Origin of the sequence: Agrobacterium genomosp. 2 str. CFBP 5494 (genome assembly GCF_900013495.1) — a bacterium.
Taxonomy (GTDB): domain Bacteria; phylum Pseudomonadota; class Alphaproteobacteria; order Rhizobiales; family Rhizobiaceae; genus Agrobacterium; species Agrobacterium pusense.
In genome coordinates this window covers 2,294,808-2,350,062 of sequence record NZ_LT009718.1, presented here as the reverse complement: position 1 = coordinate 2,350,062, position 55,255 = coordinate 2,294,808, and the positions used below count along the sequence as shown (strand labels likewise).

At 59.8% G+C, this 55,255-nt stretch carries 52 protein-coding genes and 1 pseudogene (1 of these 53 running past the window's edge); 19 read left to right on the top strand and 34 right to left on the bottom strand.

Features of this window, described 5'->3' with window-relative positions:
* Nucleotides 1-91: 91 nt before the first annotated feature.
* The 5 genes from AGR2A_RS11805 to AGR2A_RS11785 form a co-directional block, all read right to left on the bottom strand.
* The gene (locus tag AGR2A_RS11805) at nt 92-916 is read right to left on the bottom strand and encodes a class I SAM-dependent DNA methyltransferase (RefSeq protein ID WP_072494590.1); all 825 of its coding nucleotides are present in this window, start codon (nt 914-916) and stop codon (nt 92-94) included.
* An 84-nt stretch (nt 917-1,000) separates the two neighbouring features.
* Nucleotides 1,001-1,267, bottom strand: a complete 267-nt coding sequence (locus AGR2A_RS11800) for an usg protein (protein ID WP_004442513.1) — start codon at nt 1,265-1,267, stop codon at nt 1,001-1,003.
* Between the two features lie 169 nt (nt 1,268-1,436).
* Complete coding sequence (locus AGR2A_RS11795; RefSeq protein ID WP_004442510.1) at nt 1,437-2,267, bottom strand: ABC transporter permease; 831 nt, start codon at nt 2,265-2,267, stop codon at nt 1,437-1,439.
* On the bottom strand, nt 2,264-3,067 hold the full coding sequence (locus AGR2A_RS11790; protein ID WP_022556506.1) for an ABC transporter permease: 804 nt from the start codon (nt 3,065-3,067) through the stop codon (nt 2,264-2,266). The genes AGR2A_RS11795 and AGR2A_RS11790 overlap by 4 nt, the downstream gene beginning before the upstream one ends.
* 112 nt (nt 3,068-3,179) lie before the next feature.
* The gene (locus AGR2A_RS11785) at nt 3,180-3,953 is read right to left on the bottom strand and encodes an ABC transporter substrate-binding protein (RefSeq protein WP_004442506.1); all 774 of its coding nucleotides are present in this window, start codon (nt 3,951-3,953) and stop codon (nt 3,180-3,182) included.
* A 347-nt stretch (nt 3,954-4,300) separates the two neighbouring features.
* Between AGR2A_RS11785 and AGR2A_RS11775 the strand changes: the two genes are divergently transcribed.
* Nucleotides 4,301-6,499 carry an OmpA family protein gene (locus AGR2A_RS11775; RefSeq protein WP_072494589.1) on the top strand — a complete coding sequence of 733 codons (2,199 nt, stop codon included), beginning with the start codon at nt 4,301-4,303 and terminating at the stop codon, nt 6,497-6,499.
* Between the two features lie 286 nt (nt 6,500-6,785).
* Here the strand turns inward: AGR2A_RS11775 and AGR2A_RS11770 are convergent, their stop codons facing one another.
* Nucleotides 6,786-7,709 carry a pseudouridine-5'-phosphate glycosidase gene (locus tag AGR2A_RS11770; protein ID WP_004442502.1) on the bottom strand — a complete coding sequence of 308 codons (924 nt, stop codon included), beginning with the start codon at nt 7,707-7,709 and terminating at the stop codon, nt 6,786-6,788.
* Nucleotides 7,710-7,738: 29 nt separating this feature from the next.
* On the bottom strand, nt 7,739-8,680 hold the full coding sequence (locus tag AGR2A_RS11765; protein WP_072494588.1) for a carbohydrate kinase family protein: 942 nt from the start codon (nt 8,678-8,680) through the stop codon (nt 7,739-7,741).
* Nucleotides 8,681-8,926: 246 nt separating this feature from the next.
* Between AGR2A_RS11765 and recA the strand changes: the two genes are divergently transcribed.
* Nucleotides 8,927-10,015, top strand: a complete 1,089-nt coding sequence (gene recA / locus AGR2A_RS11760; RefSeq protein WP_004442498.1) for a recombinase RecA — start codon at nt 8,927-8,929, stop codon at nt 10,013-10,015.
* A 15-nt stretch (nt 10,016-10,030) separates the two neighbouring features.
* Here the strand turns inward: recA and AGR2A_RS11755 are convergent, their stop codons facing one another.
* The gene (locus tag AGR2A_RS11755) at nt 10,031-10,252 is read right to left on the bottom strand and encodes a hypothetical protein (RefSeq protein ID WP_072494587.1); all 222 of its coding nucleotides are present in this window, start codon (nt 10,250-10,252) and stop codon (nt 10,031-10,033) included.
* On the opposite strand from AGR2A_RS11755, the gene alaS reads away from it, so the two are divergent.
* Nucleotides 10,251-12,914, top strand: coding sequence for an alanine--tRNA ligase (gene alaS, locus AGR2A_RS11750; RefSeq protein ID WP_072494586.1), 2,664 nt, complete (start codon nt 10,251-10,253; stop codon nt 12,912-12,914). The genes AGR2A_RS11755 and alaS overlap by 2 nt on opposite strands.
* A 204-nt stretch (nt 12,915-13,118) precedes the next feature.
* Here alaS and AGR2A_RS11745 read toward each other — a convergent pair whose 3' ends face one another.
* On the bottom strand, nt 13,119-13,745 hold the full coding sequence (locus AGR2A_RS11745) for a glutathione S-transferase family protein (RefSeq protein ID WP_072494585.1): 627 nt from the start codon (nt 13,743-13,745) through the stop codon (nt 13,119-13,121).
* A 440-nt stretch (nt 13,746-14,185) separates the two neighbouring features.
* Nucleotides 14,186-15,400, bottom strand: coding sequence for an NADP-dependent isocitrate dehydrogenase (locus AGR2A_RS11740; protein WP_035210117.1), 1,215 nt, complete (start codon nt 15,398-15,400; stop codon nt 14,186-14,188).
* A 214-nt stretch (nt 15,401-15,614) separates the two neighbouring features.
* Here AGR2A_RS11740 and AGR2A_RS11735 point away from each other — a divergent pair, with 214 nt between their 5' ends.
* The 7 genes and pseudogenes from AGR2A_RS11735 (at nt 15,615) to AGR2A_RS11700 (ending at nt 22,085) form a co-directional block, all read left to right on the top strand.
* On the top strand, nt 15,615-16,145 hold the full coding sequence (locus AGR2A_RS11735; protein WP_004442489.1) for a hypothetical protein: 531 nt from the start codon (nt 15,615-15,617) through the stop codon (nt 16,143-16,145).
* Between the two features lie 281 nt (nt 16,146-16,426).
* Complete coding sequence (locus AGR2A_RS11730) at nt 16,427-17,260, top strand: RNA methyltransferase (protein WP_004442488.1); 834 nt, start codon at nt 16,427-16,429, stop codon at nt 17,258-17,260.
* Entirely contained in the window at nt 17,244-18,065 is an 822-nt protein-coding gene (gene murI / locus AGR2A_RS11725; RefSeq protein WP_004442486.1) for a glutamate racemase, read from the top strand. The genes AGR2A_RS11730 and murI overlap by 17 nt, the downstream gene beginning before the upstream one ends.
* Before the next feature lie 388 nt (nt 18,066-18,453).
* On the top strand, nt 18,454-18,693 hold the full coding sequence (locus tag AGR2A_RS11715; protein WP_006698773.1) for a hypothetical protein: 240 nt from the start codon (nt 18,454-18,456) through the stop codon (nt 18,691-18,693).
* Between the two features lie 187 nt (nt 18,694-18,880).
* A complete protein-coding gene (locus AGR2A_RS11710) occupies nt 18,881-19,519 on the top strand; it encodes a LysE family translocator (RefSeq protein WP_004442479.1) in 639 nt (212 codons plus the stop codon).
* Nucleotides 19,520-19,553: 34 nt separating this feature from the next.
* Nucleotides 19,554-20,441, top strand: a complete 888-nt coding sequence (locus tag AGR2A_RS11705; protein ID WP_004442477.1) for an EamA family transporter — start codon at nt 19,554-19,556, stop codon at nt 20,439-20,441.
* Nucleotides 20,442-20,568: 127 nt separating this feature from the next.
* Nucleotides 20,569-22,085: pseudogene (locus AGR2A_RS11700) on the top strand (helicase HerA domain-containing protein).
* 188 nt (nt 22,086-22,273) lie between these two features.
* Here AGR2A_RS11700 and AGR2A_RS11695 read toward each other — a convergent pair.
* Nucleotides 22,274-23,257, bottom strand: coding sequence for a TerC family protein (locus AGR2A_RS11695; RefSeq protein ID WP_072494583.1), 984 nt, complete (start codon nt 23,255-23,257; stop codon nt 22,274-22,276).
* Between the two features lie 451 nt (nt 23,258-23,708).
* Between AGR2A_RS11695 and rpsD the strand changes: the two genes are divergently transcribed.
* The 5 genes from rpsD (at nt 23,709) to AGR2A_RS11670 (ending at nt 28,012) form a co-directional block, all read left to right on the top strand.
* Nucleotides 23,709-24,326: a 30S ribosomal protein S4 gene (rpsD, locus tag AGR2A_RS11690; RefSeq protein WP_004442465.1), complete on the top strand. Its 618-nt coding sequence runs from the start codon at nt 23,709-23,711 to the stop codon at nt 24,324-24,326.
* Between the two features lie 69 nt (nt 24,327-24,395).
* Nucleotides 24,396-25,325 carry a glutaminase gene (locus AGR2A_RS11685; RefSeq protein ID WP_037092452.1) on the top strand — a complete coding sequence of 310 codons (930 nt, stop codon included), beginning with the start codon at nt 24,396-24,398 and terminating at the stop codon, nt 25,323-25,325.
* A gap of 61 nt (nt 25,326-25,386) precedes the next feature.
* A complete protein-coding gene (ttcA, locus tag AGR2A_RS11680) occupies nt 25,387-26,313 on the top strand; it encodes a tRNA 2-thiocytidine(32) synthetase TtcA (protein WP_035209970.1) in 927 nt (308 codons plus the stop codon).
* 16 nt (nt 26,314-26,329) lie between these two features.
* A complete protein-coding gene (locus AGR2A_RS11675) occupies nt 26,330-27,157 on the top strand; it encodes an inositol monophosphatase family protein (protein WP_072494582.1) in 828 nt (275 codons plus the stop codon).
* A 30-nt stretch (nt 27,158-27,187) separates the two neighbouring features.
* A complete protein-coding gene (locus AGR2A_RS11670; RefSeq protein ID WP_006698779.1) occupies nt 27,188-28,012 on the top strand; it encodes an inositol monophosphatase family protein in 825 nt (274 codons plus the stop codon).
* A 221-nt stretch (nt 28,013-28,233) separates the two neighbouring features.
* On the opposite strand, the gene AGR2A_RS11665 is transcribed toward AGR2A_RS11670, so the two are convergent.
* The 3 genes from AGR2A_RS11665 to AGR2A_RS11655 form a co-directional block, all read right to left on the bottom strand.
* Nucleotides 28,234-29,442: a multidrug effflux MFS transporter gene (locus tag AGR2A_RS11665; protein WP_006698780.1), complete on the bottom strand. Its 1,209-nt coding sequence runs from the start codon at nt 29,440-29,442 to the stop codon at nt 28,234-28,236.
* A 137-nt stretch (nt 29,443-29,579) separates the two neighbouring features.
* A complete protein-coding gene (gene grxD / locus AGR2A_RS11660) occupies nt 29,580-29,915 on the bottom strand; it encodes a Grx4 family monothiol glutaredoxin (RefSeq protein ID WP_004442454.1) in 336 nt (111 codons plus the stop codon).
* Between the two features lie 146 nt (nt 29,916-30,061).
* On the bottom strand, nt 30,062-30,310 hold the full coding sequence (locus tag AGR2A_RS11655) for a hypothetical protein (RefSeq protein WP_004442452.1): 249 nt from the start codon (nt 30,308-30,310) through the stop codon (nt 30,062-30,064).
* Between the two features lie 110 nt (nt 30,311-30,420).
* Between AGR2A_RS11655 and AGR2A_RS11650 the strand changes: the two genes are divergently transcribed.
* Nucleotides 30,421-31,569: a hypothetical protein gene (locus AGR2A_RS11650; protein ID WP_072494581.1), complete on the top strand. Its 1,149-nt coding sequence runs from the start codon at nt 30,421-30,423 to the stop codon at nt 31,567-31,569.
* Nucleotides 31,570-31,686: 117 nt separating this feature from the next.
* On the opposite strand, the gene AGR2A_RS11645 is transcribed toward AGR2A_RS11650, so the two are convergent.
* From AGR2A_RS11645 to AGR2A_RS11630, 4 genes are all read right to left on the bottom strand, one after another.
* Nucleotides 31,687-31,920, bottom strand: a complete 234-nt coding sequence (locus tag AGR2A_RS11645; protein ID WP_003516012.1) for a BolA family protein — start codon at nt 31,918-31,920, stop codon at nt 31,687-31,689.
* Between the two features lie 16 nt (nt 31,921-31,936).
* The gene (gene purL / locus AGR2A_RS11640) at nt 31,937-34,171 is read right to left on the bottom strand and encodes a phosphoribosylformylglycinamidine synthase subunit PurL (protein WP_072494580.1); all 2,235 of its coding nucleotides are present in this window, start codon (nt 34,169-34,171) and stop codon (nt 31,937-31,939) included.
* Between the two features lie 114 nt (nt 34,172-34,285).
* Nucleotides 34,286-34,876, bottom strand: a complete 591-nt coding sequence (locus AGR2A_RS11635; protein WP_072494579.1) for an acyloxyacyl hydrolase — start codon at nt 34,874-34,876, stop codon at nt 34,286-34,288.
* A 107-nt stretch (nt 34,877-34,983) separates the two neighbouring features.
* Complete coding sequence (locus AGR2A_RS11630) at nt 34,984-36,402, bottom strand: PLP-dependent aminotransferase family protein (protein WP_004442438.1); 1,419 nt, start codon at nt 36,400-36,402, stop codon at nt 34,984-34,986.
* A gap of 93 nt (nt 36,403-36,495) precedes the next feature.
* Here AGR2A_RS11630 and AGR2A_RS11625 point away from each other — a divergent pair, with 93 nt between their 5' ends.
* Nucleotides 36,496-36,801 (top strand): DUF1127 domain-containing protein, encoded by a 306-nt coding sequence (locus tag AGR2A_RS11625; protein ID WP_004442436.1) that lies wholly within the window; start codon nt 36,496-36,498, stop codon nt 36,799-36,801.
* A gap of 266 nt (nt 36,802-37,067) precedes the next feature.
* Here the strand turns inward: AGR2A_RS11625 and AGR2A_RS11620 are convergent, their stop codons facing one another.
* From AGR2A_RS11620 to bcp, 15 genes are all read right to left on the bottom strand, one after another.
* Nucleotides 37,068-37,472, bottom strand: a complete 405-nt coding sequence (locus AGR2A_RS11620) for a hypothetical protein (protein WP_004442434.1) — start codon at nt 37,470-37,472, stop codon at nt 37,068-37,070.
* A gap of 78 nt (nt 37,473-37,550) precedes the next feature.
* A complete protein-coding gene (purQ, locus tag AGR2A_RS11615; RefSeq protein ID WP_004442432.1) occupies nt 37,551-38,222 on the bottom strand; it encodes a phosphoribosylformylglycinamidine synthase subunit PurQ in 672 nt (223 codons plus the stop codon).
* Nucleotides 38,223-38,241: 19 nt separating this feature from the next.
* Nucleotides 38,242-38,484 carry a phosphoribosylformylglycinamidine synthase subunit PurS gene (gene purS / locus AGR2A_RS11610; protein WP_003507918.1) on the bottom strand — a complete coding sequence of 81 codons (243 nt, stop codon included), beginning with the start codon at nt 38,482-38,484 and terminating at the stop codon, nt 38,242-38,244.
* Nucleotides 38,485-38,538: 54 nt separating this feature from the next.
* A complete protein-coding gene (gene purC, locus AGR2A_RS11605; RefSeq protein WP_004442430.1) occupies nt 38,539-39,303 on the bottom strand; it encodes a phosphoribosylaminoimidazolesuccinocarboxamide synthase in 765 nt (254 codons plus the stop codon).
* A 205-nt stretch (nt 39,304-39,508) separates the two neighbouring features.
* Complete coding sequence (locus AGR2A_RS11600; protein WP_072494578.1) at nt 39,509-40,072, bottom strand: alpha/beta hydrolase; 564 nt, start codon at nt 40,070-40,072, stop codon at nt 39,509-39,511.
* Nucleotides 40,073-40,152: 80 nt separating this feature from the next.
* Complete coding sequence (gene purB, locus AGR2A_RS11595) at nt 40,153-41,460, bottom strand: adenylosuccinate lyase (protein WP_004442427.1); 1,308 nt, start codon at nt 41,458-41,460, stop codon at nt 40,153-40,155.
* An 81-nt stretch (nt 41,461-41,541) separates the two neighbouring features.
* Nucleotides 41,542-42,048: a hypothetical protein gene (locus AGR2A_RS11590; RefSeq protein ID WP_072494577.1), complete on the bottom strand. Its 507-nt coding sequence runs from the start codon at nt 42,046-42,048 to the stop codon at nt 41,542-41,544.
* A 60-nt stretch (nt 42,049-42,108) separates the two neighbouring features.
* Nucleotides 42,109-42,786, bottom strand: a complete 678-nt coding sequence (gene rpe, locus AGR2A_RS11585) for a ribulose-phosphate 3-epimerase (RefSeq protein ID WP_004442425.1) — start codon at nt 42,784-42,786, stop codon at nt 42,109-42,111.
* A gap of 132 nt (nt 42,787-42,918) precedes the next feature.
* Entirely contained in the window at nt 42,919-43,998 is a 1,080-nt protein-coding gene (locus tag AGR2A_RS11580) for an ABC transporter substrate-binding protein (RefSeq protein ID WP_022556480.1), read from the bottom strand.
* Between the two features lie 35 nt (nt 43,999-44,033).
* Nucleotides 44,034-44,273, bottom strand: a complete 240-nt coding sequence (locus AGR2A_RS29875; protein WP_080822942.1) for a hypothetical protein — start codon at nt 44,271-44,273, stop codon at nt 44,034-44,036.
* 609 nt (nt 44,274-44,882) lie between these two features.
* Nucleotides 44,883-45,308, bottom strand: a complete 426-nt coding sequence (locus AGR2A_RS11570; RefSeq protein WP_004442420.1) for an NUDIX domain-containing protein — start codon at nt 45,306-45,308, stop codon at nt 44,883-44,885.
* Nucleotides 45,309-45,316: 8 nt separating this feature from the next.
* Entirely contained in the window at nt 45,317-46,813 is a 1,497-nt protein-coding gene (locus AGR2A_RS11565; protein WP_072494576.1) for a DEAD/DEAH box helicase, read from the bottom strand.
* 219 nt (nt 46,814-47,032) lie between these two features.
* Nucleotides 47,033-48,331, bottom strand: a complete 1,299-nt coding sequence (locus tag AGR2A_RS11560; protein ID WP_072494575.1) for a M23 family metallopeptidase — start codon at nt 48,329-48,331, stop codon at nt 47,033-47,035.
* A gap of 92 nt (nt 48,332-48,423) precedes the next feature.
* The gene (locus AGR2A_RS11555; RefSeq protein ID WP_080822941.1) at nt 48,424-49,245 is read right to left on the bottom strand and encodes a ferritin-like domain-containing protein; all 822 of its coding nucleotides are present in this window, start codon (nt 49,243-49,245) and stop codon (nt 48,424-48,426) included.
* 17 nt (nt 49,246-49,262) lie between these two features.
* Nucleotides 49,263-49,730, bottom strand: coding sequence for a thioredoxin-dependent thiol peroxidase (gene bcp, locus AGR2A_RS11550; RefSeq protein WP_004442409.1), 468 nt, complete (start codon nt 49,728-49,730; stop codon nt 49,263-49,265).
* A gap of 235 nt (nt 49,731-49,965) precedes the next feature.
* On the opposite strand from bcp, the gene AGR2A_RS11545 reads away from it, so the two are divergent.
* On the top strand, nt 49,966-53,349 hold the full coding sequence (locus tag AGR2A_RS11545) for a YhdP family protein (RefSeq protein WP_072494573.1): 3,384 nt from the start codon (nt 49,966-49,968) through the stop codon (nt 53,347-53,349).
* Nucleotides 53,350-53,394: 45 nt separating this feature from the next.
* Here AGR2A_RS11545 and tyrS read toward each other — a convergent pair whose 3' ends face one another.
* Entirely contained in the window at nt 53,395-54,648 is a 1,254-nt protein-coding gene (tyrS, locus tag AGR2A_RS11540) for a tyrosine--tRNA ligase (RefSeq protein ID WP_080822940.1), read from the bottom strand.
* A 149-nt stretch (nt 54,649-54,797) separates the two neighbouring features.
* Between tyrS and AGR2A_RS11535 the strand changes: the two genes are divergently transcribed.
* Nucleotides 54,798-55,255, top strand: the 5' portion of a protein-coding gene (locus AGR2A_RS11535; protein WP_072494571.1) for an anhydro-N-acetylmuramic acid kinase. The gene runs 664 nt beyond the window's last position; only the first 458 of its 1,122 coding nucleotides appear in the window; its start codon is at nt 54,798-54,800; the stop codon falls past the right edge of the window.

Genomic DNA, 55,255 nt, shown 5'->3' with positions numbered 1-55,255 from the left:
GGTAGAGATAGACTGAGAGCCAGCCCCTCATCCGACCCTTCGGGCCACCTTCTCCCCGGCGGGGAGAGAAAATTGCCTCAAGGTCACCGCATCAGCCCTTGAACTTCGCAATCACCAGATGACCGGGCGTCGGATTGCCGTCCTGCATGCGCACATTGATGTCGGTCACTTCAATCACCTCGAAACCGGTCGCCGCCAGTCGTTCGCGGACATAGGTTTCGGCATGGGCGAAACGCTGGTGCGGGCCGACCATGTAGGGGCGCCCGGCCATGATTTTTTCGGGCAGGGTCTCCGACGAGAAGATCAGCAGGCCGCCGGCATTGAGGTTTTCGGCGGCGCCGAAAAACAGCGGTTCCAGCGCGCCGAGATAGGGCAGCACATCGGTGGCGGTGATGATGTCAAAGGGCTCGTCGTCATTGTCCTCAAGGAAATCCTCGACTTCGGCGACATAGAGCGTCTCGTAGAGGTCCTTCTCATGAGCGATCTCGACCATGTTTTCGGAAATATCGATGCCGGTGATGTCGTCAGCCATATCGCGCAGCGCTTCACCGGTGAGGCCGGTGCCGCAGCCGAGATCGAGCAGGCGTTTGAAAGGGCCGAGATTGAGCGTCTGCAGCCGCTGGCGCACCATCATGGGGACGGCGTAACCCAGCTGCTCGACAAGAATATCCTCGAAGGCTTCGGCATGCTGGTCGAACAGGGTTTCGACATAGGCGTCGGGCGCTTTGGAAGGCTGTTCGCCCCGGCCCATTGCGGCAATGCGTACGGCTGCGCCACCGTGGTCTTCCGGATCGATGGCGAGGACCTCCTCATAGGCCTTCACCGCCGCGTCCACATCACCGGCCTTTTCAAGCGCGAGTGCGCGGTTATAGGCCTCGGCGAGCGCCTCTTCGTCGATCTTCTGGTTCTTGGTCATCGTGCCTTATCCGTCAGCGTCTTCAATTGACGTTTGCTGTAAGCCGCATCGGGGACGGGCGCAATGTTTATGTGGCGTGAGGACTTAGTGGAGGATGAACTCCCCTTTGAGCGCACGCCATTCCTGCGCCGAGATAACCTGCCGGTGCACGTAGCGGACGGAGTGCAGGGGGCCGTCGAGCTTTTCCTGCCAGAACTTGAGGAAGCCGTGCATTTCAGGAAAATCGGGGGCCAGATCGTAATTCTGCCAGACATAGGTCTGGAGAACCAGCGGATGGTCCGGCAGGCGGTAGAATATCTGGGCGGTGGTGAGGCCATAGCCTCGCAGCATCATTTCCATGTCCTTGTTCATGGTGGCGGTTCCCATATCGATGATGACCGATCACAGCGTTGCCGCTGTATCTTAGATGGGAACACGGCAGGGTTAACCCAAGCTTGCCAAAAGAATGGATGCGTCACAAATTTGTTATATTTTTCAAAGTGTTGGCAGTACTCATTGATGAGTGCTGCCAACGTTGGGCTCAGCGCTTGAGGTGACGGGTCAAGCGGGCCTCCAGCCAGGCCCAGACATGGCGCAGCGTCTCGACGATCGCAAGGTAAAAGATCGCAGCCCAGAGATAGGCCTGATAATCGAAGGTGCGGGAAAAGGCGTAACGGGTCTGGCCCATCAGGTCGAAGACGGTGACGATGGAGACCACCGCCGAACCCTTGATCATCAGGATGATCTCGTTGCCATAGGGGCGCAAAGCGACGATCAGCGCCTGCGGCAGTATGATCTTTCGGAAGGTGATGAACTTGGAAATACCGAGCGACGCCGCCCCTTCGTGCTGGCCGCGCGGCACGCTCTGGATCGCCCCGCGCAGAATCTCCGCCTGATAGGCGGCGGTGTTGAGCGTCAGCGACAGGAGGCCGCAATACCAGGCTTCGCGGAAGAACCACCAGAGATCGACGGCTTCCAGCGCCGGGCGAAAGCTGCCGAGACCGTAATAGATCAGGAAAAGCTGCGCCAGGAGCGGCGTGCTGCGGAAGACATAGACGTAGGCATAAGCGAGCGCGCCAATGACGCGATTTTCAGACATGCGGGCGAAAGCGATCGGCACGGACAGGATGGCGCCGAGAATGATCGAGCTGCCGACCAGCGTGATTGTGGTGATGAGGCCATCGATATAACGGGGCCCATACCGTTCAAATTTGTCCCAATCCCAACCCTCGATCATCGCAAATAACAGCCCGGCGGCGAGAAGCAGCCAGAGCGTAATGACAGCGATGCCGACGACACGGGAGATGTTCAGCGGTTTGTCCGCAACGATGGGCGCTGGGCGTGGCGGAATGAGTTCCTTGATATGGCTCATCGTCTGGCCTCCGACTTGCGCGACCAGCGATCTATGAAACCGATGCCGATGGATGAGAGGAGCGCGAGAATGAGGTAAAGCAGGCAGGCGATGCCGTAGAAAAAGAAGGCTTCCTTGCTGACGCGGGCGGCGATGCCGGTCTGGCGGATGATATCTGCAAGGCCGATGATCGATACGTAGGACGTGTCTTTCAGCAGGATGACCCACAGGTTGGTCATGCCGGGAAGGGCGATCCGCACCAGCTGCGGAATGATGATGAGCACCATGGTGCGGCTGCGGGAAAGTCCGAGTGCGTCACCCGCCTCATATTGCCCTTTCGGTATGGCCTTGAAGGCCGAGAGAAGCACCTCAGACGCATAGGATGAAAACACCACCGAAAGCGCCACCATGCCGGCAACGAAGGCGTTGATTTCGATGGGGCCGGTAATGCCGATGTAACCTGCCACGGATTGCAGCAGCATCTGGATGCCGTAATAGACGATGAAGAGCGTCAGCAGTTCGGGTAGGCCACGAAAGATGGTGGTATAGATTCCGGCGGCCAGCCGAAGCGATTTTTCTTCCGATTGCGCGGCGAGCGCGATCAGGAAGCCGATCAATAGCCCGACTGGCAGGGTGGCAAGCGCCAGCGAGATCGTGACCTTGACGCCGAAAGCGATTTCATCGCCCCAGCCCGCATCGCCGCAGGCGACGAGAGTGCCGTTTCCGAAAAGCGAGAAGAGACCGACCGGCCCGCAGAAGGGATCGAGAAGTGTCGAGACATAGGTCCAGAACGCACCTATGGCGGAAAATGCTCCGCTCATGCCAATTTTCCCCTGCGGTCTTAAGCCGCCGTGATTGTTATGGTGACGTTTTCAAACAAAAATGGCGGAAGGGCAAGCCTTCCGCCACGAGATTTCAACAGATCGAACCGGCTTACTCGCCGTAAACGTCGAAATCGAAGTATTTTTTGTTGATCTCCTGGTACTTGCCGCTGGCGCGGATGCCGGCAATGGCAGCCGTGAACTTGTCGGCCAGCGCCGTGTCGCCCTTGCGAACGGCAATGCCTGCGCCGTTGCCGTTGATGTCGACGTCGACCTTGAGCGGTGTCAGGATCTTGCAGCACTTGCCGGCATCGGTCTTCAGCCATTCCGACAGCACGACGATATCGTCGATGACGGCGTCGATACGGCCATTGGCGATGTCCAGCTTATATTCGTCTGCGGTCGGATACATCTTCACGTCGGAATCCGGGAAGTGTTTTTCAGCGTAGTTGGAGTGGGTGGTGGAGCCCTGTGCGCCGAGCGACTTGCCCTTGAGATCGTCGAGGGACTTGATCGGCGAATCCTTCGGCACGGCGATCGCCGGCGGCGTGTTGTAATATTTCTTGGAGAAGTCGACCTTCTGGAGACGTTCCGGGGTGATCGACATGGACGCGATGATGGCGTCGAACTTCTTGGCCTGAAGGGCGGGGATGATGCCGTCCCAGTCATTGGTGACGAAGGTGCACTCGGCCTTCATTTGTTCGCACAGCGCCTTGGCGATGTCGATATCGAAGCCGGTCAACGTGCCGTCGGCTTCGAGATTGTTGAAGGGCGGGTAGGCGCCTTCGGTGCCGATGACAATCTTGTCCTGCGCGAGAGCCGCGCCGGAAAAGAGCGAGATGGCGGCAATCGATACGGCTGCGAGCAGACGGGTGGAAATAGGCATTTCGATCCTCTCTTTTGGTCGTTCATCCGCGGTCTGTTGTTGTTTTCAGTGCGGACGCCATGGGCGCCAAGGCGCGGCAGGACGGAGGATACCGCCTGTGGCCTTCAGCGCGGATGTGATTATTCATCCGCTTGGTCAAAAAATGCAACTGCAATATTAGCGACCTTCTTTGTGCCGCAGAGCCTCCACGAAAAGGCCTTGATCTGTTCATTTCCGGTACAGAAGGCTTTGGTCATCATGGGAACCGGAGCGTGTGTAAGGCGTTGAACAGCGCCTGCGTGCCAAGCCGGGCCCACGACGTCGCGTCATTCGCGACCCATAAAATGACGGCAGATGAGGAAGCACTGATGCTGAAAAAGAAAAACACATTGCTGACCGGGGTGGTTTTTCCACTCATGTCTCTCGCGATCGCGGTTGAGCCAGCAGCGGCAGGCTTTGCCGGCGCGGCCCGCGCCCAGGCGCCTGTTTCTCAAACCGCGCCCGGCCAGATAATCCTGGCGCAGGCGGAGCCGGCGCAGGAAAACCCCGAAGAAGAACTCAAGAAGAAGCGTCAGCGCGCCGATGAGGCGCAACCTGCCGAACCGAAGCGTGAAGAGCGCGCACCGGAGCCCCAGCGCGAGCCGGAGCCCAAGCGCGAAGCGCCGCCGGAACCGCAGCAGCGTGAGGCCCGCCCGGAGCCTGCGCCGGCCGAGCAGCCGCAGGAGCGTCCCCGCAAGCCTGAACGGGCGCAGGAGCCGCAGGGCGAGGGTGAACAACGCCCGGCTCGTCAGCGTGAGGCCGCGCCTGAAGCTGCGCCTGCCGAACAGCAGCCGAAGGAACGTCCGCGCAACCCGGAACGGGCCGAGCAGCCTGCAGGCGACGGCGAACAGCGTCCCGAGCGTCCCCGTAAGGAGCGTGCGAAAGAGCCTGCGGCCGAACAGGAGCCAGCAGCTCGCCCTGAAAATGCCGAGCAGCCGGCCAAGCCCCGTGAGCCGGCACCCGCCAAAAAACCGGCAGTAGAGGAAAAGGCCCCGGAACAGAAAGCCGAACCGGCCGAAAAAGCCGTTCCCGAGAAAAAGCCTGCCGCTCCCGAGCCCGCCGCGAAGGAAGCACCTGTTCCGACAGAAGCGCCGACGCCCGCGCGCCCACCGGCACCCGAGGCCCAGCCAAACCCTGCACCTGGCCGCCAGCCTTCCGAACAGCCTCCGGTAGAAGGTCAGGGTAGAACGGAACCCGCAGCCCCGCTGCCAGGCGCGCCGACCCCGCCGCCGAGTGGTGCGACGACCGGGCAGGCGCCCGCCGGCGAACCGGTGCCGAACCAGGTTGCCGTTCCGCAGACGGAAGCCCCGCCGATGACGAAGGAGGAGCTGGACAAGGCCAAGGCGATCGCCAAGGACCCGTCCAAGACGGCCGACACCGTCATCCTGCCGGTCGACAAGGGTGCTGCCGTTCTCGACAGCGACAAGGAAGTGGAGCGCTCCGGCAACCGCCAGACCCGCGAGGAACGCCGTCGTGAACGCGAACAGGCCGGCGACTTCAAGGTCCCGACCTCCGACGCCGAGGCGCAGCGCGCCGGTGCTGCTGAAGGCAAGGCTCCGCCGCCACCCGTAAAGCTGGAAGCCATCACTTCCCAGCAGGGCGAGCGCATCGACCGCCGCCCGCAATATGAGCGGCCGGACGGTGTACGCGAATGGCAGCCGCGCGAGGGTCGTCCGCGTGATCGCGATGGCGATGCGCCGATCATCCTGCAGTTCGGTGACCGCGTCGTCGTTCGTGGCGATGACAACCAGCGCTTCATCCGCGATGGCGGCGAGCCCTATTACGAGCGCCTGCAGGGCGGCCGTGTCCGCGAAACCGTGGAGCGCCGGGATGGCACGCAGGTCGTGACGATCCGCAACCGTTATGGCGACGTGATCCAGCGTTCGCGCATTGACGATCGCGGCCGCGAATATGTGCTGTTCTACGCACCGGAGCTGATGGACGATCCGGACCGCGATTACGTTTATCGCGACCCCGGTCTCGATCTTCCGCCCATGCGTCTGCGCATTCCCGTGACGGACTACATAATCGACACGTCGAGCGATCCGGATCGCGATTATTACCGCTTCCTGGAACAGCCGCCTGTCGAGCCGGTGGAACGTGTCTATTCGCTGGATGAAGTGCGCTATTCGGCTCGCATCCGTGACAAGGTGCGCCGTATCGACCTCGATACGATCACCTTCGCGACCGGCAGCGCTGAAATCCCGATGGCGCAGGCTCGCTCCTTGCGCAAGGTGGCCGACGCAATCAACAAGGCGCTGGAAAAGAACCCGGCGGAAACCTTCCTCATCGAAGGCCATACCGATGCCGTCGGTTCGGATGAAAGCAACCTCGTACTGTCTGACGAGCGCGCCGCCTCCGTCGCCAACGTGCTGACCGACGTCTACGGCATCCCGCCGGAAAACCTCGCGACGCAGGGTTATGGCGAGCGTTACCTGAAAGTCCAGACACTCGGGCCGGAACAGCAGAACCGCCGCGTCACCATCCGCCGCGTGACGCCGCTGGTGAAGCCGGTCGCTCAGAACTGACCGGGTTCAAATAGAAAAACAAGGCCCGGAAGCGAAAGCTCTCCGGGCCTTTTTTATTGCTTACGATGTCCCCAGCGCCGAGGCGTTTGGCAGAACTTGATCATCCGCAATCCGTCACCCCGGACCAGATCCGGGGTCCAGCGTGATCAAGTCCTTGATCACGAAAGACTCTTTCACGGCGCAGACGCGCCGTGGCTGGATGCCGGATCTAGTCCGGCATGACGGAGGCGAGGTTTTCGAACCCTGGCGTCACCCGCAAGCTTGAGGATGATCCCAACCCCGACGGTTAGCTCAGCGCCACCGCAATCTCAGCCGCTAACTGCGCGTTGTTGCGAACCAGCGCGATATTGGTTTCGAGGCTGCGGCCGTCCGTCAGGCGGAAAATGTCACCCAGCAGATACGGCGTGACCGCCTTGCCGGTCACTTCATCCCGCTCGGCATGCGAGATGGCGCGATTGATGTAGATTTCCATTTCCTCGCGCGGAATTTCGTCAGCTTCCGGCACGGGATTGGCCACCAGCATGCCGCCATCGATGCCGAGCTGTTCGCGGGTTACCTGGAAGTTGGCGATTGCGGCCGGGCTGTTGAGCGAAAGCGGGCTTGGCAGGCCGGAGGAGCGAGACCAGAAGGCCGGGAATTCTTCCGAACCGAAAGTGACGACGGGTACGCCGTTGGTTTCGAGGACTTCGAGCGTCTTCGGAATATCAAGGATCGCCTTGGCGCCGGCGCAGACGACGATCACTCCGGTCTTTGCAAGCTCCGTCAAATCCGCGGAGATGTCGAAGGTTTCTTCCGCACCCTTGTGCACGCCGCCAATGCCGCCGGTCGCGAAAACGCGGATACCGGCGCGGGCAGCGGCAATCATGGTGGCGGCAACTGTCGTCGCGCCCGTGCGGCGCTCGGCGATCGCAAAGGCGATATCGGCGCGTGAGACCTTCATGGCGTCAGTAGTCTGGGCCAGCGCCTCGAGCTGATCCTTCTCGAGGCCGATATGCAATGTGCCGTGAATGACGGCGATGGTGGCCGGAACCGCGCCCTGATCACGGATGATCTGCTCGACGCTTTCCGCCATCTCGATATTGCCGGGGTAGGGCATGCCATGGGTGATGATGGTCGATTCAAGCGCGACGATCGGCGCACCGCGCTGCTTGGCGGCGGCAACTTCCTGAGAATAGACGATGGGCAGGAGAGGGGAGATGGGGCGGGTCATTTCATCTGTTCCAGTTTTTAAAAGCGGGTTCATGCCAGCATTTCAGCCTGGGGAACAAGCCCCAACATGGCTTCGACACTGTCTTTTGATAGGTCGTGCGCGGTGGCAAAGGGCGATTGCACGGTGATTGCAGCTGCCGCAGCGCCCCGTCTCAGGGCTTCGGCAATCGTCTTTCCTTCGGCAATGGCGGCGAGGTAGCCAGACGCCATGGCGTCGCCCGCACCGGTTACATCCTTCACTTCGCGGATGAGGGGCGGGTGGAGGATTGCTTTTTCATTTCCGTCGAAGGCCACGACTTCGCTTGCGCCGCGGGTGACGACGCCGCCGGAAAGCCTGGCCTTGCGCAGGATATCCGGCCAGTCACGAACGTCAGCGGCCGTCTCGCCGGTGAGCGCGCGCGCTTCCGCCTCGTTCATGAAGAGGATGTCGATGTCGGCCAGCGCCGCTTTCAGCTTCACGGCCTTGGCCGGCGAAATGGCTATGGCCGCCAGCGGTTTTTCGCAGGCGCGGGCAACGAGGCCAAGTGCAGCCAGCGTGTCCTCGGGCAGGTTGGCGTCGCAGAGCAGGATATCGCTTGCGGTGATGGCCTCCCGGACGGCGCGGACCTTGAGCCGGCGCGGCGTGAAGAGCTTGTAGAGATCCATATCGGCGAGCGCGATGACGAGGTTGCCGTCACGCTCCAGAATGGCGGTATAGCTCGGTGTGCGCCGGTCGAGGAAGGTGAACGGCGTGTCCTCCACGCCAGCCTGTCGTGCAGCCTCCGCAACGGCTTCTCCCGTCACGTCGCCGCCCCGCGGGGCGATGATCCTGACTTGAAAGCCGAGCCGGGAGAGATTGCGTGCAGCGTTAAAACCGCCGCCGCCGGCCTCTTCCATCCACGAACCGGGGTTGCTGGCGCCCGGCGCCGTTTCAGTCTCGATCATGCCGCGCCGGTCGATATGCGCGCCGCCCAGAACGAGTATTTTCTTCACGCTTGCGTTTCCCTCTCTGGCGGATGGTAAGGCCGGACGATTCGGCCTAAACTGACGTCTTCATGACCTCGCGTCCGGTTTGCGGCAAGGGGCCGCGCACAGAAAAACGAAAGCAGAACAAACGACTTATCACTATTTGTTTTCAATATGCTGGCTCAGCCTTGTTAAATGAGAACAAATAGAGTACATACCGTTCTCATACTGCTACATTGCCTGTGCGGCTTCAATAACCTAAAGGTGGTTCGGATGGCACAAAATTCTTTGCGTCTCGTAGAGGATAAATCGGTGGATAAAAGCAAGGCACTGGAAGCGGCGCTCTCCCAGATCGAACGGTCGTTCGGCAAGGGATCGATCATGAAGCTCGGTTCCAATGAAAATGTGGTTGAAGTGGAAACCGTTTCGACGGGTTCGCTCAGCCTGGATATCGCGCTCGGCATCGGCGGACTGCCGAAGGGGCGCATCATTGAAATTTACGGTCCGGAAAGCTCGGGTAAAACGACGCTGGCGCTGCAGACCATTGCGGAAGCTCAGAAGAAGGGCGGCATCTGCGCCTTCGTTGACGCCGAACATGCGCTTGATCCGGTCTATGCGCGCAAGCTTGGCGTGGATCTGCAGAGCCTGCTGATCTCGCAGCCGGATACGGGCGAGCAGGCGCTTGAGATCACCGATACGCTGGTGCGCTCCGGAGCGGTCGACGTTCTCGTGGTCGACTCCGTTGCGGCGCTGACGCCGCGGGCGGAAATCGAAGGTGAGATGGGCGACAGCCTGCCGGGTCTTCAGGCGCGTCTGATGAGCCAGGCGCTGCGCAAGCTGACCGCTTCGATCTCCAAGTCGAAGTGCATGGTCATCTTCATCAACCAGATCCGCATGAAGATCGGCGTCATGTTCGGTTCGCCGGAAACGACGACCGGCGGTAATGCGCTGAAGTTCTACGCTTCCGTTCGCCTCGACATCCGCCGTATCGGCGCTGTCAAGGAACGCGAAGAGGTTGTCGGCAACCAGACCCGCGTCAAGGTCGTCAAGAACAAGATGGCGCCGCCTTTCAAGCAGGTGGAATTCGACATCATGTATGGCGAAGGCGTTTCCAAGACCGGTGAGCTTGTCGACCTCGGCGTAAAAGCCGGTATCGTTGAAAAGTCGGGTGCCTGGTTCTCCTATAACAGCCAGCGTCTGGGGCAGGGGCGTGAAAACGCCAAGACCTTCCTGCGCGATAACCCCGATACGGCAAACGAGATCGAGCTGGCGCTGCGCCAGAACGCCGGCCTGATTGCGGATCGTTTCCTGCAGAATGGCGGTCCTGATTCCGGCGATGACGGCGACGGTGACGAAGGCTGATCCTGCCGTCGAGCTTCAGGCATCCATTGCCGGATCGCCTGTCTCGATGTGAATCGAATTGAACGAAACGGGCCGTGCGATTTCTGTCGTATGGCCCTTTTTCTTTGTCGGTACGCCTTCGCCGGTCTCCATGGCTGGACAGGGCAGGATGCGGACGATAAAAGCCATTGATTTTGCAATATAGCCATCATTTCCGATGGCGGTGATGGACTCCAGCTGTGAGCGGTGTGTGGGCATGAGCGGTGTAAATGAAATTCGGTCGACCTTCCTCGACTACTTCAAGAAGAACGGACACGAGATTGTGCCCTCCAGCCCGCTGGTGCCGCGCAACGATCCGACACTGATGTTCACCAATGCCGGCATGGTGCAGTTCAAGAACGTCTTCACCGGTCTGGAAAGCCGTCCTTATTCTACTGCGGCATCCGCGCAGAAATGCGTGCGCGCTGGCGGCAAGCATAATGACCTCGACAATGTCGGTTACACCGCCCGTCACCACACCTTCTTCGAAATGCTCGGCAACTTCTCCTTTGGCGATTATTTCAAGGAAGAGGCGATCACGCACGCCTGGAACCTGATCACCAGGGAATTCGGTATCGACCGCAATCGCCTGCTGGTCACGGTTTATCACACCGACGACGAGGCCTTTAACCTCTGGAAGAAGATCGCCGGTTTCTCCGACGACCGCATCATCCGCATCCCGACCAGCGACAATTTCTGGGCGATGGGCGATACCGGACCCTGCGGCCCCTGTTCCGAAATCTTCTACGACCATGGCGATCATATCTGGGGCGGCCCGCCCGGCTCGCCGGAAGAGGATGGCGATCGCTTCATCGAAATCTGGAATCTCGTCTTCATGCAATATGAGCAGGTGACGAAGGAAGAGCGCATCGACCTGCCGCGCCCGTCGATCGATACCGGCATGGGTCTGGAGCGTATCTCCGCTCTGCTGCAGGGCAAGCATGACAATTACGATACGGACCTGTTCCGCGCACTGATCGCCGCTTCCGTCGAAGCGACGGGTGTTCCGGCTGAAGGCGAAAAGCGCGCCAGCCACCGCGTCATCGCCGACCACCTGCGGTCGTCTGCGTTCCTGATCGCCGATGGCGTGCTGCCGTCCAATGAAGGCCGCGGTTATGTTCTGCGCCGCATCATGCGTCGCGCCATGCGCCATGCCCAACTGCTCGGCGCGCGCGAGCCGCTGATCTACAAGCTGCTGCCGTCGCTGGTGCAGCAGATGGGCCGTGCCTATCCGGAACTCGTGCGTGCCGAAGCGCTGATCTCCGAAACCCTGAAGCTTGAGGAAACCCGTTTCCGCAAGACGCTGGAACGCGGCCTGTCGCTGCTGTCGGATGCCACCTCGACCCTGCACAAGGGCGACATGCTGGATGGCGAGACCGCTTTCAAGCTTTACGACACCTATGGTTTCCCGCTTGACCTGACGCAGGACGCACTGCGCGCCCGCGAAATCGGCGTCGATATTTCCGGCTTCACGGATGCCATGGAGCGCCAAAAGGCGGAAGCCCGCTCGCATTGGGCCGGTTCCGGCGACAAGGCCACCGAAACGATCTGGTTCGAACTCAAGGAAAAGCTCGGTGCCACCGAGTTCCTCGGTTACGACACGGAAACCGCCGAGGGCGTCGTGCAGGCCATCGTCAAGGATGGTAAGGCCGTCGAAAGCGCTGTGGATGGTGAGACCGTGCAGGTCGTGGTCAACCAGACGCCGTTTTATGGCGAGTCCGGCGGCCAGATGGGCGATACCGGCGTCATCTCCGGCGATAATGGCGCTTTTGCCGTTTCCGACACCCAGAAGCGCGGCGAAGGCCTCTTCGTTCATATGGGCACCGTCTCCAAGGGCGGTCTCAAAGTGGGCGATGCCGTTCAGTTGACGGTCGATCATGACCGCCGCTCGCGCCTTCGCGCCAATCACTCCGCCACCCACCTGCTGCATGAGGCCTTGCGCGAAGTGCTGGGCACCCATGTCGCGCAGAAGGGTTCGCTGGTCGCGCCCGAGCGCCTGCGCTTTGACGTTTCACATCCGAAGCCGATGTCGGCCGAGGAGCTGAAGGTCGTCGAAGACATGGCCAACGAAATCGTGTTGCAGAACTCGCCTGTCGTCACCCGCCTGATGAGCGTCGATGACGCCATTGCCGAGGGCGCGATGGCGCTGTTCGGCGAAAAATACGGTGACGAGGTTCGTGTCGTCTCCATGGGCACCGGCCTGCATGGCGCGAAAGCCAACCGTCCTTATTCCGTCGAGCTTTGCGGCGGCACGCATGTGGCTGCGACCGGCCAGATCGGTCTCATCCGCATTCTCGGTGAAAGCGCCGTCGGTGCCGGTGTGCGACGCCTCGAGGCGGTAACTGGCCAGGGCGCGCTTGCCTATCTCGCCGAACAGGACGAGCGGGTAAAGGCGCTCGCCTCGTCGCTGAAGGTTCAGCCGGGCGATGTCCTGTCGCGCGTTGAAGGCCTGCTGGACGAGCGCAAGAAGCTGGAGCGTGAGCTCGCCGATGCCCGCCGGAAGCTCGCCATGGGCGGCGGTTCGGCGGATGCCGGGGCAAGCGACGTCAAGCAGGTCGCGGGCGTCAACTTCCTGGCAAAATCCCTTGCTGGTATCGATGCCAAGGATCTGAAGGGGCTCGCCGACGAGGCCAAGGCCAATCTCGGTTCTGGCGTCGTGCTGCTGATCGCCGTTTCCGAGGATGGCAAGGCAAGCGCTGTCGCCGCCGTGACGGAAGATCTGACGTCCCGTTTCAGCGCCGTCGATATCGTCCGCACTGCTTCCGCCGCACTTGGCGGCAAGGGCGGCGGCGGCCGACCGGACATGGCGCAGGCAGGTGGTCCTGATGGCGCCAAGGCGCAGGAGGCCATCGAAGCGGTGGCAGCGGCTCTGGCGGCCTGATCGACAGAAAAGAGAAGGCGGGATTTTGGCCCGCCTTTTTCTTGTGAATTTCCGTTTGTGGATGGTTCAGGGACTATTCTGCGCTGGGCAGCGCCAAGCCTGCTGGAGCATTTCCAGCCGAAGCGTGTTCGCTTCGGCGTCGGACAATGCGGTAAAAACAAACACTAGAGCATTTCCGGTGATCCCGTGATCACCGGAAATGCTCTAGTCCGTCGCTTTCATATCCTTCACCGCTTCCTCATCGAGCTGCGCGGCCCGCTTAAATGCCGGGCGCTCGGTCAGATGCGCCAAGTAGTCGATGAAGGCCGGGCGTTTTTCAATCGTGCCGAATTGCAGGCCCCAGCCAACATGGGCGCCGACATAGACATCGGCGGCGGTAAAGAGATCGCCGGCGATGAAGCGGTTTTCGCTGACGGCCCGTTCAAGCGTGTTCATCACATCCGCATAGCTGCCGCAGCCGGCCACGCGCAGTTTTTCCTTCGGTACTTCGAAACCCATTGCCTTCATGCTCGCCGCCATTTCCAGCGGGCCTGCGGCAAAGAACATCCAGCGGTAATAGAGCCCGCGTGACTTGGGTGTGGGCGCTAGGTTCGCACCGGGAAAGGCGTCAGCCAGATAGGCGCAGATCGCGGCGGCCTCGGTGACGATGGCATCGCCATGTTTGATGGCGGGCACCTTGGCCATCGGATTGATCAGCCGATAGGCAGGCGATTTCATCGAGGTTTCGAAACGAAGTATCTCGGTTCGATAGGGAACGCCCACTTCCTCGAGCATCCACCGCGCGATACGCCCGCGCGACATGGGGTTGGTGTAAAAGATCAGTTCACTCATGCTCTTTTGCCTCCCCAAGCAAAATCGTCGAAACATCAGGCGAACCCAAAGGGCTTTCGGCCTGCGTTTCATATTTTTAAAGTCCGCAACATCCCGAGCGTCTTTCCAAGATCGCGTGGATGCTACGATGAACGTTTGACTGTGTCGGGCAAGTTGTGTGCAAGTAGATGCTGTTTAATCTTAGTCTTATTGTCCTGCTGGCCCTGGACACGCAGAATCAAATTCTGCGCTTAGTGCAACCGCTAATCAAGATGCCGTGAACAAAAAGAAATCTGCGTTGTGTCAGAGTTTTTTCTCTTGGCTCAACCAGCCGACACGTAACGATATTTGTTCGCTATCTGGTTGTCCATTTCGGTTCTATTGAACGAATGCCTCGTCTATACCGTGCAAATAAAAAACCCGGCACTGAGGCCGGGTTTTGACGTCTTGGGAAAGCAGGCTTAGGCAGCCATAGCCTTCTTGAGGTTTTCGTCGATCTTGTCGAGGAAGGCGGTGGTGGAGAGCCAGGGCTGGTCCGGGCCGATGAGGAGCGCGAGGTCCTTTGTCATGTAGCCGCTTTCGACGGTATCGACGCACACGGTCTCGAGCGTTGCCGCGAACTTTGCCAGTTCCGCATTGTCGTCCAGCTTGGCGCGGTGGGCGAGGCCACGGGTCCAGGCGAAGATGGAAGCGATCGAGTTGGTCGAGGTTTCCTGACCCTTCTGGTGCTGGCGGTAGTGGCGCGTGACCGTGCCGTGTGCCGCTTCGGCTTCGACCGTACGGCCATCGGGGGACAGAAGAACCGAGGTCATCAGGCCGAGCGAGCCGAAGCCCTGAGCAACCGTGTCCGACTGAACGTCGCCGTCATAGTTCTTGCAGGCCCAGATGTAGCCGCCAGACCACTTCAGCGCGGAAGCGACCATGTCGTCGATGAGGCGGTGCTCATAGGTGATGCCGATTTCGTCGAACTGCTTCTTGAATTCGGTCTGGTAGACTTCTTCGAAGATATCCTTGAAGCGGCCGTCATAGGCCTTGAGGATGGTGTTCTTCGTGGAGAGGTAAACCGGCCACTTGCGCATCAGGCCATAGTTCATGGAGGCGCGGGCGAATTCGCGGATGGATTCGTCAAGGTTGTACATGGCAAGAGCCACGCCGGCGCTCGGAGCGTCGAAAACGTCCTTTTCGATAACCTGGCCGTCTTCACCGACGAACTTGATCGTCAGCTTGCCCTTGCCGGGGAATTTGAAATCGGTTGCCTTGTACTGGTCACCGAAAGCGTGGCGGCCGACAACGATCGGCTTCGTCCAGCCCGGAACGAGGCGCGGAACGTTCTTGCAGATGATCGGCTCGCGGAAGATGACGCCGCCCAGAATGTTGCGGATGGTGCCGTTCGGGCTCTTCCACATTTGCTTCAGGCCGAATTCCTCGACGCGCTGCTCATCCGGGGTGATGGTGGCGCACTTGATGCCAACGCCGTGCTTCTTGATGGCGTGGGCCGCGTCAACCGTGACCTGATCGTTGGTGGCGTCGCGGTTTTCAACTGAGAGGTCGTAATATTCGATGTCGAGATCGAGGTATGGCAGGATCAGCTTGTCCTTGATGAGCTGCCAGATGATACGGGTCATTTCGTCGCCGTCGAGATCGACGACTGGATTGGCTACCTTGATCTTTGCCATGAATTCCTCACCTTCGAAGCTGTGGCGCCTGTTGACGCCCATAGTCGGAAAAATATCCGGTGGGGCTATAGCATCGCACGCGCCTGAGGCAAAGCCATGGGGGGCGCTTTTTTGGCGCAGCGCAATAACGCTTTGCGCATTGCCAAACCATAATGCCGGAATACAGTCAGGCGAATCGCTTCGCCCGTCTCTGGGCCTCTACCGGGATCATATCATGCGGAAAATTCTGCTTCTGTCTGCCGCCGCCCTCTTTTCCCACGCCGCCCTCGCCGCCGGTCCCACCGATCCCGTCCAGAAGGTGATGGACATCACCGTCAAGAACTGGTCCGGCGATGCGGAAAACTGGAAATACATATTCGACGAGGACATGCTGACGAGCCTCTTCAGCAAGGAGTTCGTCGCGCAATACCGCGAAGCCTCCAAGAAGCCGGCTTACGAGGCCGAAAGCGGCGAGAAGGGCGATCCATTCGGTTATGATGTCGTGACCAACTCGCAGGATGGCTGCCCGCTGCAGGATGTGTCCGTGACGGCGGGCGCGGTGAAGGATGGCGTGACTGACGTGACGGCCAAATTCAAGCTCTGGGCCTGCATGGATGAGGCGGAGATGAAGGCGACCGTGGACGAGGTGCATTTCGATGTGATCGAGGAGGAGGGCCGGCCTGTCATCAGCGACATTCACCGGGTGGGCGACGAAGGCCGGGACTCGCTGCGTGAGGAGATGGCGAACATCATCAAGGGGGAGTAATGGGTCCCGTTTGAGCCGGTGGAGAGTGATGCGAGGTTTTCGCCACACTGCCCGTCATCCTCGAGCTTGGCCAGAGGATCCATTGATTTCAACGGGTTGTGGATCCTCGGTTCAAGCCCGAGGATGACGGGGTAGCGGTGTTGCTCTCATCTCCAGCAAAGCCGAGCGGGTGTGCGCTCTCTCCGACTTTGATTTTAGCGGCAATCTGTGCCAGTGAAGCGCGCTTTACGGTATCGGCGTCAAAGTCTATGCCGCGCTTCTAAAAAAACGGACAAACAACGATGGCAGGCACAAACAGCGAGCTTGAACTTCTGGCGGAAGGCCCGGCGATCATTCTGGTCGAACCGCAGCTTGGCGAAAATATCGGTATGGTGGCGCGGGCGATGGCCAATTTCGGGCTTGCCGAGCTGCGCCTCGTCAACCCGCGTGATGGCTGGCCAAGCGAAAAGGCGCGCTCCGCCGCTTCCAAGGCCGATCACGTCATCGACGCGACGACGGTGTTCGATACCCTGGAAGAGGCGATCAAGGATCTCAATTTCGTTTATGCCACGACCGCGCGCGAGCGTTATGGGTTCAAGCCGGTACGATCGCCGGTCACTGCGGCCGATACGCTCAGGGCAAAATTCAAGGCGGGCGAAAAGACAGGCATCCTGTTTGGTCGTGAACGCTGGGGCCTGACCAATGAGGAAGTGGCGTTGGCCGATGAGATCGTGACATTTCCGGTCAACCCCGCCTTTGCATCGCTCAATATTGCGCAGGCCGTGCTCCTGATGTCCTATGAGTGGATGAAGTCAGGCATGGACGATCTGGGCGAGACGCTTTTCCAGTCCGTCGAGCAGCGGCCTTCGACCAAGGAGCAGGTTTTTGGCCTGTTCGAACATCTCGAGGAAGCGCTGGATGCGCGCGGTTATTTCCATCCCGCTGAAAAAAAGCCGAAAATGGTCGACAATCTGCGTGCCGTGCTGTCGAGACGCGGTTTTTCCGAGCAGGAAATCAGTGTTTTCCGCGGCGTGATCAATTCGCTCGACCGTTTTCCCCGGCAGTGGCCGAAGCAGGCCGGTCGGGCAACGGGGCCATCGGCCGAGGGAGCAGGGGAGAATGCTGAAGACGAGTGAGGCGGCCACCGACGTGCTGAAGCCGGTGCTGGTGTTCGATTCCGGCATTGGCGGGCTGACTGTGCTGCGCGAAGCGCGCGTGCTGATGCCCGAGCGCGGCTTCATCTATGTGGCCGACGACGCCGGTTTTCCCTATGGAGGCTGGGAGGAGGAGGCGCTCAGGGCGCGCATTCTCTCGCTTTTTGAAAAACTGCTGCAGGATTTCAGCCCGGAAGTCTGCGTCATTGCCTGCAATACCGCCTTCACGCTTGCCGGTGCCGATCTGCGTGCCCGGTTTCCGCAGATGACCTTTGTCGGAACAGTACCCGCCATCAAACCGGCGGCGGAGCGCACCCGTTCCGGCCTCGTCTCCGTTCTGGCGACGCCCGGCACCGTCAAGCGTGCCTATACGCGCGATCTCATCCAGTCCTTCGCGACGCAATGCCATGTCCGCCTTGTCGGCTCGGAAAACCTTGCGCGCATGGCCGAAAGCTGGATCAGGGGGGAGCCGGTGTCGGAAGAGGCGGTGCTTGCCGAAATCGAACCCTGTTTTATCGAAAGCGATGGAAAACGCACCGATATCGTCGTTCTCGCCTGCACCCACTATCCTTTCATGGCCAACGTGTTTCGCCGTCTGGCGCCCTGGCCGGTAGACTGGCTCGATCCCGCCGAGGCAATTGCAAGACGTGCCCGTCATCTGGTGCCGATGCCCCAGGATGCCGAACACCCCGATGGATTCGACTTCGCCGTCTTCACATCTGGCAAGCCGGACTTTGCCACGCGGCGGCTGATGCAGGGTTTTGGCCTCAGCGTCTCCGTGTCCTGATTTCCCTTCCATGAGTCTGTTGCATTTTTGCATCTTTTTTGCGACTCTTTACAATTCGAGATTGCGACCTCTTGTCGCGCCGGATTTCCTGTGTAAGGTGTTTCTCGTCTGTAACCGCTATAAATGGAGGCGTGGAATGACCAATGACATGAATATGCGCCTTAACGGCATGTCTGGCCTTTCCGGCATGAATATCGGCGGTTATGGGATGCGAGGCATCTCCCTCCGATAAGGCTTAGGCCTGATTTCCCTGCCGTTTGGCGTTTTCATTTCGTTCGACATGTGACCTGCGCGTTTGTGCGGCATCTTTGCTGCGCCCGTCGTTTCGTCCTGTCGTTTTTCATCGATAAAGGACCTGGCCGCTTTGCCGCGCCGGGATGGATTTCCCATGCAAAAAAATCAACCACTGGTAGCATATGCGCTGCCGGATGCGGTGGACCGTCTGTTCGTCACATTCGGCGTCTGGAAAACTCTCAAAGCGGTTCTCATTGCCGCTGTCGTGCCCCGCGCGCCACCAACTGACCCCGCCGATCTGCCGGAGCGCCTTCTGGTCGATATCGGCCTCGACCCTTCGCGCGTGAAGCGGCGGCGAGACTGGGAAACGCCCTACTGGGCGCCGCGGTTTTGACAATGGTGGCCTCTTCCGCACGCACATGCGGGAGAGGCCGGTCCCAGTTTGACCGCGGATTACGGAGAAACTCGTACCGGGACGTTTCCCGGGGGCATTAGGAGAGAGCTGCACAGCTCGTACAATCCGGCTTGAAGCAAAACATTTTCCGTGGCTTGCTCAAGACTCGGGATAGAGGAGATTCATCATGCCATTGGAAAACTGGCTGGCCTTCGTGGCCGCGTCCGCCATCATGCTTGCCATTCCAGGACCGACGATCCTGCTGGTCATTTCTTATGCGCTGGGCCATGGCCGCAAGGCGAGCACGGCAACGGTGACAGGCGTGGCGCTCGGCGATTTCACCGCCATGACGGCCTCGATGTTGGGGCTTGGGGCGCTGCTCGCCACATCCGCAGCGCTTTTTACCGGGCTGAAATGGATCGGTGCGGCTTACCTCATCTATCTCGGCATCAAGCTGTGGCGTTCGCCGGTTGGTGGCGAAGGTACTGATGGAACCGGCGTGACGGGCCGGGAAAGACCGCTCAAAATCTTCCTGCATGCCTATATCGTTACCGCGCTTAACCCGAAGAGCATCGTGTTCTTCGTGGCCTTTTTGCCGCAGTTTCTGGTGCCGACATTGCCGTTCTGGCCGCAGGTGCTGATTTTCGAGGCGACGTTCCTTGTGCTTGCCACTGTCAACGCGGCGCTTTATGGACTTCTGGCAAGTGCCGCCCGTAATACGATCCGCAAGCCGAAGGTTCAGCGGATTGTCAACCGCACGGGCGGTGGCCTCCTGATCGGCGCTGGTCTCGTTGCCTTTGGCTGGAAGAGGGCGGCCAGCGTATGACGCCCTCCATCGACTGACATTCGGACATAATAAAATGGCATTGCCGCATATACTTCTGGCCCTGGTTACCGTGTTTTTGTGGGGCTTCAACTTCGTTGTCATCAAGATCGGCGTCAACGATATGCCGCCGCTGTTTTTGACGGGGGTTCGTTATCTCTTTGCGGCAGTGCCACTGGTGTTTTTCCTGCCCAGGCCCAATGTGCCCTGGCGGCATATGATCGTTTACGGCATGGCCATGGGTTTTGTGCAGTTCGGCCTGCTTTATCCGGCCATCAAGCTTGGGCTGCCAGCGGGGCTTGCTTCGCTCGTCATGCAGTCGCAGGCCTTTTTCACGCTGGCGCTTGCCGTGGTGTTCCTCGGGGAACGGCCGTTGCCGTCGCAAATCCTCGGTGCAATCATCGCTTTTGGCGGGCTTGCGGTCATCGGCGTCGAGCGCATGACGGCGGCGGCGCTGGTGCCGCTTCTGATGGGCGTCGGTTCCGCCATTGCCTGGGCCTGCGGTAACATCGTCAATCGCCGCATCGGCCAGGTCAATGCGGTCTCCTTCGTTGCCTGGACGAGCCTTGTGCCTGTTCTGCCGTTGATCCTGCTTTCGCTCGTGGTGGAGGGTCCTCGGGCGATAGTCGATGGGGTGGTCAATGCGACGCCGACCATGGCGTTCGTGGTGATCTATATGGCCTATGGTGCGACAATCGTCGGCGCTGGTATCTGGAGCTATCTGCTTCTGCGGTATCCGGCTGGAACGGTGGCGCCGTTTTCTCTGCTGGTGCCCGTTGTTGGTTTCATCAGCGCCTATCTCGCTTTTGCGGAACATATCACAGTCTTCGAAGTGGCCGGCGCAGCGCTCGTGATTCTCGGGCTGGCGCTCAATGTCTTCGGGCGGCGTATTGCCTTTGCCCGCGCCTGGCGCCGTCCTGCTTAGGCCGGAACGCAAATGCCTGTGCATTACCGGCATAGGCGAGACGCAATCGACGATTTTTTGGTAAAGAGCATGTTCGGCCGCCGCGAGGGGAATCGGCCGGATCTGAGGCAGTACGAGGAACGGAACATTGCAGGTCGGCATCGACATGGGAACTCTATCGGGCGGGCAGCAGGCCAAGCTCGATATTGAAGAATTGCTTGCGACGCGTTTGCTGGTGCAGGGCAATTCCGGTTCCGGCAAGTCGCATCTGCTGCGCCGGCTGCTCGAGCAATCGGCGCCATGGGTGCAGCAGGTCATCATCGATCCCGAGGGTGATTTTGTTACGCTGTCCGATAAATTCGGCCATGTGGTCGTGGATGGCGAGCGCACGGAAGCCGAGCTCGCGGGCATCGCCAACCGCATTCGCCAGCATCGTGTTTCCTGCGTGCTGACGCTGGAAGGTCTCGATATCGAACAGCAGATGCGGGCGGCCGCTGCTTTCCTCAACGGCCTGTTCGATGCCGATCGCGAATTCTGGTATCCGGTGCTTGTGGTGGTGGATGAAGCGCAGATGTTTGCGCCGTCGGTTGCCGGTGAAGTCACGGAAGATGCACGCAAGGCTTCGCTTGGCGCGATGACCAATCTGATGTGCCGTGGCCGTAAGCGTGGCCTTGCCGGCGTCATCGCCACGCAGCGACTGGCCAAGCTTGCCAAGAACGTGGCCGCGGAAGCGTCCAACTTCCTGATGGGCCGTACCTTCCTCGATATCGATATGGCGCGCGCTGCCGATCTGCTCGGCATGGACCGGCGGCAGGCGGAAATGTTCCGCGATCTCCAGCGCGGCAATTTCGTGGCGCTCGGCCCGGCACTTTCGCGCCGTCCGCTGCCCATCGTCATCGGGGCGGTGGAAACCTCGGCGCGCTCTTCTTCACCGAAGCTGATGCCGCTGCCGGATGCGCCGCAGGACGTCGAAGACCTGATCTTTACGCCGGACCCGGAAGAATTCACCCGCGCCGCGGTGCGCCGTACGCCGCCTGCACCGCGCCCGACCAACGATATTCTCGCCGAGCTTTCCCGCTCGACGCCCGCTGCCGTTGGCCCTTCGTCTGAGCCGTCGCTCCGGGCTGGCCAGCCTGAGATGGCACCGGAGGAGCGTGAGGAGAAGATCGCAGCGGTGCTTGTCGAAATTCTCGATGACCCTCAATCCGCCTATCGTACCGATGCCGTGCTTTATCAGGATTTTCTGGTGCGCGCCCGCATGCGCCGCATTCCCGGCACGCCGATGACGCTGGCGGAGTTCCGCCGGCAGGTGGCGATTGCCCGTTCAGGCGTTGATGCGGCAATGGCGGCAAGCGAAGGCTGGGAGAAGGCGCTGGAATTGTCGATGTCGGTCTCCGATGACCTGCAGGGCGTTTCCTGCTACTCGTCAAGGCAGCGCTCGGCGAGGAACCTTGCCCGTCCGATGCCCGAATCGCCCGCGCCTACGGCACCCATTCCGCCCGCCGCGCGCGGCGTCTCCTTAGTTATTTCGAGGAGAAGGAGCTTGTGGTGGTGCATGCCGATTTCTCCGGCAAGCGTATCGTGGCATTTCCCGATCTCGACGCAAAAACCGCGCCCGGCGATGCGGATGCGGCTGAGGATGATGCAAGGCTGGCGGCGGAGTGAGGGTGCGGCGGGTTTGTTTGCGTCGATTTATTCCCCCGTCATGCCGGACTTGATCCGGCATCCAGCCACGGCGCGTCTGCGTCGTGAGAAGAGTCTATTGCGATCAAGGACTTGACCGCACTTAATCCCGGATCAAGTCCGGGGTGACGGCGTGTGAGGAGGCGTTTCCGCCTCCTCATTGCTTGACCTTACTCGATGGCTTTCGCTTCCTTGCGTGTCGCGATCAGCGAACCGACGACGCCGGTGACGAGAATGGCGACGGTGACACCCAGCGAAACGGCCGGCGGAATCTTGGCGATGCCGAGCATGTCAGCGACGAAGATTTTCGAACCGACAAAGACCAGAACCGCAGCCAATGCATATTTCAGATAGGCGAAGCGGTGGATCAGGGCGGCAAGCGCAAAATAGAGGGCGCGCAGGCCGAGGATCGCGAAGATGTTCGAGGTATAGACGATAAACGGATCGGTGGTGATCGCGAAGATTGCGGGGATCGAATCGACGGCAAAGATGAGGTCGGCGATTTCGACCATGATGAGCGCCAGGAAGAGCGGCGTCACGAAGGTCTTCAGTTTTCCGGTTGTCTCATCGGTTTCCTTGACGAAGAACTTTTCGCCATGCAGCCTGTTTGTCACCGGCAGGTGACTGCGCAGGAATTTCAGGATGCGGTTGTTGCCGATGGCGTTCTCGTCATGGTCGGAGGAAAACAGCATCTTGAGGCCGGTAAAGACGAGGAAGGCCGCAAAGAGGTAAAGCACCCAGTGGAAGTTTTCGACGATGGCCGCGCCGCCGGCAATCATGATGCCGCGCAGGACGATAACGCCGAGGATACCCCAGAGCAGCACGCGGTGCTGGTATTGGCGCGGAATGGCAAAATAGGAGAAGATCATGGCGATGATGAAGATATTGTCCATCGCCAGGCTTTTTTCGACCACGAAGCCCGTGACATATTCCATGGCGGACTGCTGGCCGGACTGATACCAAATCCAGCCACCAAAGGCGAGGCCGATGGCAATATAGAAGCCTGACATCAGCAGGCTTTCACGAACGCCGATTTCCTTGGAATTCTTATGAAGTACGCCGAGATCGAGCGCGAGCAGGCCAAGGACAAGAGAAATGAAGACACCCCACATCCAGGTGGGTGTGCCGAGAAAATCCGATAGAAGAAAGTCCATCAGTCAACCTTTAGCCGGACGAGGTTGGCTTTGCGGATGGGGAACGCGTGTCAAGAATATACGTGGGCCCCAACCTTAACAAACTCGACATCACGTGTTGTCCGGTAACACGCCAGAGGGGCCCGAGTTCTGATCACGACGAAGAGATGGGTGGGCGCTTTTGCTTTTCAAGGGCAGACTTTAGAAAAAAGCGAAAGGCCTTGTTTGACAAAACCGTGAAAGCTCTGTAGAAGCCGCCCCAACGCCGGGCAGTGATGTCCGGTGTGTTTTGTTGACTGCCCTGCAGTTTAAGAACTGACGTTCGGCGGTCAATATCACCGACATGTCCCGTGGTTTCTCCATTCGCATGTGAGAAGCCTGTCAGAGGCCCTGCAACGGGCCTCAGAGGAGGGCGTGTTTCCTTAACCCGGTTTGGCAACAAGCCGGTATAAACCTTTGAGAAGGAAATACGATGAGCAAGCGCGAATCGGCTAAGTATAAAATCGACCGCCGCATGGGCGAAAACATCTGGGGCCGTCCGAAGTCCCCGGTTAACCGTCGCGAATACGGCCCGGGCCAGCACGGCCAGCGCCGCAAGGGCAAGATGAGCGACTTCGGCACGCAGCTGCGCGCCAAGCAGAAGCTCAAGGGCTACTACGGCGAACTGCGCGAAAAGCAGTTCCGCGCTACCTTCGACGAAGCAAACCGTCGCAAGGGCGATACCTCTGAAAACCTGATCGGCCTGCTCGAGTCGCGTCTGGACGCCATCGTCTACCGCGCCAAGTTCGTTCCGACCGTTTTCGCGTCGCGCCAGTTCATCAACCATGGCCACGTCACGGTTAACGGCGTTCGCGTCAACATCGGTTCTTACCGCTGCAAGCCGGGCGACGTTATCGAAGTTCGCCAGAAGTCCAAGCAGCTCGTAACCGTTCTGGAAGCCGTTCAGCTCGCTGAACGCGACGTTCCTGACTACATCGAAGTTGACCACAACAAGATGGTTGCGACCTACGCTCGCGTTCCGTCGCTCTCCGACGTTCCTTACCCGGTCGTCATGGAACCGCATCTGGTCGTCGAATTCTACTCGCGTTAATCGACGCGTTTCAGTATTCAGGAAGCCGCCCTTCGGGGCGGCTTTTTTGTTTGCTGGGGAAGGCTTTGCATGCAGGACATTCAGGGTATCGTCGATTCCATCCATGACAGCATGCTGCCGAGGCTGGGCGAGGGGAAGGTTGCGGATTACATTCCCGAACTCGCCAAGGTCGATCCCAACCAGTTCGGCATCGCCATCACCACGGTCGATGGAACGACTTATACGGCTGGCAATGCGCTGACGCCGTTTTCGATCCAGAGCATTTCCAAGGTCTTCATGCTGACGCTGGCGCTCGGCAAGGCCGGTGAGACGGTATGGAACCGGGTGGGTCGCGAACCGTCGGGATCGTCCTTCAACTCCATAGTCCAGCTGGAGCACGAGCACGGAATTCCCCGCAACCCCTTCGTGAATGCCGGGGCGATCGTGGTGACCGATATCGTTTTGTCCGGCCATCAGCCGCGCGAGGCGATCGGCGAGCTCCTGCGGTTCGTGCGGTATCTCGCTGATGATGACACGATCAGCATCGACGATACGGTGGCGAAATCCGAGCAGGCGACGGGTTTCCGCAATTTCGCGCTCGCCAATTTCATGCGCTCCTTCGGCAATCTGCATCACCCCGTGGAATATACGCTCGGGGTCTATTTCCATCAGTGCGCGCTTTCCATGACCTGCGCGCAGCTATCCCGGGCTGGCCTGTTTCTGGCCAATCGCGGCCGCAACCCGCTGACGGGGCATACCGTCGTGTCGGACCGGCGCGCAAGGCGCATCAATGCGCTGATGCTGACCTGCGGTCATTATGACGGGTCGGGCGATTTCGCCTATCATGTCGGCCTGCCGGGAAAGAGCGGCGTCGGCGGCGGCATCATGGCGGTGGCACCCGGCAAGGCATCGATCGCGGTCTGGTCGCCGGGCCTCAACAAGGTCGGCAACTCGGCGCTCGGGTCACATGCGCTGGAAATGCTGGCGACGAAAACAGGTTGGTCGGTATTCGGGGCTTGATCTTCCGGGCGGATGGGAGCATTGCCTGCATGGATAACGGCAGTCGTGCCGGAGCGAGCGGATGATGAATATTCTCACCAGGGTCGATGACATCGCGGAAAAGATCGGGGCAGATCAGGAATCGCCGGAAGAAGCTGGCAGTTCGCATCCGCTATTTGACAATGCACCGCGCTCCGTCTCCTTCAACAAGCTGCGCAAGCGGCTGCTGCGCAATGTGCGTCAGGCCTTTGAAGATTTCGACATGCTGAAAGGCCAGAAGCGCTGGCTGGTCGGCCTTTCCGGTGGCAAGGACAGCTACGGGCTTTTGGCGCTGCTGCTCGATCTCAAATGGCGCGGCCTGCTGCCCGTTGAACTGATCGCCTGCAATCTGGATCAGGGCCAGCCTAATTTCCCCAAGCATGTCTTACCGGAGTATCTGGCGAAGATCGGCGTTGCCCATCGCATCGAATATCGCGACACCTATTCGGTGGTGAAGGAGAAGGTGCCCTCCGGCGGCACTTACTGTTCGCTCTGTTCGCGGCTCAGGCGCGGCAATCTTTACCGCATCGCGCGGGAGGAGGGCTGCGACGCGCTGCTGCTCGGCCATCACCGTGAGGATATTCTCGAGACCTTCTTCATGAACTTCTTCCATGGCGGACGTCTGGCCGGCATGCCGGCAAAGCTTTTGAATGACGAGGGTGACCTGATGGTCATGCGCCCGCTTGCCTATTGCGCCGAAGAAGACATGGCGAAATTTGCGGCCGCAATGGAGTTTCCGATCATCCCCTGCGACCTTTGCGGCTCGCAGGACGGACTTCAGCGCAACGCCATGAAGGAAATGCTGGCGGATATCGAGCGGCGTATGCCCGGTCGGAAGGATGTGATGCTGCGGGCGCTGGCGCATGTGAACCCTTCCCATCTCCTCGACCCCAGACTTTTTGATTTTTCGGCGCTTTCTGTCACGGGGGCGTCATCTGAAGAGCCTAGGGAGGCCCACCCTCCCTTATGAAGAAGTGCCCCGCGCGATGACCCTTTCCGATAAAGATATCGATTTCCTCGTTGCCACCGTTGCCGCAGCCGGTACGGATGAAATCATGCCCCGCTTCAGGAACCTGAGCGCTGGCGCCATCTCCGAAAAGACATCCGCCGTCGATCTCGTCACCGAGGCGGATGTTCTGGCCGAAAAGCTGATAACCGCAGCGCTGCTCGAGCGGTTTCCAAAGGCGCATATTGTTGGCGAAGAGGCCTGTGACGCGGATCATTCCGTCATTCCCGCCCTTGCCGACGCGCCGCTTGCCTTCGTGATCGATCCCATCGACGGCACCTTCAATTACGCTTCCGGCTTTCCCGCCTTCGGTACGCTGCTTGCGGTCACCGTCAAGGGTGAGACCGTGGCTGGACTTATCCACGATCCCGTCATGGGGGACACCATCATTGGTCTGAAAGGCGAGGGCGCCTATCTCCACCGCAAGAACGGATCGCAGGCAAAGCTAAAGGTTGCCGATCCCGCGCCACTGTCCGACATGGTCGGCCTCTTTTCGTGGGGCCACAGCCATCCGGATCGCCGGCCGGTGATCGCCGCCAATATGGCGAAGATAAAGATGGCATTGTCGCTTAACTGCTCCGCACATGAATATTGGCTCGCTTCCGCCGGCAATCTTCATTTCATCGGCCATGAAAAGCTGATGCCGTGGGATCACCTTGCAGGCGTGCTCATCCATCAGGAAGCGGGTGGCTACACGGCGCGTTTCGACAACACGCCCTATCGGCCCGGCCAGACCACCGGGGGCATACTTTCTGCTCCCGACAAGGAAAGCTGGAAGATGCTGCGGCGGGAAATCGTCGCCTTATAAGATTTATGCTCAAATGGAAGGATCTCGCCCATGGCTCTCGAACTCGACATCGCCTCTCTTGCCAATGCGCTTCAGGAGGCTGCTGCGGTTGAAATCCTGCCGAGGTTCCGCAATCTGGGCGATGGCGACGTCAGGATCAAGACCGAAGCGATCGACCTGGTTACCGAGGCTGACGAGGCCGCAGAGCGGTTGATCCGCGCCCGCGTGCAGGAGATCATGCCGGATGCTCTGTTCATCGGCGAGGAGGCTGTGGCGGCCGATGCTTCGCTGCTTGGCAAGCTTGCCGATGCCGATCTGGCTGTCGTGGTCGATCCGATCGATGGCACCTATAATTTTGCGTCCGGCCTGCCGCTTTTCGGCGTGATGATGAGCGTCATCTCCAAGGGCGAGACTGTCGCCGGCCTGATCTTCGATCCCATGGGCAATGACTGGGCCATTGCCGAAAAGGGCTCCGGCGCATGGCTGTGCAGCGCCGATGGCGCGCAGACGCAGATGTCGGTCGTGCCGGCGCCGGAACTGTCGCAGATGGTGGGTATCGCCAATACCGGTTATTTCGACGTGGAGACGCGCCGCAAGATTCTGGTGAACCTGGCCGATGTGCGGCTCTTCACCAGCTATCGCTGCGCCGCGCATGAGTATCGCCTGTTTTGCGGCGGCCACATGCATTTCCTGATGTATAACAAGCTGATGCCCTGGGACCACTTGGCCGGCACATTGATCTCGCAGGAATCGGGCGCCTATGCCGCCCGCCTTGATGGCTCGCCTTATCTGCCACGCCATGTGGATGGCGGGCTGCTGCTGGCGCCTAATCAGGAGACGTGGGAATTGCTGCGCGAGAAGATTTTCACGGTCTGAGGTTCCGGATTTGTGGGGTGCACAACCTTCACCGTCATGCCGGACTTGATCCGGCATCCAGCTGCGGCGCGTCTGCGCGGCGGAAGGACCTTTTTCAGCCCAAGGACTTGGGCTGGCTGAACCCCGGATCAGCTCCGGGGTAACGGCCGTCGGCGAGACCCACCAGCAAACAAAAAAGGGCGCGGAACAGAATTCCGCGCCCTTTTATTTTTCCACGTCCCTTAGCGGATCGGCTTGTTGTGGGCATGAAATAACACACCCTTTTCGCCGATCAGTACAAAGATCAGGCCGATGATGGAGACGACGAAGAAACCTGCCACCATTGGCAGTGCGGTACCATCGAAAGCCTGGCCGATGGCGGCGCCGATCAGCGAACCGCCAATGGTTCCCATGAAGCCAATCACCGAGGAGGCCGTGCCGGCGACGTGGCCAAGCGGTTCCATCGCCAGCGAGTTGAAGTTCGAGCCGATCCAGCCGAACTGGAACATGGCAAGTGCGAAGAACACGATGAAGATGGCGAAAGGCATCGGATCCGGTCCCAGCACCTGCACCACAAGCCAGATGAAGGTGATGGCGATGAAGCCGAGCAGCGACCCGTGCGACAACTTGCGCATGCCGAACCTTCCGACAAGCCTCGCATTGATGAAGGACGAAAAGGCCATGAACAGGGCGACGCCGGCAAATGCCGCCGCGAACCATGGACCAAGGCCGTAAATGCCCTTGTAGACCTGTTCAGCGGAATTGATGAAGCCGAACAGCGCACCGAAGATGAAGGTGCTGGAGAGCGTGTAGCAAAGCGCAATGCGGTTGGTGAGCACGATCTTGAAACCGCCGAGCACCGAACGGGCGGTGAAAGGGCGGACATCGTCCGGATGCAGGGTCTCAGGCAGGCGGAAATACATCCAGGCCGTTACCACGGCAGCGATGCCGGCCATGAAGGCAAAGATAAGGTGCCAGTTTCCGAAGAAGAGCACGATCTGGCCAGTGCCGGGCGCGATGACCGGAACAACCATGAAAACCATCATGATCAGCGACATGACTTCAGCCATCTGTCGGCCGCCATAGATGTCGCGGACGATCGAGATGGTGATGACGCGTGTTGCCGCAGAACCGATGCCCTGAATGAAACGCAGGAGCAGCAGGCCGGAGAAGGACGGCACGAAAACGACCGCAAGCGCTGAAACGATGTAGATCGCGAGACCAAAGAGCATCGGCTTGCGGCGACCGAAACGGTCCGAGATCGGCCCATAGAGAAGCTGGGCGACGCCGAAACCGAGAAGGTAGGCCGAAATGACATATTGGCGATGGTTTTCATTCTCGACGCCCAGCGAGGCGCCGATTTCCTGAAGCCCGGGCAGCATGATATCGATGGCGAGCGCGTTCAACGCCATCAGCATTGCGGCCAGCGCAATGAATTCCGTACGCCCCATCGAGCCTGCGCGCGAAGCGGTGGATTGTGAAAGATTTGTCACAGGATTGCCCCAAAAAGAACGGCAAAGGCGTTGCATGAAGCAACGCCTGGCATAAATTTCTGACAATCAGGGTGGGCCGGATGAACCGGCCGAAATCAGGCCGCGCCGCGGACGCTGATACCCTGTTCTTGGAAGTGGCTCTGCAATTCGCCAGACTGGAACATCTCCCTCACGATGTCACAGCCGCCAACGAACTCACCCTTGACGTAGAGCTGCGGGATCGTCGGCCAGTTGGAATAGTCCTTGATGCCCTGACGGATGTCGGCATCGGCAAGCACATTGATGCCCTTGTAGTCGACGCCGAGATAATCGAGGATCTGTACCACCTGGCCGGAAAAACCGCATTGCGGGAATTGCGGGGTGCCCTTCATGAAAAGAACGATGTCGTTGCTCTTCACTTCGCTGTCGATCATGTCGTGAATGCCGCTCATAGGCCTATTCCTTTCACATGCGGTTCAAGGCCGCTGCTTTCTGTTAGCCTCTAAATAACATGTCGTGGCGCGATTTCCACCCGTCGGAAGGAAAAAATGCGTGCCTCCTGCAACGCATGACGCGCCAAAAAACGGTCTTCCGACGCCTAGCGATATCTCTGCCGGCTGCGCGCGGCGGCGGTGCGTCTTTTGCTGACCTGTTTTTTGGCCGGCTTCGGTTTGACTGCGGCCTTGATTGCGGCTTCCAGAACGGAGCCGACAATACCGCCGGCGAGAGAACCGGTGCTTTTCGTTCGGCGTGCGCGGCGTGTCTTGCGGATGCCGGTCTTGGTGAGGACTTCCGACAAAGCGCCCTTGACGACGCCGTTTATCAGTTGATCGACGATGCCAGACAAATTTTCTCCGCCTTTAAATAAATCATATTTCCGTCGCGATTTTTACTATACGTGCATCGCCCACTGTATCAAGCGATCCTTTCGGGTGCCTCCAGCCCGAAGGTTTATGCATGCCGACCGTCACGTCACGACTTGTCCTTTATTTCCCGGGTTTCGATCCGCTGGATGCCGCTGCCCATCATCTGCGTTATCAGCGTGCCGCCGCGCTGGCAGGAAAAACATGGGCCGTCGATTATGCAGTGGGGCCGCTGGAGAACAGGCCGGGCGGCGAAACATTTACCGTGGAATCCTCGTCAGGCGATTGGCGGACGCGTTCGGACATCATCGTCTATGATCATAATGCCGTCATCTCACAATTGCGGAATGCGCCGGTCTGGCGGCAGATCTGGCAGGGCTTCAAGGCGGGAGCGGGCATTATCGGTGAGGGGGGCGCGGCGCGCTACTTCCGCCATGCATGGCGTTTTGGGCTGTTCTTTATTTTTCCGTTCCTGCTGATGCTTGCCGGTGGCGTGCTTGCGGCGGTGATTAGCCTGTCGCCCTGGCTTTTCGCTTTACCGCTGTGGCTGCTGGTGGCCAGCGTTCCGGCTGCAGCCCTGTTTTTCACCAAGGCTTTCCTGCCGTTTGCCGAGCGCTTTCACACCCTGCATCTTTATGCGGACTGGCGGTTCGCACTCGCAGTCGGCCGCGACGAGCCGATTGCCCGAGGCTGGATCGAAGAGAAGGCAGCGCTTGTCCTGACGGCGCTGGAGCAGTCTTCGGATGAGGTTCTGGTGGTCTCGCACAGCATGGGCGCCAGCTTGGCCCTCGCGGTCATCGGCCGCGTGCTGGAGCTGAAGCCGGAGGCACTGGATGGACGGAAGTTGTCTTTCGCAACGCTGGGTGGGGCGGCCCTGCAATGCGCGTTTCTGTCGAGCGCCGTGTGGCTTCGTCAGAGCATTGGCGTCATCGCACGTCACCCTGAGGTGACATGGTTCGATATCCAGTGTCTCACAGATCCGATCCATCTATATCGTTGCAACACGGTGGCGCTGACCGGTCATGGCGATGCGCCGCAACCGAAAATCGTGCCGATCCGCTTCAAGCATTCGCTTTCGCCGGAGCGTTACAAGAAAAATAAGCGGAATTTCCTCAGAATGCACCGGCAATATGTTCTCGGGCCTGATCGCAGGTCCGGTTACGACTTTACCCTACTGACGGCCGGGCCTCTGCCAGCCGCCTCATTTGCCGATCTCGAGTCACAAACGCCGCCTGCTCTTTAGAGGTTTCGATAACGTCGAATATGAAAAGGCCCGCGTGGGACTATCACGCGGGCCTTTCTTTATTCTTCAGCCGTCAGGTCTTTCAGCCGATGGGACAGAGACCGGTGATCTCAGTCATCATTCGGGCGCCGAGGTCTGCAGGGCAAGAGCATGCAGGACGCCGCCCATATTGCCCTTCAGCGCGTCATAGACCATCTGGTGCTGCTGCACGCGGGTCTTGCCTTTGAATGCATCTGCCACGACTTCCGCCGCGTAATGATCGCCATCACCGGCCAGATCGCGGATCGTGACCTTTGCCCCGGGAATTCCCGCCTTAATCATGTCTTCAATGTCGCCGGGTTTCATGGGCATGGTGTTTCTCCTTAATTCATTCTGCGGCGACTAGAGTTTCGCCGTCCATGAACTGAGGGAACCACGATTCATAGGCCGAGTGCAATTCTTTAATCTCGACGGCGCGCGCCGTGCCCAGCTTTACGGTGGAACCACCGGTGACGCCGATGTTGGCGCAGGAAACGCCGGCTGCCTTGGCAGCCGCCAGCACCTTGTCGAGATCACTCTTCTTCACGGTCAGGACGTAACGACCCTGATCTTCGCCATAGAAGGTGAGGACCGGGTTGTGGCCTTCGACAGCGTCGATCGTTGCGCCGATTCCGGAGGAAATCGCCATTTCGGCAACCGCGAGCGCCAGACCTCCCGAGGAGCAATCGTGAACGGCGGTGGCGAGGCCATCCGTGATGATGCCACGCACGAAATCGCCGTTCTTCTTTTCGGCGGCCAGATCGACATGCGGGGCAGGGCCGTCGATACGGCCATGGATATCACGCATGTACACCGACTGCGCGATGTGGGTGCCGAGGCCGGCAGGTGCGCCGACAAGCAGCACCGCTTCGTCAGCGGCGGCAAAACGGATGCGCGCCATGCGGCCCCAATCCTTCAGCAAGCCGACGCCGCCAATGGTGGGGGTTGGCAGGATCGCCTGCCCATTGGTCTCGTTGTAGAGCGAGACGTTGCCGGAAACGATCGGGAATTCCAGCACGCGGCAGGCTTCGCCGATACCCTTGATGGCATGAACCAGCTGGCTCATGATTTCGGGCTTTTCCGGGTTGCCGAAATTCAGGTTGTCGGTGGCCGCGAGCGGCAGGGCGCCGGTTGCGGTAATGTTGCGCCAGCATTCGGCCACGGCCTGCTTGCCGCCTTCGAAGGGGTCGGCCTCGACGTAACGCGGGGTGACGTCGGAGGAGAAGGCTAGCGCCTTTTTGTCGTGGCCTTCGACGCGAACCACACCGGCGTCGCCGCCCGGCAGCTGCAGGGAATTGCCCTGGATCAGCGTGTCATACTGCTCGTAGACCCAGCGGCGCGAGGAATTGTTGGCCGAACCGACGAGCGATACCAGCGCATCGGCGATATCGGCAGCGGGGACGTCGTTTTCCGCAAGCGGGGCGGGCACCTTCGCGGGCGTCCACGGGCGGTCATATTCCGGAGCCTGATCGCCCAGTTCCTTGATCGGCAGGTTGGCAACTTCCTCGCCGTTGTGAATGACGCGGAAACGCAGGTCGTCGGTGGTCTTGCCGACGATCGCGAAGTCCAAGCCCCATTTCACGAAAATCGCCTTGGCGACTTCTTCCTTGGAGGGCTCGAGAACCATGAGCATGCGCTCCTGGCTTTCGGACAGCATCATTTCATAGGCAGTCATGCGCTCTTCGCGCACCGGCACGGCATTGAGGTCAAGCTCGATGCCGAGGTCGCCCTTGGCGCCCATTTCCACGGCCGAGCAGGTGAGGCCGGCGGCGCCCATGTCCTGAATGGCGATGACCGCGCCGGTTTTCATCAGTTCGAGGCAGGCTTCCAGCAGGCACTTTTCCGTGAAGGGGTCGCCGACCTGAACGGTCGGGCGCTTTTCTTCGATGGACTCATCGAATTCGGCAGAGGCCATGGTCGCGCCGCCAACGCCGTCGCGGCCGGTCTTTGCGCCGAGATAAACCACCGGCAGGCCAACGCCCTTGGCTTCCGAAAGGAAGATCGCGTCGGACTTGGCAAGACCGGCGGCAAAGGCATTAACGAGGATGTTGCCGTTATAACGCGGATCGAATTCCACTTCGCCGCCAACCGTTGGCACGCCGAAGGAGTTGCCGTAGCCGCCAACACCGGCAACGACACCGGCCACGAGATGGCGGGTCTTCGGGTGGTCGGGCGCGCCGAAGCGCAGGGCGTTCATGGCGGCAATCGGGCGCGCGCCCATGGTGAAGACGTCACGCAGGATACCGCCGACGCCGGTCGCCGCACCCTGATAGGGCTCGATATAGGAGGGATGGTTATGGCTCTCCATCTTGAAGACGACGCAATCGCCATCGTCGATATCCACAACGCCGGCATTTTCACCGGGGCCCTGGATGACGCGTGGTCCCTTGGTGGGCAGGGTCTTCAGCCACTTCTTGGAGGACTTGTAGGAGCAGTGCTCGTTCCACATGGCCGAGAAGATGCCGAGCTCGGTAAAGCTGGGCTCCCGTCCGATCAGGTCGAGGATACGCTGGTATTCGTCGGGCTTCAGCCCGTGGGATGCAACGAGTTCCGGGGTGATCTTGATGGAGTTTGGAATCGACATAGGTCTCACGCGGTTCGAGCCGAGGGAAGTTTCCGGTTCTTTAGCGCAAGAGGCTCAAAGGTGCGACAGGAAAATGCGCGGTTTTACCCGCAAAACGCTGCTTTCTTGGCTTCTTCAGAACCTGTAGCCGACCATGAGGCCGACGCGGGTCAGTCCGTCATTGGGCCCATCGCACAGATTGGCATGTGATGCATGCTCGATCTGGGTCGAAATATTCCAGTTATTATCGAAACGATAGCCGACCGCCGCATATTCGTGGAAAAGCAACCGGCAGCCGAATTCCGCACCGGTTTCGCCGGCACTGTTTCTCAGCTTGCCATCGTGCCAGAGGCCGCCAAAACCGAAATCGAGAAAAATCTTCGGGTTGAGATCGAAGGTCCAGTTGACGCCGCCGTAAATGGTATTCGCCGAGCCCTCAGTGCCGATCTCGCCACCGATATGCAGCCGTGGGCGGGAGAGTTTTTGGCCGAGCGTTACCGCAGATGCACTGGCGAAGGGATCAAAATAGGCGGTGAAGGCCGGGAAGACGCCATCCTCACCGCCATTGTCGTGATTGGAGATTGAGGTGGTTGCGCCGAAGCGCAATTCGTCGAAGACGGTGCCTTCCGCAGCCGTGGCGGGCATGGTGCCGATCAAGACACACGCCGCAAGAAGGATTGCCAGCGCGAAACACGCCCTCAAACCTGTGGAACCGAATGCTGCCATCGAATCATTCCCCACCTCGAATTGCGGAAAGGATGGCAGGTTTGTCGGTTTGGTAAATGATAAGTTACTGAATTAGGCCGGGTGTTGCAGGAAAGACTCTCCGCCCTCTAGGCAACGCTTTCGTAACCGGCCGAGCCGTTGTCGAGCAGGTGGCGCAGGATGCCGAGGGCATGGGTCAACTCTTGCTGGTTTGAGGGACCAGAAAGGCTGACACGCACCCGATGGAAAACCTTGTCGGTGCGGCCGGCCTTGAACTCATCCTCGTCATCTATCAGCACGCCTTCTTTCATCGCCGCGTTTCGGAACGTGCCGGAAAGCCAGGGTTCGGGCAGTCTCAGCCACAGGAAGGCGATATCGGGCAGCGAATTGAAATCCAGCCCGGCAAAGGCCCGCCGGGCAATCGCCTCGCGCTGATTGATCTCGGCGATACAATCCTTGCGAATGTCGTCGGCGTCACCGCTGTTGACGAGGCGGGCATTCACTTCGGCCAGCATGAAGGGCAGACCGCCTGTCAGCATCGAGTGGGAAATGCGGATGCGCGACGAATATTGCGCCGGGCAGGCGACCCAGCCGCCACGAACGCCAGCGGCAACGGATTTCGACAGGCCGCCGACGACGAAGGTAATGTCGGGCGCAAATTCTGCGATCAGCGGGATCGCCTCACGCGTCATCGCGCCATAAAGATTGTCCTCTACGACCCAGACACCATACCGGCGGGCAATATCGGCTATCGCACGGCGACGCTCTTCTGGCAGCGTGGCGCAGGTCGGGTTCTGGCCGGCGGACATCAGGAAGATCATCTTGGGATGCTGCTGGGCGCAGACGCGCTCGAAATCGTCAGGGACAATGCCCTTTTCATCCGCTTCAACCAGCGTCACCCGCCGTCCGGCAAGTGTGGCGCTGCGGCTGATATGGGAATAGGTCACGGGTTCGAAAACGATACGGTCTCCCGGGGCGGTCATGGCCGTCACCACACTCATCACCGCCGCATGGGCGCCAAGCGTCGAGACGATGTTTTCCGGTTTTGGCGACCAGCCGTTCTGGGAAAGCCAGCGAGCGCCCGCCATGCACCAGTTGTCAGGAAAGGAACGGGCGTAATTGGTGACGTCGTAAGCATGTTCGCGGGCGACAGCCTCGATATGTCTGGCGATCAGCACGCTCTGGCCGACATCGGGTGCCGCCGTGGTGTTGAGCCGGAATTCAGCGCTGCTATCGACAGCGTGGCGTGTGCTGCCGAAGGCTGCCGCCACCGTCTCCATGGGCGCTGAGGGGGCCGGGGTCTTGCGCTCATTGACATAGGTGCCGCGGCCGACCTCGCCGCTGACCAGGCCGCGCTCGTGGATAAGCGCGTAGGCCCGGCTGATTGTCCCTATTGTCACGCCGAGGTCATAAGCGAGGTTGCGCTGCGGCGGCAATTTCGAGCCCGCCTGCAGGGTGCCATCGGAAATTGCGCCCTCGATACTGTCGGCGAGGCGCAGATAGATCGGGCCATCGCCCACAGTGAGATCAGGAAGCCAATTTGTCATGGTGACAATTTATGCATTGTATCTCTTCGCAAGTCAATTGTATTTATTGTCTGCATTCAATGAAGACAAGCGCACGGAGACAATAGGTGCAATATGCGCAAGATGGATCAATACCTTTCGACAGCGGATACGCTCTATCCTGATGGCTACGAACGGGAACGCGTGTTCCGCGATGCCGGCGACATGGTCGCACCGGCGCCTTTTCCGGCCAAGATCGCCAGCACGCCAATTGGTCGCCTGATTGCGGGCATGTTCAACTGGCACCGGAAGCGGCAGGGACGGCTCGCTTTGCGGGAACTGTCTGATGATCTTCTGGAAGATATCGGCGTAACGCGCGATGAAGCCCTGAAGGAAGCGGCGAAATCCCAGCTTTTTTCATGGCCGACACGGCCGCTTTAATTTTTTGCCGGAGAGCGGCGCCTTCTTTCCCCGGCGCCATCAAGCCGTGCGGCAGCCCGCCACGCCATTCCCAACCGGCGTTGGCGGGTTTTTTTATTTAGGCCCCTTAGAGCAGCTTCGGCAATAAATGGTACGTGGCAAGAGCTTCTTGTGCCGGCGTCTGCCTTTTGCCGAGCGTTCCCCTTTCCTCATTCCTGTGACAAGCACAAGAATGAGCGACGCGATACGTCTTGCCCGATATGCAGGGCTAGAATACTACGATGAGATCAGCAGCCCTTGCCGCCATTCGCCCAGCGCTTGACGTCGGTTGCGATGCGGCTGGAAATGGCCTCGTTCATCACCGGGCCAAAAGCGTCGAGCTTTGCCGGGTTGCCTTCGGCCTGAACGACCAGCATGGGCCGCGATTCTGGACTGTTGCGCGGCACGAGCAGGATGCGCGGGCGGCCTGAGAAGGAATTGAGTTCAGGGGCCAGACGATAGGCCTTGAAAGCCGCATCCCCCGATTTGAACCAGCAGGCATTCGCGCCGAGCGCTATCCGTTCCATTGTGGGGAGAGCGGCGCGGGAGACCGAGGCTGTCGGCTGTGGTTTCGGCTGACAAGCAGCCAGGGTCGCCGCAGCTAGAAACAATCCGGTCGCCTTGAGGGTATTCGATCGACGGGCAAAAGACATCAGGTCATCCAGAAGAGAGGGCCAAAACGACGCCGTCAGCCGGCATCAAAAAAGGCGGGCTCAAAGCCCGCCCGTCTGTCAGGCTGCGATGACACCAAGCGCCGAAGCGAAGAGGCCGCGGCCGTCATTGCCGCCATGGGCGGCTTCGATCAGGTTTTCCGGATGCGGCATCATGCCGAGAACGTTGCCCTTGGCATTGATGACGCCGGCAATGTCGTTCAGCGAGCCGTTCGGGTTGGTGCCTTCGGCATAACGGAACACGACCTGGCCGTTGCCCTCGACCGATTTCAACTCATCCGCATCGAGGAAGTAGTTGCCATCGTGATGGGCGACGGGGCAGCGCAGGATCTGACCCTTGTCGTAAGCGCGGGTGAAATCGGTGTCGTTATTGGCGACTTCGAGCTTCACTTCGCGGCAGACGAATTTCAGCGAGGCGTTGCGCATCAGCGCGCCCGGCAGCATGCCGGCTTCGACCAGAATCTGGAAGCCGTTGCAGACGCCGAGAACCTTCACGCCCTTTTCCGCCTTCTCGCGGATGGCCTGCATGACAGGCATACGGGCGGCAATGGCACCGCAGCGCAGATAGTCGCCATAAGAGAAGCCGCCGGGAATGACGATCAGATCGACATCGGGAATATCCGTCTCCGTCTGCCAGATGGTGACAGGCGCCTGACCGGAAATTTTCGTCAGAGCCGCGATCATGTCGCGGTCGCGGTTGAGGCCGGGAAGTTGGACGACAGCGGATTTCATGGACGGCGGCTCCTGGAGCTTAGAGAATGGCGATGGCGTAGTTTTCGATGACCGTGTTGGCCAAGAGCTTTTCGCACATTGCCTTCAGATCGGTTTCGGCCTTCGCCTTGTCGGCGCCTTCCAGTTCCAGATCGAAAACCTTGCCCTGACGGACATGGCCGACGCCACCAAAACCGAGGCTGCCAAGCGCGCCTTCGATTGCCTTGCCCTGCGGATCGAGAACGCCGTTCTTCAGCGTAACAGTCACCCGTGCCTTGATCACCTGATCTTCTCCTGATTTTACCCTACGAGGCCAATATTATTTCACGAGCCGATATTACTTTACCAGAACAGGACCGGTGCCGCGGATCGGTTCGTTTTCATTGATGATGCCGAGACGGCGCGCCACTTCGGAATAAGCTTCCAGAAGACCGCCCAGATCGCGTCGGAAGAGGTCCTTGTCCATCTTCTTCTGGGTCTCGATGTCCCAGAGACGGCAGCTGTCGGGCGAAATCTCGTCGGCGAGGATGATGCGCATCATATCGCCTTCGAAGAGGCGGCCACATTCGATCTTGAAATCGACGAGCTGAATGCCGACGCCGAGGAACAGGCCGGAGAGGAAGTCGTTGACGCGGATGGCGAGCGCCATGATGTCGTCAAGCTCGGCGGGGTTGGCCCAGCCGAAAGCCGTGATGTGCTCTTCGGAGACCATCGGGTCTTCGAGCTCATCCGACTTGTAATAAAACTCGATGATCGAGCGTGGCAGCACCACGCCTTCCTCGATGCCGAGGCGCTTGGAAAGCGAGCCGGCGGCGACATTGCGCACGACGACCTCGAGCGGGATCATCTCCACTTCCTTGATCAGCTGCTCGCGCATGTTGAGGCGGCGGATGAAGTGGGTGGGAATGCCGATCTTGTTCAGATGCGTGAAGACGTATTCGCAGATACGGTTGTTCAGCACGCCCTTGCCGTCGATGACTTCATGCTTCTTCTTGTTGAAGGCGGTCGCATCGTCCTTGAAGAACTGGATAAGCGTGCCTGGCTCCGGACCCTCGTAAAGGATCTTGGCCTTGCCTTCGTAAATACGGCGGCGACGGTTCATAATTGCAGGTCTCTTGGTTGACGCCGATTCTGGTGGCGTTGCGTTTGGTCTTTGAAGCGGTCCCATAAAGGAAAAGAGTGCATTCTACAATGCGGCTGGCATATTTCCCTTCAATTCTTGTGACAGGGCCGCCGAACTGTTTCATCCGCAAAACCGGGCCGCGGCAGGGGCGGGCGGCGATGCGGATTTCAGTTGGCGGCTCTCGTCATGGCTCGACGCCTCTGAGGCGGCTCAGGAATTGCGCGAAGACCATGCCGCCCTCCGGCCACGGGCCGTGCCCGGACTCGGCATTGATGTGGCCGGACATGCCGGCATCGATCAAAAGCGAACCCCAGGCAGCAGCGATGTCGTCGGCGTGTTCATAAGAGCCGAAGGGATCGTTGCGGCTGGCGATGGTGATCGCCGGAAAGGGCAGCGGATCGCGCGGGTAAGGCCCGAAGGTCATGAGATGCTTCGGCCTGATTTCGGGATTGGCGACATCAGGCGGCGCAACGAGAAGCGCGCCGGATACCTTCTTGCCGATTTCAGGCAATGCGTGGATCACCGTTGGAACGCCAAGCGAATGGGCAACGAGGACGACGGGCCTGGTGGAGGCGTTGACCTCCTCTACCAGCCTGGCGACCCAATCTTCCTTCACCGGTTTCGACCATTCCGCCTGCTCGACACGGCGGGCGGTGGAGAGCTTGCGCTCCCAGCGGCTCTGCCAGTGGTCCGGGCCGGAATTGGTATAACCGGGGACGATCAGGATATCTGCTTCTGAAACTTTCATGCGCCATATCTGTGTTGTGATGCCGCCGCGATCAAGGTCGCGGCGGCATTAACGTCAAGCTCTCGGGTTCAGCTCAAGTCTCAGGCGTTGCCGAAGACGCGGGCGAAGATCGTATCGACATGCTTGGTGTGGTAACCGAGGTCGAATTTTTCGCGGATGACCTCTTCGGGGAGCGCAGCGCGCACTTCCTCGTCGCCCAGCAGTTCCTCAAGGAAGTCCGCACCCTGTTCCCAGACCTTCATGGCATTGCGCTGGACCAGACGATAGGCGTCTTCGCGCGATACGCCAGCCTGCGTCAGCGCCAGGAGAACGCGCTGCGAATGCACGAGACCACGGAACTTGTTCATGTTCTTCAGCATGTTGTCCGGGTAGATCACCAGCTTTTCGATGACGCCTGCCAGACGGTTCAATGCGAAGTCCAGAGTGACTGTCGTGTCGGGGCCGATGGCGCGCTCCACGGAGGAGTGGCTGATGTCGCGCTCGTGCCAGAGGGCAACGTTTTCCATGGCCGGGACGACCGACATGCGCACCAGACGGGCGAGGCCGGTGAGGTTTTCAGTGAGAACCGGGTTACGCTTGTGCGGCATGGCCGACGAGCCCTTCTGGCCGGGAGAGAAGAACTCTTCCGCTTCCAGAACTTCGGTGCGCTGCATGTGGCGGATTTCGATGGCGACGTTTTCAATCGACGAGGCGATGACGCCAAGGGTGGCGAAGAACATGGCGTGACGGTCACGCGGGATGACCTGCGTGGAAACCGGCTCGGGGATGAGTCCGAGCTTTTCGCAGACATGTTCCTCGACGCGGGGGTCGATATTGGCGAAGGTGCCGACAGCGCCGGAGATTGCGCCGGTGGCGATTTCGGCGCGGGCGTTCACGAGGCGCTCACGGTTGCGGTGCATCTCGGCGTAGAAGCGGGCGAAGGTGAGGCCCATCGTCGTCGGTTCGGCATGGATGCCGTGGCTACGGCCGATGCGCACCGTGTTCTTGTGTTCGAAGGCCCGGGTCTTGAGAGCCGCGAGCACCCGGTCCATGTCGGCGAGCAGCAGATCGGCGGCGCGCACGAGCTGGATGTTGAGCGTGGTATCGAGCACGTCCGACGAGGTCATGCCCTGATGCACGAAGCGGCTGTCGGGACCGACGAATTCTGCGAGATGGGTGAGGAAGGCGATGACATCATGCTTGGTGACGGCCTCGATCTCATCGATGCGGGCGACGTCGAAGGTGGCGCTGCCGCCCTTTTCCCAGATGGTCTGGGCTGCTGACTTCGGGATGACGCCGAGCTCGGCCAGCGCGTCACAGGCATGCGCCTCGATCTCGAACCAGATGCGGAATTTTGTTTCCGGCGACCAGATGGCGACCATTTCCGGCCGGGAGTAACGAGGGATCATGGCAATGACTTTCTTAGTAGAGGAAATTTGCTGCCCGTTTAGCAAAGTGTTCCGCTAATCTCAATCTATCAAGCTGCATGCCTACGCCGCTTGCGGTGCACGCCGGCAGAGCATTGCCCCTGCGGGCACGAGCGGAAGTGCGGCGAAGGGAAAATAAAGACCAAGTCCCAGAACGACGAACTGGTAGACTGCACCGAGCGACGTGAAAAGCTGCTGAAAAAACCAGATGCGGGAAAAGGTTGGCGCATGCCATTGCGCATAAAAGATGCGGTACTCGAACGCGAACAATGCTGCCGCCACGGCGAGCGTGAAGAAAGCGATTGCGAGACATGCTGTCGCAAGACGCAATGGTTGGGATTTTAAGGCAGGGAGAACGCGCAATGCTGCCAGCGCCAGCAGCCAGCCGAAAAATCCGCCCGTGAAGAAAAGCGTGATGATATCGGCGACGTGATCGGTTTCCAGCCTGTTACGGGCATAGAGGCCGATGGCGGCCGACGCCGCTGAACAAACGCTCCAGCCAAGCGCGCCAAGCAGAATGAACAATGCTGGAAGAGCCCTGTCGCGGAAATTCCGCCTGCCGCTTTCCATGACATTCCCCCCGACGCCTCGTTGTGCCGCATCCGGCTTTCCGCATTCGGCGGTGACGGATTACGCCCGTCCGGCTTCCGCGGCCGTGCGCAGGAGGGCGATCGTCTTGCGATAATCCTCCACGCCATCGCCTTTGAAGACTGCGGAGCCCGCTACCAATGCATTGGCGCCGGCGGCGATGATATCGCCTGCGGTCTGCGCCGTCACGCCGCCATCCACTTCCAGTTCGATCGGCCGCTGACCGATCATCGCCTTGGCTGCGCGGATCTTGTCGAGCATGGCGGGAATGAATTTCTGGCCGCCGAAGCCGGGATTGACGCTCATGATCAGCACGAGGTCGACATCATCGAGCACGTTTTCGATAACGGAAAGCGGCGTTGCCGGGTTGAGCGTGACGCCAGCCTTCAGGCCCAGTCCGCGAATGGTCTGGAGAGAGCGGTGCAGGTGGGGGCCGGCCTCCGCATGCACCGTGATGCTGTCACAGCCGGCCTTGGCAAAGGCTTCGAGATAGGGATCGACGGGGGCGATCATCAAATGGCAATCGAAGAAGGCATTGCTGTGCGGCCGAAGCGCCTTGATGACATCAGGCCCGAAGGAAATGTTCGGCACGAAATGCCCGTCCATGACATCGAGATGAATCCAGTCCGCGCCGGCCTCGGTGACATCGGCGACTTCCTGTCCGAGCTTGGCGAAATTGGAAGCTAGGATCGACGGTGCTATCCGGATGGGCAGGGACATGGGCAAACTCCTCTCGACGCGTTGCGTAAGTTTGCCTTTAACACCATGCATCGGGGTTTGAAACGGTCAGCGGTGAGGTTGCTGATGGTTTTCCGCTGCCGCTCCGCGAATTTGTCCCGGTGCTGGCTGCAGCTACTGCCTTTCGGCTTTGTCCGCCGGTTCGAAGCGCTGGCCGTTCCAGCGCTGCAGGCGGTAGGGATTGTCCGAAAGCTCATGCGACGGGTTGAATGCGAGATCGCCAATCACGGTTTTGAAGGCCGTGCCGGACGCCAGTATCTCCGGCGCCGGTTTCGACTGCGCCTGGGCCGCTTCCGCCAGCGCCGCCGTCAGTTCGGTGGCGGCATAGGCTGGAAGAACGTAACCTTCGGGTTCGATGCCTGCGGCGCGCAGTTCGCCGGCCGCCCCCTGCGCCGAAGGCAGTGTGTCATAGGCCGGGCGCGTGATGGCCATCACGTTCGCAGCCAGCGCGAGGGGGGTGTTGGCGGCGTTCAGCGTATCGCCGCCCAGAATGGTGAGCGGAAAATTCTCTGAAGCGGCGTCCCGTGCCACGACGGCGATATCGTTTCGTTCCGCGCCGATGAAGACATGGGTAATGCCGGTGCGCGCCAGCCGGCGCACAAGCGCCACCTGCTGTTCCTGATTGGGTCGCATCGTATCGGCAAAGGTGGGCTTCAGCCCGTTTTCCTCCAGCGTAGAGCGGATACGGTCGACCAATTCGCGGCTGTAGATCGTGCCGTCATCCACGAGCCCGATCGGGTGGCCTTTCCAGTCGCGAAGAATGACTTCCGCAGCCCTTGCCGATTCGGCCCGATCCGATGGGGCGAGGCGAAAAAGCGGCCAGCCATATTTCAGCGCGTCCTCCATCAGGATGGGTGCGCGGCTGGAAAGCGTGATGGCCGGAATGGCCGCGGCCTTGAGCGGCGGCAGAACGTCCTGAAGCGTTTCCGTGCACAGGAAGCCGATCGCGGCGCTGACTTTCGCCGCCACGAGGCCATCGGCAATCGCGCCGCCACTGCCGTCTTCGCAGCTCTCGTGAATCTCCACGACATCCAGGCCGAGTTTTGCGGCTGCCGCCTTGGCGCCCTGCCGGACCTGTTGCCCGAGAAGCTCGTAGGGGCCGCTCTGCGGGGCAACGATCCCGATCGATGCCGCGCTTGCTGAACCCGCAAAGGCAAAACCGGCGATGATCGTTAGCAGGCGAAGTGAAAGCATGACGTGATCGAAATCCTGTTGTCCCGATCTGATGTTTATCGGCACCAATCGGTTTTCCAAAGGAAAAATCGCCGGTCGTCCATCATAATCGCACGCTGGCGCCTGGACTGCGGCGGCTTGGCTTCGATGTCGGGCGATCCGAATGACGAGATGGACGCGGCATCTTGTGGTTGTTGCCGTCGGCCGATAATGGTGCCTCGCGGCCATACCGCAGCGCTGCTCTTTTTCGCCCCGATATCTTCTTTCTGTACCGCTTTACTGAAGAAGTATTTCATAAGTCCGCCACGTGCCGTTTTACTTCATAAAACTATTACAAGTGGCGCGTATAAGCACACTCCAGCGAAGGCCTTGTTGCTGATTATGCCTTTTGCAGTGCACGTTATAAATCTGCACATTTTATTTTCATATCTGTAATTTATTGATATCTAAGTTTAATATAGAAACCTTCTAATTCCCCACCTCTTTTTCGCCATGTTTTTTTCGCATTTGCGAGAAGAATTGCTTGACGGAAAGTAAATGATTGGCTTAGATGGAATTGTTTCAGGGGACGACTGAAATTGGCTGTAAAAAGCCTCGGAAAGTGTTCCGATCATAAGCGCTGCCAGACTATATTCGCTTCTATATTCTATTTTTTTATTACGTATAAACCGCTTCAGGAAACTGGGGCGGTTTTTTACATAGCTCTAATTTAAGCAATTTAAAATTGAATTCGGAGAACTTTACGCAAAGCCATTCTCTCGCGATAAGCGTTCTAGAAAAGAAATGGCGTGGATTAAGCGTGCCGTTGTCCGAAATTCTGGCTTCGACCCAATCTGATCCGCCGTTTTCGATTTTGAAAATTCCGCATCCGACGTCATTATTCGACGCCCGGGGCTGCCCCAGCATTATTTCAGGGCGGCCAGAGCGTCCTTTGCAAAGGCGGAGATCGGCTCAGGAAGTTTGTCGAGATCGAACCAGTCGATGGCGGAGAGCTTATCCGGCTCCGTAAGCGAAGGCTGACCCGTTGTGTCGCGGGTGACGAAGATCAGGGAGACCCAGTGATGGCGGTCTACTGCGTCGATAAATTCGCTATGGCAGAGAAATTCGACGTGGCCGATCGTCAGCCCGGTCTCTTCCTCGGCTTCGCGCCGCGCCGCGGCTAGCGACGTTTCGAGATGATCGACTTTGCCGCCAGGGATGCTCCAATACCCGGCTTCCGGCGCTTTCATGCGCCGGCATAAAAGGAGGCGGCCTTCACGCAATATGACAAGGCCCACGCCGACGCCCGGAAAATCGAGGCCCGGCTTGATGGTCGACGTCATCGTGTCCATTGCTGTGGTCAGGCCTTGGCGTTGGCCACGATCAGCATGAAGGCGGGAATGTCATCGCCGAAGCCAACCGGTGTCGGGCCATCGTCATGGTCGCGATAGTGGCGGCGACGGTCGCGGTTGTCGTCATTGGCGTGCAGCTGATTGCGACTGTTGCGGTCGGAATTGCGCGGGGCCTTTTCCTGCTTGCGTTCTGCTTTCACCTTGTCGTCTCCATGAGCCGCGATATCTGCGTCCGCAGCGGATTGTGCGCCCTGATTGATGTTTTCGACCGGTGCGGCGTCCCGGCGGTTACGGTCGCGGCCTCTGCCGCCCCGTTCCTTGCCCCGACGGCCGGAATTGCTTTCGAAGCTTTCCATCGGCGCGGGGAGGGTGGAGAGATCACCGTTCAGCCACTCGATCTTTTCGCCGATCAGCTTTTCGATGGCGTCGAGATATTTGGTGTCGCTTCTGGTGACGATGGTGAAAGCCTTGCCCGAGCGGCCGGCACGGCCGGTGCGGCCGATGCGGTGAACATAGTCTTCCGAATGAATGGGAATATCGAAGTTGAAGACGTGGCTGACATCGGGGATATCAAGCCCGCGTGCGGCGACGTCCGAGGCGACGAGCAGCTTCAGATTGCCGTCCTTGAAGTTCTGCAGCATCGTCGTGCGCGAACGCTGGTCCATGTCGCCATGCAGCGCGCCGACGGAAAAGCCGTGGCGGTCGAGCGAACGGAAAAGATCGGCCACATCCTTCTTGCGGTTGCAGAAGATGATGGCGTTCTTGAGTTCAGCCTCTTCGGCGCGGACGAGATCGCGCAGGACGGCGCGCTTTTCGTAGTCCTTGTTATGGGCGGCGACGATGCGCTGGGCAACGGTCTTTGCAGTAGAGGAGGGCTTGGCGACCTCGACACGGACGGGGTTCTGCAGGAAGCGATCAGCCAGCTTCTGTATTTCCGGCGGCATGGTGGCCGAGAAGAACAGCGTCTGGCGGGTAAAGGGGATCATCTTGGCGATGCGCTCGATGTCAGGAATGAAGCCCATGTCGAGCATGCGGTCGGCTTCGTCGATGACAAGGATTTCCACGCCGGTCATCAGCAGCTTGCCGCGTTCGCAATGGTCAAGAAGGCGGCCAGGGGTGCAGATCAGCACATCGGCGCCACGTTCCAGCTTGCGGTCCTGGTCTTCGAAGGAAACACCGCCGATCAGGAGGGCGACGTTCAGCTTGTGATTCTTGCCGTATTTCTCGAAATTCTCCGCCACCTGTGCCGCAAGCTCGCGCGTCGGCTCGAGGATCAGCGTGCGCGGCATTCTGGCGCGTGCGCGGCCCTTCTCAAGCAGGGTCAGCATCGGCAGAACGAATGACGCGGTTTTGCCCGTGCCGGTCTGTGCGATACCGCAGATATCACGCTTTTCCAGCGCCGGCGGAATGGCGCCAGCCTGAATGGGTGTCGGCGTCGTGTAGCCGGCATCTGCAATAGCGGAAAGAACTTTTTGGCTCAGGCCAAGATCAGAGAATGTTGTCAAAGGAAGAACTTTTTCCGTTCTGGTTCGGTAAGAACACCTGCGTGCCGCGACGGCACTTGCAAAGACTTGGCGCGGGGATAGGCCCAAATTGCCGGAAAGTCAAGGAAACAACGGGAAAAGCGCGTTAAACGTGCCGCTCGCGGCTGGGCTTTTAAGCCTCAGGCGTGGTTTTTTGGGATTTATCGTTAAAAGAGCAAAAAAAGCGTTAAAACCGAGACGCTATTTCAAATAGGTTTTAAGCTCTGCCCCGGCGATCAGAAACCGCATCGGATCCACGGGCGTATCGTTGCGGCGCACTTCATAATGCACGTGCGGACCGGTGGAACGGCCGGTGCTGCCGGCGCGGCCGATTACGTCGCCGGCTTCGACCCGGTCGCCGGCCTTGACCAGAATGGCGGAGAGATGGCCGAATCGGGTGGACACGCCCTGGCCGTGATCGATCTCGACCATATTGCCGTAACCGCCGGAATTTTCCGCCACCGTCACCTTTCCAGCGCCGGTGGATTTGACGTCTGCGCCGGTTTCGGCACGAAAATCGATGCCGGTATGTAGCGCCGGGCGGCCGAGAAACGGATCCATCCGATTGCCGAATCGACTGGTGATCGCCCTGCCGGGTGCCGGGTTGCCGAAGGGCAGGGTCGTCGCCGTTTCCCTGACGACGTCCAGCCGGTTGAGAGCGGTGTCGAGATTGGTCAGCGACAGGCTGAAGGGATCGGTTTCGCCGCGCTCTGGCTCCGCATAGGGTCCGCCCATGTCGGCGGTGCCGCTCTCATCGATCTTGAGCCCGGCCTGGCGGATAATGTCCTGCATCGCACTCGCCTTGTCTTCGGCGTCGCTCGTCAGTTGCGCTATCCGCGATATCTGCTGGCGCTCGATGTCCTTCAGCGACAGAGTTACCTTTGAAAATACGCGATCGGCGCGGTCCGAGGGCGTCTCGCCGCCTTCCGGCTGGTAAGCAGCCCGTCTGTCGTTCGCGGTGGGTTGTTCCGGCTGTGGTGCGCGCGGTGTCATCAGCTTTTCGATCGCCGAGAGACCGCCCGACAGATCGGCGCGCTTTTCCGGCGCCATGGCGTTTGAAAGGGACGAGGGTGCTGTCGGCGACGTCGCGACGCCGGAGTTTTCCGCGCGTTCCAGCAGTTCGCTCATGCGGCCGTGCCGCGAGGTCAGCGCCGCCTGCTGTTGCAGAAGCTTTTCCACTTTCTTTTCAACGACCTGCTGATCCAGCAACTGCCTGGAGGTGACGCGGTCCACCTGGGCTCTCAGGGCTGCGATGCGGTCTTCGTAATCGTTCTGAATGCGGGTCTGGCGCGCCATTGTCGCGCCGATCAGGTCGTCCCGCAGGATAAGGTAGCCGGTGGCGCCGAGATAACCGAGCGAAAAAAGGCCGATCGTGCAGCCGGCAAGCGCCGCCATCCACGGCCGGATGGTCATGTGCCGCACCTTGTCGCCGCGCGCGAGAATGAGCACGTGCGGCTCACGCTTTTTGCCAAATACCCGGTTTTCCGCCGTATCAGTCACAATCTCTCTCCGGACTGGCCGATTTCTTGAAGGAAATCATAATTCGTTAAGGTTAACGAAGTTTTGCCGGAGTAGAGTTTCGGCAGCGTCGGCTACTGGCTGACGGATGTGAGCGAGCGGTAAAAGGATGGCGTCAGGCCGGCCTCGGCGCGGGCAACGTCATTAAAGGGCGGTTTCAAAGGGCCGCGGAAATTGGCGCGCACCAGTTGCCTGAAGGTTGCGGCCGGATCCTTCTTCTCACGGGCACAGAGGAACCGGAACCATTTTGCACCGATGGCGACGTGGCCCTTTTCGTCATTATAGATGACGTCCAGAACGGCGGCGCTTTCGAGATCGCCGGTTTCGCGCATCTTCGCCTGCAGGGAAGGGGTGACGTCCAGTCCGCGCGCTTCGAGGATGAGCGGCACGACGGCAAGCCGTGCGGTGAGATCGTTGCGGGTGGAATGCGCCGCCTGCCACAGCCCGTCATGGGCGGGCAGATCGCCATAGTCTGCACCGAGGCTTCTCAGCCGGTCGCGCACCAGCCGGAAATGTTTTGCCTCTTCGAAGGCGACCTGCATCCAGCCATCGAAAAAGGAATGCGGCACCGGCTCGCTGGCATAACGGGCGACAATGTCGAGCGCGAGATCGACGGCGTTGAGTTCGATATGGGCAATGGCGTGCAGCAGCGCGATACGGCCCTTGACGCTGTTAAGCGAGCGGCGTTCCACTGCGGTCGGCGGAACGAGTTCCGGCTTTTCCGGCCTGCCCGGGCGCTCTGGCAGGGGCGGGTCCAGCGGAGAGCGCAGCGACAGGCGGCGCTCCAACCACCGTGTCGCCGTCTCCTGTGCGAGCGCGGTCTTCCTGTCGAGATCGGCGCTTGCGATAGCATCCGTCGCACCACCGCGCAGCGACATGATTTTGAACGGGGGCATCACAACGGGTTGGTCCCTCAGAGTTTCTTCGCTGCGTCGAGAACGGCCTGGGCATGGCCGGCGACCTTCACCTTGTTCCAGATCTCCGCGATCTTGCCGTCCGGTCCAACGAGGAATGTAGTGCGTTCGACACCCATGTATTTTTTCCCATACATGCTTTTTTCCTTCCAGACGCCATAGGCTTCCAGAACCTTCCTCTCCTCGTCAGACGCGAGCATGACGGAAAGCGAATGTTTTGCCGCAAACTTGTCGTGGCTTTTGACGCTGTCGGGCGAAATGCCGATGACAACCGTGTTGGCCGCTTCGAATTCACCGCCCAGCGCGCTGAAATCGATCGCTTCGGCGGTGCAGCCGGACGTGTCGTCCTTGGGGTAGAAATAAAGAACGACGGCCTTGCCTTGGAGTTTGGACAATGTCACCGTCCCTTCACCGTTGCGGGGCAAAGTGAAATCGGGAGCCGGGCCGCCAATCGTCAAGTCTGTCATAATCTACCTTTCTTTCGCCGGGATGTTGAGTGAAAGTTGCCACATTCGATATATAGCGAAACCGCGCGTCGTCCAGATCACGATTGGGATTTCAGATCGTTTCGACCTCAAATCCCAACCGTGATCCGGGTTAAGGAATTTGAGCGGGATTCCAGACGAGGACCGCTTACACTTTTCGCCATCCCGCTCCGGTGTTGCGGCGAAACAAAAGCTATTCAGGGGCAAATACGGGCGTATGGCTGAAGTCAGGGGTGAAAAGGTCAAGTTCGGCAGGCGCGATATCGTTGCGCTGCACGATCTGCCTTCGGCTCAGGCCGAGGATCCCATCATCGTGCATTGCCCGCCGCCGCGTTCCATGGCGCGTGCTTTCCTCAAGGTTTTCGCGGCTCTTTTCGTGCTCGCCTTCCTCTCCATCGGCGGCATCATTCTTTCCGTCGAGACCGGTTCGATTGACAATGCGCTGTCCAGCCAGGCGCAGCAGGCGCTGGAACGGGCGCTCGGACCGCATTACAGCGCGCGAATCGGATCATCGGCGATCAGGTTCTCCACCGGACTGCGCCTTGCGCTGGTGGCGGAGGATGTGGATATCGTCGAGAAGGAATCCGGCCAGCATCTGAGCAGGGCGCGGGCGATCGGCATGGCGCTCGATCCCCTCGCGCTTCTGGCGGGTCGCGTGTCGGTGGAGAGCCTAGAAGCCGACGGGATGGAGCTGGATACGGCGCTTTTGCCCAAGGGCAACGGGTTCGATCTTGCCAGCGTCAAGCTCGACGCCGTGCCGCTGCAATTGCAGGAAGCCTTCGGGCAGCTCGACAAGCTGGCACAGGCTTTCCTGAGCAGCGGAACCGAGGAAATCGATATTTCCAGCGTCTCCGTTCATCTGCCACCGGGCGAACTGGGAAAGCCGCGCACCATCGAGGTGCGGGAACTGTCGCTGACGCCAGACCAGCAGGGCGGCTATTCGCTTGACGGGGAAACGCTGTTCAACGGCGAAATCGCCAGCGTGTCACTCAAGACCTCAGGTGCGGGCGGCGTGATCGACGGTTTCCAGGCCCGTATCGATGGCTTCGACATTGGCCCGTTTCTGGAAAAATACGATCCGGACGGCAACCTCCATGAGGGGCTGAATGTCAAGACGGGCATCAACATCGTTGCCCGCCGGGCCAAGGAGGGGCTGGAGCCGCGTCTCGACATCTCGCTCGGCCTCGGTAACGGCACGCTTCGGATCGGCGGCGAGGCCCAGCCCTTCACGGCCGGCACTGTGAACGCGCGCTACGATTTCGCAAAAAGCACGCTTGTCATCGACAACTCGCGGGTGGAACTTGGACGCACGATCATTCCGGTCGTCGGCGTAATCAGCGATACGGAGGAGGGTTTTGGTCTGTCCCTCCGCATCGACGATGCGGTTGCTTCGTCCGAAGCCTCGGGCGAGGCCCCGGTTCCTTTCAGCCTGAAGGCGGACGGTCACTTCACGGCCGCGACGAAGCAACTCGACGTTTCATCGCTTTATGTCACAAGCCCACTCGGAGACATGGCGGGATCGCTGAAAATGCGGTTCGGCGAAGGGTCGCCCGAAATCAGCTTCGGCGGACAGATACCGAAGATGGAGGCCACGGCGGTCAAGCAGCTCTGGCCTTTCTGGATGGCGCACAAGCCGCGCGACTGGGTGGTTTCCAATCTTTATGGCGGCACGGTCACCAATGGCTCGATCGCAATCTTCATCCCGCAGGGCCGGATGTGCGGTCCCGGTTGCCCGCTGGTGCTCGGCGAGAGCGAAATGCAGATTCGTTTCGACATTGACGATACGCGTCTCAACACCACCGGCGACATTCCGCCCCTGCGTGATGTCGATGCGCATTTCGATCTCGTAGGCGGCAAGATGGCCGTCGAAATCAGGCGGGCGACGTCCTATTTCCCGTCCAACCGTTCGCTGGCGCTTGAGAACAGCCGGTTCGTGATTTCCTCGGTTTATGACAAGCCTCTGCTTGGAAATCTCGAACTCAGCGTATCGGGCTCCGCAGACGCCGTAGCGGAGCTTGCGACACTGAAGCCGATCAACGCGCTCAAGGACACGCAGTTCAAGCCGGAGGATTTCGCCGGCGATGTGCAAGCCAATGCGAAACTGACCATCGGCCTGCTTTCCAGCCAGAACCCGCCACCGCCGGTGTGGACGGCCGATCTCGATCTGAAAAACCTGTCGCTGACGAAACCCTTCGCCGGCCACAAGGTCACGGCGCTGGACGGCTTCATGACGTTGAACGACCGTCAGCTCCTGCTTCAGGGCAAAGGCCGCGTCGATGACGTGCCGATGGATATCGAGATGACGGAGCCCGTGCGCAAGAACAGCGGTGTGGCTCCCACCCTGTCCCTGAAGGCCACGTTGACCGAAACACAGGTCGCCAAACTCGCGCCGGAGCTGTCCTCGGTTCTCGGCGGCACAACCGTTTTGGAGATCGACGGTGCCGATCCCAAACGCCAGGACGTAAGGCTCGATCTGACCAAGGCGTCGATCATTCTTCCGGGGCTTGGCTGGAGCAAGGGCATCGGCATTCCGGCAAAAGCCGCCTTTACCATGGAAGTGGCGGACGGTCGTACCGCAATCACGGATTTTTCCCTCGATGGCGATGGTTTCGGCGCCGCCGGCGACATTGCCTTCAACAAGAGCGGTCTGATCTCGGCCGATCTCAGCCGCGTGCAGCTTTCGCCCTCCGATAATTATGCCGTTTCGTTGGCTGCTTCGAAAAACGGCTATATTATCAATGCTTCCGGAAAATCCGCGGATCTAAGGCCTTTCCTGTCGAAGCTGCGCAGTCCCGCCGGCGGTGGCGATGGTACGTCTCGTTCGCAGCCATCTCTTTCCATCAAGGCGCAGTTTGACAAGGTCTACGGGTTCAACGATGAGATCCTTGCCAATGTCAATTCCGATGTCAGCGTGCGTGACGGCAAGGTGCGCTCGATCGATTTTCGCGGCGTGACCGGCAACGGACAGGCGGTGGTCGCGCAGACCACCAATCGCGGCGCGACGGGGACTGTGACATTGACCAGCAGCGATGCGGGTTCGCTCGCGCGGTTTGCCAATATCTACAGCCGCATTCGTGGCGGCCTTCTCAACCTAGCACTGACGACCGCCAATGGCAGCGACTGGAGCGGCTCGCTGGATCTGCGCAATTTCTCGGTGGTCAACGAGGCCAAGTTGCAGGACATCGTCGCAACGCCCACGGGCGAGGATGGCAGGAGCCTCAACAATGCGGTCCGCCGCAACATCGATGTCAGTTCGGAGAAGTTCCAGCGCGGCTTTGCTCGGGTTGTGTATGTCAACGGTTCGATCGCGGTGGAAAACGGGGTTGTGCGCGGTGAACAGATCGGCGCAACGTTTCAGGGGCTGCTGAAGGATCAGAATGGCCGCATGGACATGACCGGCACCTTCATGCCCGCCTACGGGCTGAACCGGCTGTTCGGCGAGTTGCCCTTTATCGGCATCTTCCTCGGCAACGGGCGCGACCGCGGCCTGCTCGGCATTACCTTCAAGCTTTCCGGCCAGACGGACCAGCCGAAGCTGACGATCAACCCGCTGTCGCTGATTGCGCCCGGTGTTTTCAGGCAGATTTTCGAGTTCCAGTAAAAAGGGCCGCTTTCGCGGCCCTCAATGACAGGTTCGGTGTGGGCGTCAGGCCGGGCGAACCAGCACGTGCTTCTTCTTGCCTACCGACAGCTTGATGACGCCATCACTGGTCACTTCGCCGGTGCCGATCATCTGGCGCTCGTCGGAAACGCCCTGATCATTGATCTTCACCGCACCGCCCTGAACGTGGCGGCGGGCCTCGCCATTCGAACCGGCGAGACCTGCGCGGACGATGAGCGAGAGGACGCCGACGCCAGCTTCAAGTTCGGAGGCCGGAACCTCGATGGAAGGCAGGTTTTCGGCCAGCGCGCCCTCTTCGAAGGTCTTGCGCGCCGTTTCCGCGGCTTCTTCCGCAGCGGCACGGCCGTGCAGGATCGCGGTTACCTCGGTCGCCAGAATTTTCTTGGCCTCGTTGATTTCCGATCCACCGAGCGTAGCCAGACGGGCGATCTCTTCCATCGGCAGGGTCGTGAAGAGCTTGGCGAAGCGAACGACGTCGGCATCTTCGGTGTTGCGCCAGTATTGCCAGAAATCATAGACCGGCAGCAGGTCCTTGTTCAGCCACACGGCGCCCGAGGCCGACTTGCCCATCTTCGCACCCGAGGAGGTGGTCAGAAGCGGAGAGGTCAGCGCGTAAAGCTGCGGTGTCCCCATGCGGTGACCCAGGTCGATGCCGTTGATGATGTTGCCCCACTGGTCAGAGCCGCCCATCTGCAGGCGGCACCCCGTGCGCTGGTTCAGTTCCACGAAATCGTAGGCCTGCAGGATCATGTAGTTGAATTCGAGGAAGGACAGCGACTGCTCGCGATCGAGGCGTGTCTTCACGCTGTCGAAGGACAGCATGCGGTTGACCGAGAAGTGGCGGCCGACGTCACGCAGGAATTCGAGATAGTTCAATCCGCGCAGCCAGTCGGCATTGTTGATCATCAGCGCCGGGTTGCCGGGACGGTCGTAATCGAGGTAGTTGGCGAAGACGTGCTTGAGCGAGGTGATGTTCTCCTCGATCATGTCGATCGTCATCAGCTTGCGGGCCTCTTCCTTGAAGGAGGGGTCGCCTACCATGCCGGTGCCGCCACCCATCAGCGAGATCGGCTGGTGGCCGGTCTGCTGCAGCCAGTGCAGCATCATGATCTGGGTGAGGTGGCCGACATGCAAACTCGAGGCCGTCGGGTCATAGCCGATATAGGCGGTCACGGTTTCCTTGGCGAACAATTCGTCGAGACCTGCCTCGTCGGAGATCTGGTGAATGAAGCCGCGCTCATCGAGCGTGCGGAGGAAATCGGACTTGAACCTGGACATAACCTTTTACTTTCTGGTTTGATCTTTACGGCCATCGAAAACCGGTGACCGTCGCGGCTTTATCATTGTTTTTTGAAATGTGCACCCGTTTCGGCCATGAATGTCGGGATTCAAGGTCAGCATGATTCGAGATTGCGGGAGAGCGGCAGGTGGGCGAGGTGAAAACGGCAATCGGACTGATGAGCGGCACGTCGATGGACGGCATCGATATCGCGCTTCTGCGTACCGATGGCGAGAGCGTGGTGCGGCATGGGCCAAGCGGCTATTTTCCCTATGATCCCGGCCTGCGGGCCATCTGGCAGAAGGCGCTGGTCACCGCCAAATCCATCCGTGAACGGCACGAACGCCCCGGAGATCTTGATGAGGCAGAGCGCAAGCTGACGCTTGCCCATGCGGCGGCGGTGAAATCCTTTCTCCATCGTCACCGGCTTCTGCCCGGTGAAATCGATGTCATCGGTTTTCATGGCCAGACGGTGCTGCACCGGCCGGATGATGCGCTGACGGTGCAGATCGGTGACGGACCCTTGCTAGCTGAAGAAACCGGTATCGATGTTGTTTACGATATGCGCGCCAATGACATGGTGCATGGCGGGCAGGGCGCGCCGCT

Bases quoted from the DNA above. Each gene is read 5' to 3' on its own strand.
- AGR2A_RS11545 (WP_072494573.1), top strand. From the start codon at position 49,966: ATGGCTGAAGTCAGGGGTGAAAAGGTCAAGTTCGGCAGGCGCGATATC.
- AGR2A_RS29875 (WP_080822942.1), bottom strand. From the start codon at position 44,273: ATGAAATACTTCTTCAGTAAAGCGGTACAGAAAGAAGATATCGGGGCG.
- ttcA (WP_035209970.1), top strand. From the start codon at position 25,387: ATGATGAATATTCTCACCAGGGTCGATGACATCGCGGAAAAGATCGGG.
- rpsD (WP_004442465.1), top strand. From the start codon at position 23,709: ATGAGCAAGCGCGAATCGGCTAAGTATAAAATCGACCGCCGCATGGGC.
- AGR2A_RS11755 (WP_072494587.1), bottom strand. From the start codon at position 10,252: ATGCCCACACACCGCTCACAGCTGGAGTCCATCACCGCCATCGGAAAT.
- recA (WP_004442498.1), top strand. From the start codon at position 8,927: ATGGCACAAAATTCTTTGCGTCTCGTAGAGGATAAATCGGTGGATAAA.
- AGR2A_RS11555 (WP_080822941.1), bottom strand. From the start codon at position 49,245: ATGCCCCCGTTCAAAATCATGTCGCTGCGCGGTGGTGCGACGGATGCT.
- purC (WP_004442430.1), bottom strand. From the start codon at position 39,303: ATGAACCGTCGCCGCCGTATTTACGAAGGCAAGGCCAAGATCCTTTAC.
- AGR2A_RS11735 (WP_004442489.1), top strand. From the start codon at position 15,615: ATGCGGAAAATTCTGCTTCTGTCTGCCGCCGCCCTCTTTTCCCACGCC.
- AGR2A_RS11620 (WP_004442434.1), bottom strand. From the start codon at position 37,472: ATGTCTTTTGCCCGTCGATCGAATACCCTCAAGGCGACCGGATTGTTT.
- AGR2A_RS11635 (WP_072494579.1), bottom strand. From the start codon at position 34,876: ATGGCAGCATTCGGTTCCACAGGTTTGAGGGCGTGTTTCGCGCTGGCA.
- AGR2A_RS11785 (WP_004442506.1), bottom strand. From the start codon at position 3,953: ATGCCTATTTCCACCCGTCTGCTCGCAGCCGTATCGATTGCCGCCATC.
- AGR2A_RS11705 (WP_004442477.1), top strand. From the start codon at position 19,554: ATGGCATTGCCGCATATACTTCTGGCCCTGGTTACCGTGTTTTTGTGG.
- AGR2A_RS11790 (WP_022556506.1), bottom strand. From the start codon at position 3,067: ATGAGCGGAGCATTTTCCGCCATAGGTGCGTTCTGGACCTATGTCTCG.
- AGR2A_RS11745 (WP_072494585.1), bottom strand. From the start codon at position 13,745: ATGAGTGAACTGATCTTTTACACCAACCCCATGTCGCGCGGGCGTATC.
- AGR2A_RS11685 (WP_037092452.1), top strand. From the start codon at position 24,396: ATGCAGGACATTCAGGGTATCGTCGATTCCATCCATGACAGCATGCTG.
- AGR2A_RS11715 (WP_006698773.1), top strand. From the start codon at position 18,454: ATGCAAAAAAATCAACCACTGGTAGCATATGCGCTGCCGGATGCGGTG.
- AGR2A_RS11800 (WP_004442513.1), bottom strand. From the start codon at position 1,267: ATGAACAAGGACATGGAAATGATGCTGCGAGGCTATGGCCTCACCACC.
- AGR2A_RS11805 (WP_072494590.1), bottom strand. From the start codon at position 916: ATGACCAAGAACCAGAAGATCGACGAAGAGGCGCTCGCCGAGGCCTAT.
- AGR2A_RS11770 (WP_004442502.1), bottom strand. From the start codon at position 7,709: ATGACCCGCCCCATCTCCCCTCTCCTGCCCATCGTCTATTCTCAGGAA.
- AGR2A_RS11670 (WP_006698779.1), top strand. From the start codon at position 27,188: ATGGCTCTCGAACTCGACATCGCCTCTCTTGCCAATGCGCTTCAGGAG.
- purB (WP_004442427.1), bottom strand. From the start codon at position 41,460: ATGATCCCTCGTTACTCCCGGCCGGAAATGGTCGCCATCTGGTCGCCG.
- AGR2A_RS11675 (WP_072494582.1), top strand. From the start codon at position 26,330: ATGACCCTTTCCGATAAAGATATCGATTTCCTCGTTGCCACCGTTGCC.
- grxD (WP_004442454.1), bottom strand. From the start codon at position 29,915: ATGAGCGGCATTCACGACATGATCGACAGCGAAGTGAAGAGCAACGAC.
- AGR2A_RS11740 (WP_035210117.1), bottom strand. From the start codon at position 15,400: ATGGCAAAGATCAAGGTAGCCAATCCAGTCGTCGATCTCGACGGCGAC.
- AGR2A_RS11570 (WP_004442420.1), bottom strand. From the start codon at position 45,308: ATGGACACGATGACGTCGACCATCAAGCCGGGCCTCGATTTTCCGGGC.
- murI (WP_004442486.1), top strand. From the start codon at position 17,244: ATGCTGAAGACGAGTGAGGCGGCCACCGACGTGCTGAAGCCGGTGCTG.
- purL (WP_072494580.1), bottom strand. From the start codon at position 34,171: ATGTCGATTCCAAACTCCATCAAGATCACCCCGGAACTCGTTGCATCC.
- AGR2A_RS11625 (WP_004442436.1), top strand. From the start codon at position 36,496: ATGCGCAAGATGGATCAATACCTTTCGACAGCGGATACGCTCTATCCT.
- AGR2A_RS11730 (WP_004442488.1), top strand. From the start codon at position 16,427: ATGGCAGGCACAAACAGCGAGCTTGAACTTCTGGCGGAAGGCCCGGCG.
- AGR2A_RS11650 (WP_072494581.1), top strand. From the start codon at position 30,421: ATGCCGACCGTCACGTCACGACTTGTCCTTTATTTCCCGGGTTTCGAT.
- AGR2A_RS11600 (WP_072494578.1), bottom strand. From the start codon at position 40,072: ATGAAAGTTTCAGAAGCAGATATCCTGATCGTCCCCGGTTATACCAAT.
- AGR2A_RS11580 (WP_022556480.1), bottom strand. From the start codon at position 43,998: ATGCTTTCACTTCGCCTGCTAACGATCATCGCCGGTTTTGCCTTTGCG.
- AGR2A_RS11695 (WP_072494583.1), bottom strand. From the start codon at position 23,257: ATGGACTTTCTTCTATCGGATTTTCTCGGCACACCCACCTGGATGTGG.
- alaS (WP_072494586.1), top strand. From the start codon at position 10,251: ATGAGCGGTGTAAATGAAATTCGGTCGACCTTCCTCGACTACTTCAAG.
- AGR2A_RS11590 (WP_072494577.1), bottom strand. From the start codon at position 42,048: ATGGAAAGCGGCAGGCGGAATTTCCGCGACAGGGCTCTTCCAGCATTG.
- purQ (WP_004442432.1), bottom strand. From the start codon at position 38,222: ATGAAATCCGCTGTCGTCCAACTTCCCGGCCTCAACCGCGACCGCGAC.
- AGR2A_RS11665 (WP_006698780.1), bottom strand. From the start codon at position 29,442: ATGGGGCGTACGGAATTCATTGCGCTGGCCGCAATGCTGATGGCGTTG.
- rpe (WP_004442425.1), bottom strand. From the start codon at position 42,786: ATGTCCCTGCCCATCCGGATAGCACCGTCGATCCTAGCTTCCAATTTC.
- AGR2A_RS11645 (WP_003516012.1), bottom strand. From the start codon at position 31,920: ATGCCCATGAAACCCGGCGACATTGAAGACATGATTAAGGCGGGAATT.
- AGR2A_RS11795 (WP_004442510.1), bottom strand. From the start codon at position 2,267: ATGAGCCATATCAAGGAACTCATTCCGCCACGCCCAGCGCCCATCGTT.
- tyrS (WP_080822940.1), bottom strand. From the start codon at position 54,648: ATGTCCAGGTTCAAGTCCGATTTCCTCCGCACGCTCGATGAGCGCGGC.
- AGR2A_RS11775 (WP_072494589.1), top strand. From the start codon at position 4,301: ATGCTGAAAAAGAAAAACACATTGCTGACCGGGGTGGTTTTTCCACTC.
- AGR2A_RS11710 (WP_004442479.1), top strand. From the start codon at position 18,881: ATGCCATTGGAAAACTGGCTGGCCTTCGTGGCCGCGTCCGCCATCATG.
- bcp (WP_004442409.1), bottom strand. From the start codon at position 49,730: ATGACAGACTTGACGATTGGCGGCCCGGCTCCCGATTTCACTTTGCCC.
- AGR2A_RS11630 (WP_004442438.1), bottom strand. From the start codon at position 36,402: ATGACAAATTGGCTTCCTGATCTCACTGTGGGCGATGGCCCGATCTAT.